Source organism: Krasilnikovia sp. M28-CT-15 (assembly GCF_047159595.1).
Taxonomy (GTDB): domain Bacteria; phylum Actinomycetota; class Actinomycetes; order Mycobacteriales; family Micromonosporaceae; genus Actinoplanes.
Window position 1 is genome coordinate 6278529 of the sequence record NZ_BAAGAK010000001.1, and the last position, 56843, is coordinate 6335371.

50 protein-coding genes and 2 tRNA genes (2 of these 52 cut by a window edge) are annotated in these 56843 nt (G+C 71.9%); 21 read left to right on the plus strand and 31 right to left on the minus strand.

Going from position 1 to position 56843, the window contains the following annotated elements:
- Both ACMCNO_RS28745 and ACMCNO_RS28750 read right to left on the minus strand, forming a co-directional pair.
- On the minus strand, positions 1-376 hold the 5' portion of the coding sequence (locus ACMCNO_RS28745; RefSeq protein WP_412752566.1) for a GNAT family N-acetyltransferase. 83 nt of this gene lie to the left of the window's left edge; 376 of the gene's 459 nt are visible here — the first part of the coding sequence; it begins with the start codon at positions 374-376; the stop codon falls past the left edge of the window.
- A gap of 19 nt (positions 377-395) precedes the next feature.
- The gene (locus ACMCNO_RS28750; protein ID WP_412752567.1) at positions 396-1334 is read right to left on the minus strand and encodes a thiamine-phosphate kinase; all 939 of its coding nucleotides are present in this window, start codon (positions 1332-1334) and stop codon (positions 396-398) included.
- A 97-nt stretch (positions 1335-1431) separates the two neighbouring features.
- On the opposite strand from ACMCNO_RS28750, the gene ACMCNO_RS28755 reads away from it, so the two are divergent.
- Together ACMCNO_RS28755 and ACMCNO_RS28760 are read left to right on the plus strand one after the other, a co-directional pair.
- Complete coding sequence (locus ACMCNO_RS28755; RefSeq protein WP_412752568.1) at positions 1432-1665, plus strand: Lrp/AsnC ligand binding domain-containing protein; 234 nt, start codon at positions 1432-1434, stop codon at positions 1663-1665.
- A gap of 2 nt (positions 1666-1667) precedes the next feature.
- Positions 1668-2315, plus strand: a complete 648-nt coding sequence (locus ACMCNO_RS28760; RefSeq protein ID WP_412752569.1) for a DUF3515 family protein — start codon at positions 1668-1670, stop codon at positions 2313-2315.
- 5 nt (positions 2316-2320) lie between these two features.
- Here ACMCNO_RS28760 and ACMCNO_RS28765 read toward each other — a convergent pair whose 3' ends face one another.
- The 5 genes from ACMCNO_RS28765 to ACMCNO_RS28785 form a co-directional block, all read right to left on the minus strand.
- Positions 2321-3418, minus strand: a complete 1098-nt coding sequence (locus ACMCNO_RS28765; RefSeq protein WP_412752570.1) for a D-alanine--D-alanine ligase family protein — start codon at positions 3416-3418, stop codon at positions 2321-2323.
- Positions 3419-3600: 182 nt separating this feature from the next.
- Positions 3601-3993 (minus strand): hypothetical protein, encoded by a 393-nt coding sequence (locus tag ACMCNO_RS28770; protein WP_412752571.1) that lies wholly within the window; start codon positions 3991-3993, stop codon positions 3601-3603.
- A gap of 143 nt (positions 3994-4136) precedes the next feature.
- Positions 4137-5237: a cystathionine gamma-lyase gene (locus ACMCNO_RS28775; protein WP_412752572.1), complete on the minus strand. Its 1101-nt coding sequence runs from the start codon at positions 5235-5237 to the stop codon at positions 4137-4139.
- On the minus strand, positions 5234-6226 hold the full coding sequence (locus tag ACMCNO_RS28780) for an NAD(P)H-dependent glycerol-3-phosphate dehydrogenase (RefSeq protein ID WP_412752573.1): 993 nt from the start codon (positions 6224-6226) through the stop codon (positions 5234-5236). Before ACMCNO_RS28780 ends, ACMCNO_RS28775 begins: the two co-directional genes overlap by 4 nt.
- Positions 6223-6963 carry a lysophospholipid acyltransferase family protein gene (locus ACMCNO_RS28785; protein WP_412752574.1) on the minus strand — a complete coding sequence of 247 codons (741 nt, stop codon included), beginning with the start codon at positions 6961-6963 and terminating at the stop codon, positions 6223-6225. Before ACMCNO_RS28785 ends, ACMCNO_RS28780 begins: the two co-directional genes overlap by 4 nt.
- 126 nt (positions 6964-7089) lie before the next feature.
- Here ACMCNO_RS28785 and ACMCNO_RS28790 point away from each other — a divergent pair, with 126 nt between their 5' ends.
- The 4 genes from ACMCNO_RS28790 to ACMCNO_RS28805 all read left to right on the plus strand — a co-directional run bounded on the left by ACMCNO_RS28790 (position 7090) and on the right by ACMCNO_RS28805 (position 11381).
- Positions 7090-7860: an NTP transferase domain-containing protein gene (locus tag ACMCNO_RS28790; protein ID WP_412752575.1), complete on the plus strand. Its 771-nt coding sequence runs from the start codon at positions 7090-7092 to the stop codon at positions 7858-7860.
- 10 nt (positions 7861-7870) lie between these two features.
- Entirely contained in the window at positions 7871-8068 is a 198-nt protein-coding gene (locus ACMCNO_RS28795; RefSeq protein ID WP_412752576.1) for a cold-shock protein, read from the plus strand.
- Positions 8069-8386: 318 nt separating this feature from the next.
- Complete coding sequence (locus tag ACMCNO_RS28800) at positions 8387-10498, plus strand: RNA degradosome polyphosphate kinase (RefSeq protein ID WP_412753840.1); 2112 nt, start codon at positions 8387-8389, stop codon at positions 10496-10498.
- Between the two features lies 1 nt (position 10499).
- Positions 10500-11381, plus strand: coding sequence for an NUDIX hydrolase (locus ACMCNO_RS28805; protein WP_412752577.1), 882 nt, complete (start codon positions 10500-10502; stop codon positions 11379-11381).
- On the opposite strand, the gene ACMCNO_RS28810 is transcribed toward ACMCNO_RS28805, so the two are convergent.
- The 4 genes from ACMCNO_RS28810 to leuC all read right to left on the minus strand — a co-directional run bounded on the left by ACMCNO_RS28810 (position 11338) and on the right by leuC (position 14827).
- Positions 11338-11796: a hypothetical protein gene (locus tag ACMCNO_RS28810; protein ID WP_412752578.1), complete on the minus strand. Its 459-nt coding sequence runs from the start codon at positions 11794-11796 to the stop codon at positions 11338-11340. The genes ACMCNO_RS28805 and ACMCNO_RS28810 overlap by 44 nt on opposite strands.
- Before the next feature lie 105 nt (positions 11797-11901).
- Positions 11902-12603, minus strand: a complete 702-nt coding sequence (locus ACMCNO_RS28815) for an HU family DNA-binding protein (RefSeq protein ID WP_412752579.1) — start codon at positions 12601-12603, stop codon at positions 11902-11904.
- Positions 12604-12780: 177 nt separating this feature from the next.
- The gene (gene leuD / locus ACMCNO_RS28820; RefSeq protein ID WP_412752580.1) at positions 12781-13368 is read right to left on the minus strand and encodes a 3-isopropylmalate dehydratase small subunit; all 588 of its coding nucleotides are present in this window, start codon (positions 13366-13368) and stop codon (positions 12781-12783) included.
- Positions 13369-13384: 16 nt separating this feature from the next.
- The gene (gene leuC / locus ACMCNO_RS28825; protein ID WP_412752581.1) at positions 13385-14827 is read right to left on the minus strand and encodes a 3-isopropylmalate dehydratase large subunit; all 1443 of its coding nucleotides are present in this window, start codon (positions 14825-14827) and stop codon (positions 13385-13387) included.
- 49 nt (positions 14828-14876) lie between these two features.
- Between leuC and ACMCNO_RS28830 the strand changes: the two genes are divergently transcribed.
- Positions 14877-15563 carry an IclR family transcriptional regulator gene (locus tag ACMCNO_RS28830; RefSeq protein WP_130508838.1) on the plus strand — a complete coding sequence of 229 codons (687 nt, stop codon included), beginning with the start codon at positions 14877-14879 and terminating at the stop codon, positions 15561-15563.
- Between the two features lie 149 nt (positions 15564-15712).
- On the opposite strand, the gene ACMCNO_RS28835 is transcribed toward ACMCNO_RS28830, so the two are convergent.
- The 3 genes from ACMCNO_RS28835 to ACMCNO_RS28845 all read right to left on the minus strand — a co-directional run bounded on the left by ACMCNO_RS28835 (position 15713) and on the right by ACMCNO_RS28845 (position 16845).
- Positions 15713-15785, minus strand: a tRNA-Glu gene (locus ACMCNO_RS28835).
- Positions 15786-15870: 85 nt separating this feature from the next.
- A tRNA-Gln gene (locus ACMCNO_RS28840) sits at positions 15871-15942 on the minus strand.
- A 99-nt stretch (positions 15943-16041) separates the two neighbouring features.
- Positions 16042-16845, minus strand: a complete 804-nt coding sequence (locus ACMCNO_RS28845; protein ID WP_412752582.1) for a fumarylacetoacetate hydrolase family protein — start codon at positions 16843-16845, stop codon at positions 16042-16044.
- 123 nt (positions 16846-16968) lie between these two features.
- Between ACMCNO_RS28845 and ACMCNO_RS28850 the strand changes: the two genes are divergently transcribed.
- Complete coding sequence (locus ACMCNO_RS28850; RefSeq protein WP_412752583.1) at positions 16969-17967, plus strand: 3-methyladenine DNA glycosylase; 999 nt, start codon at positions 16969-16971, stop codon at positions 17965-17967.
- Between the two features lie 19 nt (positions 17968-17986).
- On the opposite strand, the gene ACMCNO_RS28855 is transcribed toward ACMCNO_RS28850, so the two are convergent.
- Together ACMCNO_RS28855 and arfB are read right to left on the minus strand one after the other, a co-directional pair.
- Complete coding sequence (locus ACMCNO_RS28855; protein WP_412752584.1) at positions 17987-18586, minus strand: hypothetical protein; 600 nt, start codon at positions 18584-18586, stop codon at positions 17987-17989.
- Positions 18587-18805: 219 nt separating this feature from the next.
- Positions 18806-19231, minus strand: a complete 426-nt coding sequence (arfB, locus tag ACMCNO_RS28860; RefSeq protein WP_412752585.1) for an alternative ribosome rescue aminoacyl-tRNA hydrolase ArfB — start codon at positions 19229-19231, stop codon at positions 18806-18808.
- 162 nt (positions 19232-19393) lie between these two features.
- Here arfB and ACMCNO_RS28865 point away from each other — a divergent pair, with 162 nt between their 5' ends.
- Together ACMCNO_RS28865 and ACMCNO_RS28870 are read left to right on the plus strand one after the other, a co-directional pair.
- Positions 19394-20707, plus strand: a complete 1314-nt coding sequence (locus ACMCNO_RS28865; protein WP_412752586.1) for a M16 family metallopeptidase — start codon at positions 19394-19396, stop codon at positions 20705-20707.
- Complete coding sequence (locus ACMCNO_RS28870) at positions 20704-22050, plus strand: M16 family metallopeptidase (RefSeq protein WP_412752587.1); 1347 nt, start codon at positions 20704-20706, stop codon at positions 22048-22050. Before ACMCNO_RS28865 ends, ACMCNO_RS28870 begins: the two co-directional genes overlap by 4 nt.
- Before the next feature lie 132 nt (positions 22051-22182).
- On the opposite strand, the gene ACMCNO_RS28875 is transcribed toward ACMCNO_RS28870, so the two are convergent.
- A complete protein-coding gene (locus tag ACMCNO_RS28875) occupies positions 22183-23175 on the minus strand; it encodes a phosphotransferase family protein (protein ID WP_412753841.1) in 993 nt (330 codons plus the stop codon).
- 200 nt (positions 23176-23375) lie between these two features.
- Between ACMCNO_RS28875 and ACMCNO_RS28880 the strand changes: the two genes are divergently transcribed.
- Both ACMCNO_RS28880 and ACMCNO_RS28885 read left to right on the plus strand, forming a co-directional pair.
- Entirely contained in the window at positions 23376-24860 is a 1485-nt protein-coding gene (locus ACMCNO_RS28880) for a hypothetical protein (RefSeq protein ID WP_412752588.1), read from the plus strand.
- A gap of 224 nt (positions 24861-25084) precedes the next feature.
- Complete coding sequence (locus ACMCNO_RS28885; protein ID WP_412752589.1) at positions 25085-26092, plus strand: endonuclease/exonuclease/phosphatase family protein; 1008 nt, start codon at positions 25085-25087, stop codon at positions 26090-26092.
- Positions 26093-26198: 106 nt separating this feature from the next.
- On the opposite strand, the gene cimA is transcribed toward ACMCNO_RS28885, so the two are convergent.
- Complete coding sequence (cimA, locus tag ACMCNO_RS28890) at positions 26199-27785, minus strand: citramalate synthase (protein WP_412752590.1); 1587 nt, start codon at positions 27783-27785, stop codon at positions 26199-26201.
- A gap of 255 nt (positions 27786-28040) precedes the next feature.
- Between cimA and ACMCNO_RS28895 the strand changes: the two genes are divergently transcribed.
- Entirely contained in the window at positions 28041-28784 is a 744-nt protein-coding gene (locus ACMCNO_RS28895) for a tyrosine-protein phosphatase (protein WP_412752591.1), read from the plus strand.
- 38 nt (positions 28785-28822) lie between these two features.
- On the opposite strand, the gene ACMCNO_RS28900 is transcribed toward ACMCNO_RS28895, so the two are convergent.
- On the minus strand, positions 28823-29920 hold the full coding sequence (locus tag ACMCNO_RS28900; RefSeq protein WP_412752592.1) for a branched-chain amino acid aminotransferase: 1098 nt from the start codon (positions 29918-29920) through the stop codon (positions 28823-28825).
- A 166-nt stretch (positions 29921-30086) separates the two neighbouring features.
- Positions 30087-31118, minus strand: a complete 1032-nt coding sequence (locus ACMCNO_RS28905; RefSeq protein WP_412753842.1) for a 3-isopropylmalate dehydrogenase — start codon at positions 31116-31118, stop codon at positions 30087-30089.
- Between the two features lie 348 nt (positions 31119-31466).
- Between ACMCNO_RS28905 and ACMCNO_RS28910 the strand changes: the two genes are divergently transcribed.
- On the plus strand, positions 31467-31829 hold the full coding sequence (locus tag ACMCNO_RS28910) for a hypothetical protein (RefSeq protein ID WP_412752593.1): 363 nt from the start codon (positions 31467-31469) through the stop codon (positions 31827-31829).
- A 23-nt stretch (positions 31830-31852) separates the two neighbouring features.
- Here the strand turns inward: ACMCNO_RS28910 and serA are convergent, their stop codons facing one another.
- The 5 genes from serA to ACMCNO_RS28935 form a co-directional block, all read right to left on the minus strand.
- Positions 31853-33451 carry a phosphoglycerate dehydrogenase gene (serA, locus tag ACMCNO_RS28915; protein ID WP_412752594.1) on the minus strand — a complete coding sequence of 533 codons (1599 nt, stop codon included), beginning with the start codon at positions 33449-33451 and terminating at the stop codon, positions 31853-31855.
- Positions 33452-33700: 249 nt separating this feature from the next.
- Entirely contained in the window at positions 33701-34714 is a 1014-nt protein-coding gene (gene ilvC, locus ACMCNO_RS28920; RefSeq protein ID WP_412752595.1) for a ketol-acid reductoisomerase, read from the minus strand.
- 78 nt (positions 34715-34792) lie between these two features.
- Positions 34793-35308, minus strand: coding sequence for an acetolactate synthase small subunit (ilvN, locus tag ACMCNO_RS28925; protein WP_412752596.1), 516 nt, complete (start codon positions 35306-35308; stop codon positions 34793-34795).
- A gap of 15 nt (positions 35309-35323) precedes the next feature.
- Entirely contained in the window at positions 35324-37171 is a 1848-nt protein-coding gene (locus ACMCNO_RS28930) for an acetolactate synthase large subunit (protein ID WP_412752597.1), read from the minus strand.
- 198 nt (positions 37172-37369) lie between these two features.
- On the minus strand, positions 37370-39751 hold the full coding sequence (locus ACMCNO_RS28935; protein WP_412752598.1) for a putative bifunctional diguanylate cyclase/phosphodiesterase: 2382 nt from the start codon (positions 39749-39751) through the stop codon (positions 37370-37372).
- Positions 39752-39896: 145 nt separating this feature from the next.
- Here ACMCNO_RS28935 and ilvD point away from each other — a divergent pair, with 145 nt between their 5' ends.
- Together ilvD and ACMCNO_RS28945 are read left to right on the plus strand one after the other, a co-directional pair.
- Positions 39897-41744, plus strand: coding sequence for a dihydroxy-acid dehydratase (gene ilvD / locus ACMCNO_RS28940; protein ID WP_412752599.1), 1848 nt, complete (start codon positions 39897-39899; stop codon positions 41742-41744).
- 298 nt (positions 41745-42042) lie between these two features.
- Positions 42043-42366 (plus strand): hypothetical protein, encoded by a 324-nt coding sequence (locus ACMCNO_RS28945; RefSeq protein WP_412752600.1) that lies wholly within the window; start codon positions 42043-42045, stop codon positions 42364-42366.
- A 68-nt stretch (positions 42367-42434) separates the two neighbouring features.
- On the opposite strand, the gene ACMCNO_RS28950 is transcribed toward ACMCNO_RS28945, so the two are convergent.
- Genes ACMCNO_RS28950 through ACMCNO_RS28960 form a run of 3 tightly spaced genes read right to left on the minus strand, consistent with a single transcriptional unit; the run spans position 42435 to position 45619 of the window.
- Complete coding sequence (locus tag ACMCNO_RS28950; RefSeq protein WP_412752601.1) at positions 42435-43289, minus strand: carbohydrate ABC transporter permease; 855 nt, start codon at positions 43287-43289, stop codon at positions 42435-42437.
- Positions 43286-44281: a carbohydrate ABC transporter permease gene (locus ACMCNO_RS28955; protein WP_412752602.1), complete on the minus strand. Its 996-nt coding sequence runs from the start codon at positions 44279-44281 to the stop codon at positions 43286-43288. The genes ACMCNO_RS28950 and ACMCNO_RS28955 overlap by 4 nt, the downstream gene beginning before the upstream one ends.
- Before the next feature lie 60 nt (positions 44282-44341).
- Positions 44342-45619, minus strand: a complete 1278-nt coding sequence (locus ACMCNO_RS28960) for an extracellular solute-binding protein (protein WP_412752603.1) — start codon at positions 45617-45619, stop codon at positions 44342-44344.
- Between the two features lie 308 nt (positions 45620-45927).
- On the opposite strand from ACMCNO_RS28960, the gene ACMCNO_RS28965 reads away from it, so the two are divergent.
- The gene (locus tag ACMCNO_RS28965) at positions 45928-46947 is read left to right on the plus strand and encodes a LacI family DNA-binding transcriptional regulator (protein ID WP_412752604.1); all 1020 of its coding nucleotides are present in this window, start codon (positions 45928-45930) and stop codon (positions 46945-46947) included.
- Between the two features lie 9 nt (positions 46948-46956).
- Here the strand turns inward: ACMCNO_RS28965 and ACMCNO_RS28970 are convergent, their stop codons facing one another.
- Positions 46957-49551 (minus strand): putative bifunctional diguanylate cyclase/phosphodiesterase, encoded by a 2595-nt coding sequence (locus ACMCNO_RS28970; protein WP_412752605.1) that lies wholly within the window; start codon positions 49549-49551, stop codon positions 46957-46959.
- Between the two features lie 399 nt (positions 49552-49950).
- On the opposite strand from ACMCNO_RS28970, the gene ACMCNO_RS28975 reads away from it, so the two are divergent.
- From ACMCNO_RS28975 to ACMCNO_RS28985, 3 genes are all read left to right on the plus strand, one after another.
- Complete coding sequence (locus tag ACMCNO_RS28975; protein WP_412752606.1) at positions 49951-50334, plus strand: PH domain-containing protein; 384 nt, start codon at positions 49951-49953, stop codon at positions 50332-50334.
- 139 nt (positions 50335-50473) lie between these two features.
- Positions 50474-51685, plus strand: coding sequence for a PQQ-dependent sugar dehydrogenase (locus ACMCNO_RS28980; protein ID WP_412753843.1), 1212 nt, complete (start codon positions 50474-50476; stop codon positions 51683-51685).
- A 49-nt stretch (positions 51686-51734) separates the two neighbouring features.
- Positions 51735-53369, plus strand: a complete 1635-nt coding sequence (locus ACMCNO_RS28985) for a metallophosphoesterase family protein (protein WP_412752607.1) — start codon at positions 51735-51737, stop codon at positions 53367-53369.
- Between the two features lie 33 nt (positions 53370-53402).
- On the opposite strand, the gene gatB is transcribed toward ACMCNO_RS28985, so the two are convergent.
- Positions 53403-54905: an Asp-tRNA(Asn)/Glu-tRNA(Gln) amidotransferase subunit GatB gene (gatB, locus tag ACMCNO_RS28990; RefSeq protein ID WP_412752608.1), complete on the minus strand. Its 1503-nt coding sequence runs from the start codon at positions 54903-54905 to the stop codon at positions 53403-53405.
- A 128-nt stretch (positions 54906-55033) separates the two neighbouring features.
- Here gatB and ACMCNO_RS28995 point away from each other — a divergent pair, with 128 nt between their 5' ends.
- Positions 55034-56491, plus strand: a complete 1458-nt coding sequence (locus ACMCNO_RS28995; protein WP_412752609.1) for a M1 family metallopeptidase — start codon at positions 55034-55036, stop codon at positions 56489-56491.
- Between the two features lie 147 nt (positions 56492-56638).
- On the opposite strand, the gene gatA is transcribed toward ACMCNO_RS28995, so the two are convergent.
- Positions 56639-56843, minus strand: the 3' end of a protein-coding gene (gene gatA, locus ACMCNO_RS29000; protein ID WP_412753844.1) for an Asp-tRNA(Asn)/Glu-tRNA(Gln) amidotransferase subunit GatA. Its footprint extends 1253 nt past the window's final position; only the last 205 of its 1458 coding nucleotides appear in the window; its start codon lies off the right edge, out of view; its stop codon occupies positions 56639-56641.

Sequence of the window (56843 nt, forward strand, 5' to 3'; positions counted from 1 at the left end):
TGTACAGCGCGATCGCCTCCGGCTGGCGGTCCCCGGTCTCCAGGATCATCCGCTTGCGCCCGTCGGCCCGCGCCGACTCCTCCACCTCCGCCAGCAGCCGCCGGGCCACCCCGCGTCCCCGCACCGACGGCGCCGTGTACATGCGTTTGAGTTCCGCGTCGTCGTCGTGCCCGCGCCAGCCCGCACACCCCACCAGCGCATCACCCAGGTACGCGCCGAAGAACGCCCCCGACGGCGGCTCGAAGTCGTCCTCGGCGATCGGGGTGTCGTCGCCGGTCCCGCCGTACCGTTGTGCCAGGTCCCCCAGCGCGTCCTTGACCAGCCGCTGCACCTCGGGTGCCGTGAACCGGGCCCGCCGGATCTCGATCTCACTCACGGGGGACAACCCTAAGCCGTCAGCGGAAGTGGTCCCACCCGGTGCCGCCCTGCCACGGCTTGCGGTCCACGGTCACCCCGGTGCCCTCGTGCACGCCGCCGATCACCCGCCACTGCGGCGGCAACGTCACCCCCGGCGGGAACGTCGCGGCCAGCGCGTGGTCGTCGCCGCCACCCAGCACCCACTGGAACGGGTCGACGCCCAGCGCGATCGCCGCGTCGCGCATCGCGTCCGGGATCTCGAACGCGTCCGTGTGCAGGTCGATGCCGACGACGCTGGCGGCGGACACGTGCCCCAGGTCCTGGAGCAGGCCGTCCGAGACGTCGATCATCGAGGTGGCGCCCAGCGTCGCCGCGGCCGCACCGGCCTCGTACGGCACCTCGGGCCGCCGGTACGCCTCGACCAGCAGTTTCGGGGTACGGAAGCCGCGCGACAGCACGGTGTACCCGCCCGCGGCGTACCCCGTCCGGCCCGCGAGGGCCACCACGTCGCCCGGCTGGGCCCCGCTGCGCAGCACCGGGGCGTGCCCGCCCAGGTCGCCGAGCGCGGTGACCGCGACCGTCAGCGTGGGGCTGGCGGACATGTCCCCGCCGACCACCCCGGCGCCGACCTTGGCGGCCTCGGCGGACAGCCCGGTGGCCAGGTCCTCGGCCCACGAGACGTCCAGGTCGACCGGTGCGCACAGCGCCACCAGCAGCGCCGTCGGGGTGGCTCCCATGGCGGCGATGTCGGCCAGGTTGGCGGCGGCGGCCCGATGACCGACGTCGGTGGCGCTCGACCAGTCCCGCCGGAAATGCCGGCCCTCCACGAGGACGTCCGTGCTCGCCACGACGCGGCCGTCCGGCGCGGCCACCACCGCGGCGTCGTCGCCCGGGCCGAGCAGGCTCGCCGTACCGAAATCGAGCCGCGCGACGATCCGGGCGATCAGCCCGAACTCCCCCGCCTCCGCGATGCTCACGTCGTCATTCCCCTTCCTTGCGGTGGCATTCCGCTTTCCGGTCGCTCCGTGCTGTAGTTTCACGTTCGGGTCGCCAGCGGCGGAGAGGAGTCGGATCGTGGTCCAGGCATACATCCTCATCCAGACGGAGGTCGGAAAGGCCCGTGACGTGGCCGCAGCGATCGACAAAATCGCCGGAGTGGTCCGGGTCGACGCGGTCACCGGCCCGTACGACGTGGTGGTGCTGTCCGAGGCACACAACGTCGACGAGCTGGGGCAGCTCATTGTGAGCAAGGTCCAGTACGTCCCGGGCATCACGCGGACCCTGACCTGCTCCGTGGTAAATCTCTGACCATGCTCGACCTGGAAACCCGCGAGGAACCGGCAGCGCCGGACCGGACCACGCGCACCGCCGCCCTGTGGGCCACGGTGGTCGCGATACCGGTCGCCGTACTCGTGGGGTTTCTGGTCTTCACGCAGGTCCTGCGCCCCGACGAGCCCGCGGCCGCACCCACCGCGGCCGGGCCGAGCGCGGCCAGGACACCGGCCACCGTGCCCGACACCCCGGTGCCGATGGCCGCGCCGCGGCTGTCCGGGCGGACGGCACAGGTGTGCCAGGCGGTCACCTCACGGCTGCCCGAGACTGTGCGCGACCTGCCGGCCCGGGCGGTGAGCGCGGGACCGCGGCAGAACGCCGCCTGGGGCGAACCGCCGATCACCCTGGCCTGCGGGGTCCCGCAGCCCGCGATGTGCGCGACGGTGGACGGCGGGGCCGGTTGCGTGCCGCTCGACACCGAACTGCTGAACATGAACGGGGTCTGCTGGTACGCGCGTCAGGATCCCGCCGGGCCCGTCTTCACGACCATGGACCGGGACGTGCCGGTCCAGGTCACCGTGCCCGCGGGGTATGCGCAGGCCGCCCAATGGGCCAACGAGTTCTCCGACCCGGTCGCCGCCCAGGACCGGTCGCGGACGGCGGGCGTGCCCTCCGGCTGCGTCTGAACGGATCAGTGCAGGCCGGTGCCGCGCCGCAGGGCGGTGCGGATCAGCCGGTCCACCAGCTTCGGGTACTCCAGCCCGGTGGCCGCCCACATCAGCGGGAACATCGAGGTCGGGGTGAATCCCGGCATCGTGTTGATCTCGTTGAGGTAGATCTGGTGGTCGGCCGTGACGAAGAAGTCGACCCGGCCCAGCCCGGCGCAGTCCAGCGCGGTGAAGGTGCGGCAGGCGTACTCCTGCACCTTGCGGCTCACCTCCAGCGGCAGGTCCGCCGGGATGTCGTACGAGGAGGACCCGTCGAGGTACTTCGCCTCGAAGTCGTAGAACTCGTGGTCGCTGACGTGGATCTCGGCCAGCAGGGACGCCTCCGGGGCGCCGCCGGCCTCTCCTTCCAGCACCCCGCACTCGATCTCGCGGCCCACGACGGCGGCCTCGACCAGCACCTTGGGGTCGATCTGCCGGGCCGCCGCGACCGCCGCGTCCAACTCCGCCCAGTCGCTGACCTTGGTGATGCCGTGCGACGAACCCGCCCGGGACGGCTTGACGAAGACGGGCAGGCCGAGGCGCTCCTTGTCCGCCTCGGACAGGGAGGCACCGGCGCGCAGCACCGCGTACGGGCCGACCGGGATGCCCTCGGCGGCCGCGAGCTTCTTGGTGAACTCCTTGTCCATGGCCGCGGCGGAGGCGAAGACGTTGGCACCCACGTACGGGATGCCGGCCATCTCCAGCAGGCCCTGGATCGTGCCGTCCTCGCCGTACGCGCCGTGCAGCACCGGGAAGACGACGTCGACGTCCGCGAGCGCGGTGGCTCCGGCGGCCGGGTCGAGCACCAGCATGCCGTTCGCGGTGGGGTCGGTGGGCAGCACGACCGCGGTACCGGCCGCCGCGGTGATCTCCGGCAGCCGCCGGTCCGCGATGGCCAGCGGGGCCGGGTCGGCGCTGGCCAGCACCCAGCGGCCGGCGCGGGTGATGCCGACCGGCACGACCTCGTACTCGTCCGGGGAGAGGGCGGACAGGATGCTGCCGGCGCTGACGCAGGAGATGCCGTGCTCGGTGCTGCGCCCGCCGAACACGAGCGCCACACGGGTCTTGCGAGGGGTCGACACTGAAGGGCTCCTCATCCCGAGGTCGGCATGCCGGAGGAGACCCTACTCTGCGTAGGCCATTTATCCGATCCCGCCAGCAGGAACACGACGAATAGGACGCACCGTCGATCAGACCAATACGTCGTGTAGTCGGGCGAGGCCGGGAGAGCGAGCTTGCAGACCCTCAACAGGTTCGCCGCAGGTCAGGACGGGGCGGCGGTGAAGGACTGAGGGAGCACGCCCTCGTCCCAGAGCCGGTCGAGGTGCGTCAGGAAGCCGACCACGCTGCCCTCCAGCTCCCGCCGCTGGGCGGCCGACAGCACGGCCAGCGGGTCGGAGACCACGATCCCTGCGGGATGCGCCGCACGGGTGCCGACGAAGCGGTGGCAGGCCGAGCACCACACGTAGCTCACCAGGGTGGGCCGCCGCGCCTGCGGCGGGGCATTCAGGTACGCCCGCACAGCGCGCCGACCGCAGGCGGGACAGTCCCGCTCCCTGGGCTCCGCGAGGAAGCTCGTGCCCCGGGTCAGTGCCGCGACCTGGTCTCCGGTGAAGCTTCCCCACTGCGGCGCCGCTTGATCCACCTGCGCTGTCATGCGGTCACCGTAGCGGTGCGCGCCGCACCATGTCCGGCCGACGCCACCCCCGCACCAGGCCGGGCTCGCGGCCCGCCGAACTCGGTCGGACCGGACTCTCCAGCGGCCGTCCTCGGGCGCCGGGCCGAACCTGCGGGTCGGACTCAGCCGGCGTCGAGGGCGGCGGTCAGGTCGGCGATCAGGTCGGCGGTGTCCTCGATGCCGCAGGACAGGCGCACGAAGCCGGGCGTGGTGTCGTCACCCCACTGGGCGCGCCGGTCCGCGGAGGTGTGCACCCCGCCGAACGACGTCGCGGCGAACACCAGCCGGGACGCCGTGAGCAACCGCGCCACCCGCGCCGCGCTGCCCAGGTCGAACGAGACCACCCCCGGGATCCGGCGCATCTGCGCGCGGGCCAGCGCGTACGAAGGATCGCCCGGCAGCCCCGGCCAGCGCAGACCGGTGACGTCCGTACGGTCCGCCAGCAGCCGGGCCACGGCGTCCGCGTTCGCGCTCTGCCGGGCCAGCCGCAGGTCCAGGGTCGCGAGGGACCGGTGGGCCAGCCAGGCGTCGAAGGCGCCCGGGATGCCACCGGTCTGCGAGCGCCACGTGGTCATCCGGGCCAGCAGATCCTCGTCCGCGGTGGCGACATAGCCGAGCAGCACATCGGAGTGACCGGTCAGCGCCTTCGTGCCGGACGCGACGACCACGTCGGCGGCGAGGTCCAGCGGCCGCTGGCCGAGCGGCGTGGCGGTGGTGTTGTCCACGGCCACCAGCGCGCCCGCGGCATGCGCGGCGGCGGCCACGGCCCGGATGTCACAGACGTCCAGGCCGGGATTGGCGGGCGTCTCCAGCAGCACGAGCCGGACCCCGTCGAACGCCGGGTACGGCCCGGCCGTGGGCACCAGAAGGGTACGGACCCCCAGGTCGCGCAGGGTGCCCTCGGCGAACGCGCGCACCGTGAAGTACCCGTCCGACGGCAGCGCGACCGTGTCGCCCGCCCGCACCGTGGCCAGCAGCAGCCCGGTGATCGCGGCCTGCCCGCTGGCGAAGGCCAGTGCCGCGCCGCCCTCCAGCTCCCCGATCGCCGCCTCGAGGGCGCGCCGGGTCGGGTTGTCCGGGCGGCCGTACCCGTCCCGGGCCGGCCCCGTCTCCGGGTCCAGGTGGTACGGCGCGGCGAACACCGGCCCCGGCAGGAACGGCTGGCCGGGCTCCGGCGCCGGCAACCCGGCGTGCACGGCGCGGGTGCCGTCGCCGTACGTCATTCGGGCTTCATCTCCCGGCCCATCAGCAGCTTCACCGCGACCCGGGGATCCACCCCCTCATGGCAGACGCGCTCCACCTGTTCGGTGATCGGCATCTCGACGCCGTGGGCGCGCGCCAGATCCCGCACGGCCAGGCAGCTCTTGACGCCCTCGGCGGTCTGCCTGGTCGAGGCCTGCGCCGCCTCCAGCGACTCACCGCGACCCAGGTGCTCGCCGAAGGTCCGGTTGCGCGACAGCGGCGACGAGCACGTGGCCACCAGGTCACCCAGCCCGGCCAGCCCGGCGAAGGTCAGCGGGTCGGCGCCCAGCGCGACCCCCAGCCGGGCCGTCTCGGCCAGCCCCCGCGTGATCAGCGACGCCCGGGTGTTGTCGCCCAGGCCCATCGCGGTGGCCATGCCGTACGCCAGGGCGATGACGTTCTTCACCGCGCCGCCCAGCTCACACCCGATCACGTCGTCGCTGGTGTACGGCCGCAGGTACGGCAGCGCGATGGCCTGCTGGACCTGCTTGGCCCGGCCCTCGTCGGTGCAGGCGACGACCGTGGCGGCGGGCTGTTCCCCGGCGATCTCGGGGGCGAGGTTGGGTCCGGAGACGACCGCGACGCGGCCCGGGTCGACCTGGGCGGTCTCCACGATCACCTCGCTCATCCGCTTGGTCGTGCCCAGCTCGATGCCCTTCATCAGGGAGATGAGCGTGGCCTCGCCCGGGATGTGCGGTGCCCAGTCGGCCAGGTTGGCGCGCAGGGTCTGCGAGGGCACCGCGATGAACACCATGCCCGCCCCGGCCACCGCCTCGGGCAGGTCGTGGGTGGCGGTGACCCGCTCGGGCAGCTTGACCCCGGGCAGCGAACCCTCGTTGACGCCCCGCTCGCGGATGGCCTGGGCCACCGCTTCGCGCCGCGCCCAGATCGTCACGTCCGCGCCCGCCTCGGCGAGCACCTTCGCGAACGCCGTACCCCAGGCGCCCGATCCCAGGACCGTGGCCTTCATTCCGTACCTCCGTCAGGGGTGTCGGTGAGCGCGGTGCGCCGGGCGCCCGGCTGGTACAGCGGCGGCGGCGTGGCACCGCGCAGTTCGCCCAGCAGGTCGCGGATGTTCAGCATGATGGCCTCGGTCATCTGCTCCAGCACCGTACGGCTCGGCGCCTCGCCCTGCCAGCGACTCAGGTCGACCGGCTTGCCCGCGGTGACCCGTACCGGGATGCGCGGGCGTACGGAGAACTTCTTGGTGCGCGGGTCGAACACCCGCTGCGCGCCGTCGAGCGCCACGGGGATGACGGGCACGCCGGTGAGCAGCGCCAGCCGCGCGGCGCCGGTCTTGCCGCGCATCGGCCACAGGTCGGGCTCGCGGGTGGTGGTGCCCTCGGGGTAGATGACCACGATGCCGCCGGCGCGCAGCGCGGCGACGAGCGTGTCGAGCGACCGGACCGCCTCCACACTGCCGCGCTCGACCGGGATCTGCTCGACCTTGTTGAGCAGGAAGCCGACCCCGGGGACCTTCCAGATGCTGGCCTTGCCGAGGAACTGCGGCCAGCGGCCGGATCCGAAGATGAAGTGGGCGAGCACCAGCGGGTCGAAGTGGGAGAGGTGGTTCGACACGATGATCGCGCCGCCGGTCGGGGGCAGGTTGTCCATCCCGGTCCAGGTGCGCTTCGTCCAGACCTTCATCGGCGGCAGGGCCAGCCCCACGGCGACCCATTGCCAGAATCCGAGCTTGCGCTGCGCCACGGCGCGCCTCCCTGCCTCCGCGGCGCACGCCCGCCGCCGCCCACACCCCTGGGACGAAATCATGCCTGTTCCCGGGGCTGGGAGCCAGGCAGGGGTAGGCCACCGCGTCGCTGGCAGGATGGGACCGTGGCGACGACGGGCTGGGTGGCGGTGATCCCCGTGAAGCGGCTGGGTACGGCGAAGAGCCGGCTGCGCGGCGCCGTGGCCCCGGCGCGCCACGCGGAACTCGCGCTGGCGATGCTGCGCGACACCGTGGCCGCGGTGCTCGCCACCCCGGCGGTGCTGGAGCTGCTGGTGGTGACGGATGACCCGGATGCGGCCGCCGCGGTGGCCGAACTGGGTGCCCGGGCGGTGCCGGACCGTCCCGCAGCGGGCCTGAACGCCGCTCTGCGCCACGGCGCGGACACCGTCGCGGGCCTGTCCCACCCGCGCGCGGTACTGGCCGGCGACCTCCCCGCGCTGCGCCCGGAGGAACTGGCGTCCGCGTTGTCCGCCGCCGCCGGGACCCGGCCGCCACCGGTCGGGCAGGCGGTGCCGCGCGGCTGCGGCGACGGACCGGCACCGCCCCACCCGCCGGGCAGCGGCCGGGCGGTGCCGCACGCCCGGGGCCACGAGCGGGCGTTCGTCGCGGACGCGGCGGGCACCGGAACGGTCCTGCTGGCCGCGCCGCCCGGGGTGCCGCTCGGGCCGCGCTTCGGCCCGGGCTCGGCGGGTGAGCATGCGGCGTCGGGGGCGCGGCTGCTGGCGGGCGACTGGCCCGGGCTGCGCCGCGACGTCGACACCCCGGCGGATCTGCGGGCGGTGCTGGCGCTGGGCGCGGGCGCGTACACCTGCGGGCTGTTGCGGTCGCTCGGGCAGACCGAGGACTGCGCGGGATCCGGCGCGCCGGCCCGGTAGCGTAACGGGTATGCAGGGCACGGTGGCGACGTTCGATCCGCAGACGCACACGGGCACGTTGCTGCTCGACGACGGTACGGAACTGCCGTTCCCGGCGGAGGCGTTCGCGCGCTCCGGGTTGCGGCTGCTGCGCCTCGGCCAGCGGCTGTCGGTGCAACGTGACGGCGCGGGTGTCGTGACGGGTGTCCAGTTGCCGGGAATCGACTGAGCCGACATGCCGGTGTTCATTCCCCGTTAACCACGATCGGGCAATGATGGAGCAATGAACACCCCGCCCGTCGGCCCTAACACGATCGTGCCCGAATCGGCCCGGGCGACCGCTTCCGGTACCGGGCAGGCCGGGGCCGAGGGTGCCCCGCAACGCGGCCCTGACGGGCGGTTCCTGCCCCGCCCGACGGCCGTGGAGTCGCACGGCGGCGCGGGCCCTGCCGCCACGCCTCGCCGCTCGCCGCCCAGCCCGCGCACCCCGGAGCCCGCCGCACCGGCTCCACCGACCACCGCCGCCACCGGACAGACGGAGCCCCTCATGACCACCGCGCCGCCGACCGAACCGGACGAGGTCACCGAGGACCCGCTGCCGGAGGACCGGTTCCTCAACCGCGAGCTGTCCTGGCTCGACTTCAACGCGCGCGTCCTGGCGCTGGCCGAGGATCCCGGCACGCCCCTGCTGGAACGCGCCAAGTTCCTGGCCATCTTCGCCAGCAACCTGGACGAGTTCTTCATGGTCCGGGTGGCCGGCCTGAAACGCCGTCTCAAGGCGGGGCTGCCCAAGCGCGGCGGTGACCGGGTCTCGCTCCGCTTCCAGCTGGAGATGATCAATGAGCGGGCCGCCGACCTGGTGACCCGCCACGCGGCCTGTTTCGGCGAGGAGGTCCGGCCCAAGCTGTCCGGCGAGGGCATCGAGCTGGTCGGCTGGGAGGAGCTGGATGCGCCGGAGCGCGAGCGGCTGCACACGTTCTTCCGGGAGCAGGTGTTCCCGGTCCTCACGCCGCTGGCGGTGGATCCGGCGCACCCGTTCCCGTACATCTCCAGCCGGTCGCTGAATCTGGCCGTGGCGCTGCGCGACCCGGCCGACGCCAGCTCCGAGCTGTTCGCCCGGGTCAAGGTGCCCAACAACGTGGCGCGCTTCGTCACGGTCCAGAACGACAGCCGGGGCGTGCGGTTCCTGCCGGTCGAGGAGCTGATCGCGGTCCACCTCGACCAGCTCTTCCCCGGCATGCAGATCCTGGAATGGCACCTGTTCCGGGTCACCCGCAACGCCGAGCTGGAGGTCGACGAGGACCGCGACGAGGACCTGCTGCAGGCGCTGGAACGCGAGCTGGCGCAGCGCCGGTTCGGCCCGCCGGTACGGCTGGAGGTGGCCGCGTCCATCAGCGACCACGTGCTCGACCTGCTGACCCGCGAGCTGGAGATGGAGAGCGAGGACGTGCTGCGGGTGCCCGGCCTGCTGGATCTGTCCGCGCTGTGGCAGGTGTTCAACGAGTGCGACCGCGACGACCTGAAGGACCGCTCGTTCGTCCCGGCCACCCATCCGCAGCTGGCCGACGGCGAGGTGCCGCGCAGCGTCTTCAACCGGCTGCGTGAGTGCGACATCCTGGTGCACCACCCGTACCACTCGTTCTCGACCAGCGTGCAGCGCTTCATCGAGCAGGCCGCGGCCGACCCGCACGTGCTGGCCATCAAGCAGACGCTGTACCGCACCAGTGGCGATTCGCCGATCGTCGACGCGCTGGTCGACGCGGCCGAGGCGGGCAAGCAGGTGGTGGTGCTGGTCGAGGTCAAGGCGCGCTTCGACGAGGTCGCCAACATCGGCTGGGCGCGCACCCTGGAGAAGGCGGGCTGCCACGTCGTGTACGGCCTGGTCGGGCTCAAGACGCACTGCAAGACCTCGCTGGTGGTGCGCCAGGAGGGCAACCAGTTGCGCCGGTACTGCCACATCGGCACGGGCAACTACCACCCCAAGACCGCGCGACTGTACGAGGATTTCGGCATGCTCACCGCCGATCCCGAGGTCGGCGCGGACGTCACAGATCTGTTCAACGTGCTCACCGGCTACAGCCGCCAGACCACGTACCGGCGGCTGCTGGTGGCCCCGCACAGCGTACGCGCGGGCCTGATCGAGCGGATCGACGAGCAGGCCCGGATCGCCCGCGCGGGCGGCGACGCCCTGGTGCAGTTCAAGGTGAACTCGCTCGTGGACGAGGAGACCATCGACGCGCTGTACCGGGCGTCGCAGGCGGGCGTACGGATCGATCTGGTGATCCGGGGCATGTGCGCGCTGCGGCCGGGGATCCCGGGGCTGTCCGACAACATCCGGGTGCGCTCGATCGTCGGGCGCTTCCTGGAGCACTCGCGGGTGTTCCGGTTCGGCGCGGGCGACGACACGGAGTACTGGATCGGCTCGGCCGACCTGATGCACCGCAACCTGGACCGCCGGGTCGAGGCGCTGGTCCGGGTGACCCTGCCGTCGGCCCAGCAGGACCTGCGCAACGTCCTGGAGATGGCGATGGGCGACGACAGCGAGTGCTGGGAGCTCACCGGCGACGGCACCTGGCACCGGCGGGCCTCGACCCCCAGCGAGCCGCACATCCACCTGCAGGAGGCGCTGCTGCGGCGGGCCACCGGGAAGGCCGGCTGACGTGCCCCCGCCGGTCCGGGCCGCCGGCGGGATCCTGTGGCGGCGCATCCGCGACGAGACGCAGATCTGTGTGGTGCACCGCCCGGCCCACGACGACTGGAGCCTGCCGAAGGGCAAACTGCACGGCGGGGAGCACACCCTGGCCTGCGCCGTACGGGAGGTGTTCGAGGAGACCGGGGTGCGCGGCCGCCCACAGCTGCGGCTGCCCGAGGTGTCCTACGTTTTGCCGGACGGCGTACCGAAGACCGTGGACTTCTGGCTGATGCGCGCGGGCGACGGACCGGCCGGGCGTCCGGCGGATCCGGCCGAGGTGGACCGGGTCGACTGGCTGACCCCGCAGGCCGCGATGGCGCGGCTGTCCTACGGCGTCGACGTGCGGCTCGTCGAGCACGCCGTGGGCCTGCCGCCGGTGACCGCGGTGGTGGCGCTGATCCGCCACGGGCGGGCCGGGCAGCGGGCGGCGTGGCCCGGTCCCGACGGGCTGCGCCCGCTGGATCCGGCCGGGCTACGGCAGGCCGCGGTGTTGGCCGAGGTGCTGGCCCTGGTCGAGCCGCGCCGCCTGGTCACCGCGCCGCCGGTGCGCTGCGTGCAGACGGTGCAGCCGCTGGCGGACCGGCTGGGCCTGCCCCTGGAGCGGGACGAGACGATGGCCGAACCACCGGATCCGGCGGAGGCGCCGCAACGGGCGAAGGACGCCGCGGCCCGCCTGGCGCTGCTGCGGATGGACGCGACGGCCGTGGTGTGCACGCAGGGCAAGCTGATCGCGCCGCTGGTGGCCCTGCTGGACGACGCGGCCGATCCGGTGCCCTACAAGACGCCCAAGGGCAGCGGGTGGGTGCTCACGTGGTCGGGCGAGCGCCTGATCGGTCTGACGAGGCTCTGATTCCGGTACGGCCGCCCGCGCCGCGCCGCATCGCGGGCAGCGAGTCGGCGCGCCAGTACCCGACGAGGTCGCCGGTGAGCCAGCGGGCCCGCCACAGCTCGTCGGCGCGCGGTTCCCAGTCGCGGTACGGCAGCAGCGCCGCCCGCCACGACAGCACGCTGGCCAGATACCACCCGAGCAGCGGCACGATGCCGACCACCGCGTCGCGCCGACGGTACGACGTGTACGGCGCGAGGGCGTACACCGCGATGCCGGACCAGGCGCAGGTGATCAGCCAGTCGAGTACGCCCCAGCCGGTCCAGCCCTCGGTCAGGCTGCCGAGCGTCCACCCGGGCACGACAGCGGCGGCGAAGATGCCCGCGGCGAGCGCCGAACGGCTCACCAGCCCGCGGGGCCGCGACGGTCTGCGCTTCATGCCCGGACGGTAGGTGCCGGGGCGTGGGCGGCGCGCGAACACACGAAAGGCGTCCACCGTACGGGTGGACGCCTTTCGGTTGGCGGCGGGCGGACCCGCCGCCGCTCAGCTCTTGCGGGCGCGGGCCGTGGTGGCCTTGGCCGCGCTGGTGGTGCGTGCCGTCGCGGAGGCGGTCTTCTTCGCGGTGGTCTTCTTGGCCGCCGCCGTCTTGGTGGTGCGGGCCGCCGTCTTGGTGGCGGCGGTCTTGCGGGCGGTGGTGGCCTTGGCCGTGGTCTTCTTGGCCGCCGCGGTCCGCGCCGTCTTGGCCGGTGCCGTCTTGCGGGCGGTGGTGGCCTTGGCCGTGGTCTTCTTGGCCGCCGCGGTCCGCGCCGTCTTGGCCGGTGCCGTCTTGCTGGCGGCGGTCTTGCGGGCCGTGGTGGCCTTGGCGGTGGTCTTCTTGGCCGCCGCGGTCTTGGCGGTCCTGGTGGCGGTTGCCTTGGCCGGGGCGGCCTTCGCGGTGGTCTTCTTCGCGGCGGCGGCGGCCTTGGCCACCTTGCCGCTGGCGACCATGTCGCGGAAACCGGTGCCCGGCTTGAAGGCCGGCACGGACGTCTTCTTCACCTTCACCGGTTCACCGGTGCGCGGATTGCGCGCGGTACGGGCATTGCGGACCCGTTTCTCGAAGACGCCGAACCCGGTAATGGCTACTCGGTCGCCCTTGGTGACGGCATTCTGTACCTCACTGATGACCGCATCCAGCGCCGCCGTCGCCGACTTCCGGTCCCCCAGTCGGGCGGCGAGCGCCTCGATGAGCTCGGCCTTGTTCACGGTTTCCCCTCCCGAACATGAGAACTGGCCCGATGCGAGCCATTCTGCGCGCACGCTATGCCCTTTGACCAGCAGACACAAACATCTGCATGAAAAAACGCCTTGTGTCGCAACGATTTCGCCCCCACCGGGGAGCCGGTGGGGGCGAAAAGGACGGCTGGGCCTAGGGAATGGGGCTCAGGCGACGACGGGCTTGAAAGCCGGGCGGGCCTTCTCGAACGCCGTAATCGTGTCCGAGTGGCGCAGGGTCAGTCCGATGTCGTCGAGGCCCTCCATCAGCCGCCAGCGGCTGAAATCGTCGATCGGGAAGGACCAGGCGGCGTCGTCCACGCGCACCTGCCGGGCGCCGAGGTCGACCGTGATCTGCTTGGCCGGCTCGCTTTCGGCCAGATCCCAGAGGGCCTCGACCGCCTTGAGCTCCAGTTGCACCGGCAGCAGGCCCTCCTTGAGGGCGTTGCCGCGGAAGATGTCGCCGAAGCGGGGGGCGATGACCACCTTGAAACCCCAGTCGCGCAGCGCCCAGACGGCGTGCTGCCGGGACGAGCCGGTGCCGAAGTTGGGGCCGGCGACGAGGATGGTGGCCCCGGTGTGGGCGGGGTTGTTGAGCACGAAGGCCGGGTCGTCGCGCCACGCCCCGAACAGCCCGTCCTCGAAGCCGGTACGGGTCACCCGCTTCAGGTAGACGGCTGGGATGATCTGATCCGTGTCCACATCGGAACGGCGCAACGGCAGGACCGTACCGGTGTGGGTGGTGAACTTGTCCATGATCGAGTCCCTCGGGTCACAGGTCGGACGGGGCGGCCAGCCGGCCCACCACGGCGGTGGCGGCGGCGACCTGCGGCGAGACCAGGTGGGTGCGGCCACCCTTGCCCTGCCGGCCCTCGAAGTTGCGGTTGGAGGTGGAGGCGGCGCGCTGGCCGGGGTCGAGGGTGTCCGGGTTCATGCCCAGGCACATGGAGCAGCCGGCGAAGCGCCATTCGGCTCCGGCGTCGAGGAAGACCTTGTCCAGCCCCTCCTGCTCGGCGGCCTCGCGGACGGCGTACGAACCGGGCACGATCATCATCCGGACCCCCTCGTGCACCTGGTGCCCGCGCAGCACGTCGGCGGCGGCCCGCAGGTCCTCGATCCGGCCGTTGGTGCAGGAGCCGACGAAGACGACGTCGACCGGGACGTCCTTGAGCGGGGTGCCGGGCCGCAGGTCCATGTATTCCAGGGCGCGGCGGGCGGCGTTGCGCTCCACCTCGTCCACGAAGTCCTCCGGGTCCGGGACGAGACCGTCGAGCGCGGTGCCCTGGCCGGGGTTGGTGCCCCAGGTGACGAACGGGTGGATCGCCGCCGCGTCGAGGATCACCTCGGTGTCGTACTGTGCGCCCTCGTCGGACGGCAGCGTCCGCCAGTACTCCACCGCGGCGTCCCAGTCGGCGTCCTGCGGCGCGTGCGCACGCCCCTTCAGGTACGCGAACGTGGTCTCGTCGGGGGCGATCATGCCGGCCTTGGCACCCCACTCGATCGACATGTTGCAGATGGTCATCCGGCCCTCCATGGAGAGCTTGCGGATGGCCTCGCCGCGGTACTCGACGATGTGGCCGTTGCCGCCGCCGGTGCCCACCTGGGCGATCAGCGCCAGGATCAGGTCCTTGGCGGTGACGCCGGGGTGCAGGTCGCCGACGACCGTGACGGCCATGGTCTTCGGCTTGGCCTGCGGCAGGGTCTGGGTGGCCAGCACGTGCTCGACCTCGCTGGTGCCGATGCCGAACGCCAGCGCGCCGAACGCGCCGTGGGTGGCGGTGTGCGAGTCGCCGCAGACGATCGTCATGCCAGGCTGGGTGAGGCCGAGCTGCGGGCCGATGACGTGCACAATGCCCTGTTCCGCGTTGCCGAGCGGGCGGATCTCGACGCCGAACTCCGCACAGTTGCGGCGCAGCGTCTCGATCTGGGTCCGCGAGGTCGTGTCGGCGATGGTGAACAGTTCGCCGCGCCGGGTGTTGAACGACGGGTCGGCGTACCCCGTCGGGGTGTTGTGGTCTTCGGTTGCGAGCGTGAGGTCGGTGCGCCGCACGGGGCGCCCGGCCAGACGCAGGCCGTCGAACGCCTGCGGACTGGTCACTTCGTGCAGCAGGTGCAGGTCGATGTAGAGCAGATCGGGCTCACCCTCGGCTGCGCGCACGACGTGGTCGTCCCAGACCTTCTCGGCCAGGGTCCTCGGCTGAGTGACTCCCACCATCTGGACATCCTAAATTCTGGGAGGTAAGTTTCGGCTTGTGGGACACAGTATGAGCGGTGTCGGCGTTCTCGACAAGGCGGTCGTCATCCTTGCCGCCTGCGTCGACGGCGCCAGCCTGGCTGAACTCGTCGACCGGACCAAGCTGCCCCGGGCCACCGCGCACCGGTTGGCACAGGCGCTGGAGATCCATCGGATGCTGGTCCGGGACACCCAGGGCCGGTGGCGGCCCGGGCCCCGGCTCGGGGAGCTGGCCAACGCCGCGCCCGACGTGCTGCTGACCGCGGCCGAGCCGCTGCTGGCCGCGCTACGGGACGCCACCGGCGAAAGCGCCCAGCTGTACCTGCGCCGCGCCGACGAACGCATCTGCGTGGCCGCCGCCGAACGCGCCAGCGGTCTGCGCGACACCGTGCCGGTCGGCTCGGTGCTGCCCATGACCGCCGGGTCGGCGGCCCAGATCCTGCTGGCCTGGGAGCCACCGGAGGCGGTCATGCCGTTGCTGCCGCGGTGCAAGTTCACCGGCCGCACCCTCGCCGAGGTACGCCGCCGCGGGTGGGCCCAGAGCGTTGCCGAACGCGAGCCCGGAGTGGCGAGTGTGTCCGCCCCGATCCGGGACCGCACCGGCCGGGTCATCGCGGGCATCTCCATCAGCGGCCCGATCGAGCGCCTGGGCCGCCGCCCCGGCGAGCGGCACGCGATGGCGGTCGTCCGCGCCGGACAGCGCCTGTCCGGCCTCTGAGCTGGATTCCCTGAGCGGAGCCGACGGGGTGTCACGCAGGGACGGGTCGAGACCAGGTAGCCACCCCGCCAGTCTGCGCCGCCAACCCGTGGCTACCGGGGAAAGAACGCGGCCCGCGCCACCGATGGTGGCGCGGGCCGTTGCGCTTGTAGCCCCGAAGGGATTCGAACCCTCGCTACCGCCTTGAGAGGGCGGCGTCCTAGGCCGCTAGACGACGGGGCCAGGACTTGCTTCCGCTCCTGCTCGGAACGGCGGGCCGAACTCTATCAGAAGTCCAGCACCACCGGCCTCGCGAGAGACGGTCGCGCTGGGGTACCAGGACTCGAACCTAGACTAACTGAACCAGAATCAGTCGGGCTGCCAATTACCCCATACCCCATTGGTGCGGCTTGCCGCACCGGGTCAGAACTCTACCTGAGGCCATGATGCCCGCCAAATCCGGATCCCGTCCCGCGAATCATCGCAGGCCGGAGACCGTTCAGGTCAGCGCGACCACCGGGTTGGACAGCTCGCCGACACCCTGCACCCGCACGGCGACGGTGTCACCGGCCAGGATCTCGCTCACCCCGGCCGGGGTCCCGGTCAGGATCACGTCGCCCGGCAGCAGCGTCATGACGTGCGACACGTACGACACCAGGGTGGGCACGTCGAAGACCATGTCCCTGGTCCGGCCGATCTGGCGTACCTCCATCTCCTCGGGGTTACGCCCGACCTCGCAGCGGATCTCCAGATCGCTCACGTCCAGGTCGGTGACGATCCACGGGCCCAGCGGGCAGAACGAGTCGAAGCCCTTCGCCCGTGTCCACTGCGGGTCGGTGCGTTGCAGGTCGCGCGCGGTGACGTCGTTGCCGCAGGTGTAGCCGAAGATCGCCTTCTCGGCTCCGGCCCGGTCCACCCGCCGGGCGCCGGTCGCTCCGATCACCACCGCCAGCTCGGCCTCGTGCTCCACCCGCTGTGACTGCGGCGGCAGCCGGATCGCGTCGTTCGGGCCGATCACCGAGGTGGACGGCTTGATGAAGATCAGCGGTTCCTTGGGCACCTCCGCACCGTGCTCGGCGGCGTGCTCGGCGTAGTTGCGCCCCACCCCGATGACCTTGCTGGAGAAGATCGGCGCCAGCAGCCGGACGTCTCCCAGCGCCCACCGCTGCCCCGTGAAGCGCACCGCCTCGAATGGCAGGCTGTCGATCTCGGCGACGGTCAGGCCCGCGTAACCGGCACCGGCCTCACCCTCCACGACGCCGAACGACACCCCACCGGCATGAACAAAACGAGCGAAGCGCACAGAGAGAACCCCAATCTGATCAGCGGGTACGCCTTGCAGTGAATCTACGCCGGGACCGGTGCGTGGCCGGGTTCGCACCCGACGGTGATCGTGTGGTCTCGACAGCCTCGATACGCTGGTGCGATGGGGACGCAGGAGGGCGGGACCCTCCACGAGGGGACCCTGCACGACACTGCGCCGCGCGACGCGGCGCTGACGGAGCGCGCATTGACCACCACCTTGCCCTCGGTCACCTGGATTCCGCTGGCCCGCGCCCACGCCGAGCGGGCCGACTCGATGACCGCGGGTCACCGCGCCCGTAAGTCCCGTGGCGAGAAGCACGCCATCGAGGACTTCCTGTACGACTACTACGGCACCCGCCCCGCGACGCTGCGCCGCTGGCATCCCGGAGTCGGTGCCGGGCTGTCCCCCGCCCCGGACGGGCTCGCCGAGCACGCCGGCCTGAAGTGGTACCGGACGTATCCCGACGGTGTGGTCACCTTGGACGTCCCGGCGTACCTGTCCGCCCGCGGTGAGAGCGTGCGCTACATCCACGGGCTGCTCACCGCGACGGCCAGCCGCCCGGTCTTCTCCGGCTGCTTCGGCCTGCACGAGTGGGCGATGGTCTACCGCCAGCCCGAGCACCGGCACCCGCTGCCGCTGCGGCTGGGCCAGGCCGGTACGGACGCGGTCGTCGAGCAGCACCCCATCCGCTGCACCCACTTCGACGCGTTCCGGTTCTTCACCCCCGAGGCGGTGGGACTCAACCGGTTGCAGCCCACCCGGGCCACCCAGGTCGACCTCGACCAGCCCGGGTGCCTGCATGCCGCGATGGACGTCCACAAGTGGGCGGGCAAGCTGGGGCCCGCGGTGCCCGGCGCCCTGGCGCTGGACTGCTTCGCCCTGGCCGCCGACATCCGCCTGCTCGACATGCAGGCGTCGCCGTACGACCTCAGCTCGTACGGTCAGCCGCCCGTCAAGATCGAGACCCCGGAGGGCAAGGCCGAGTACGTGGCCCGCCAGCGTGAGTTCGCGCGCCGGGCCGCCGCCCTGCGGGCCCGGCTGATCCGCGTCTGTGAGGAACTGCTCGGCCCCGGCCTCGCCGAGGAGAACCGCGCGGCGGTCGCCCCGCACAACCTCTGACGGGTCACCCCGGACGCGATCAGGGGGTGTAGACCTCGTCGGCCTTAGTGATCTCGCCGGCGGTCACGTCGAAGACGAACAGGTGACGGGTGCTCTCGAGCGACTTGCGGAACGTGGCGAGGTCGGCGTCGGCGAGGTGCATCTCGGGGGTCATGTCCACCACGCGCAGCTTCGCGCCCGCCTTGACCGGGAGGGTCCGCAGCCTGCTGCTGTTGTTGCGGTAGTAGTAGCCGACGCACCAGTCGTTGGCCGTCTCCGTCACGCCGTCCTGTTTGCAGGCGGCGGCCGCCTTCTTGCCCTCGAACCAGTCGACAAGGTCGAACGTGATCGTGTGCTGCGCGGGATCGGCGGCCTTGATGAAGGCGTGCTGGGTGCCGCTGAGCGTCGCCGTCGGGGCACCGGCCGACGGCGATGCGCCGGTGGAGCCGCTGGTGGAGGCGGGTCCCGGCGCACCGGCCGGGGAACCGTTCGCGGCGGAGGCGGTCACCGGCGGGGCGGTGGTCGGGTCGGCCGCGCCGACCCCTGCCGTGGCCGCCGGCCCGGCCGCACCACCGCCGGCGTGTCCACACGCGGCCAGCGGAGCAAGCAGCACGGTAATGAGAACGATGCGCCGGAGCACGGTGGCCTCCATGACTCGTCGGATGTCGCGGCTTACCCCGTGGCGGCACGTGGCCCCCACTGCGACAGCACCATGATGCTGCGCGCCCGCAACGGCGACGGCCAGGCCGCACCGGGGTGGCACGAAGCCAGGAGGGACTATTGTCGGGCGCCGGGCCGCAGCCCGGCCGCCGGGCGTTCGACCCGAACCCGCATCCGCCGAACGGGCCGGCGCCGTGCGTCAGTCGTGATCGCCGCGTCTGCCCCGCTTGACCTGGCTACGGCGCTTCTTGTCGGCGATCCGCCGCTCCACCGCACCCCGCGACGGCTTGGTGGCCCGGCGCGCCCGCGCCGGGGGCGCGATCGCTCCGGCCACCAGCCCGGCGAGCCGCGCCGCGGCGGCCTCCCGGTTGCGCAGCTGGGAACGGTGTTCGGAGGCGGTGACCGTGAGCACGCCGTTGACGAGCCGGCCGCCCAGCCGCTCGGCGGCGCGCTCACGCAGGGCGGCCGGAAGCATCTCGGAACCGGCCAGGTCCCACGACAACTCCACCCGGGAGTCGGTCGTGTTCACGCCCTGGCCGCCCGGGCCGCTCGATCGCGAGAAACGCCAGGACAGCTCGACGGCCGGGATCGTCAGTCGGTCGTTCACCCGTACGTCGTCCGGCACGCGATCAGCATTCCATCCGGCGGCCTCACCCCGCCACGCAGTTGTGGATCATCCGTTGACGCACCGGTCCGTGAAGCGGTCGAATCGGCCGAGGGGCGACGTGGCCGCCCAGTGATGGAGATACTGGACGCCGGCGGGGTTCCCCGCGCACAAGGAGGTTGCGTGTCTGCACAGCCAACACCGGTCACCACGACCGGCTACCCGTGGCCCATCGAATCCACGCGCCTGGCCAACGGGCTACGCGTCGTCGTCAGCGAGGATCGCAGCGCCCCGGTGGTCTGCGTCAATCTCTGGTACGACGTCGGCTCACGGCACGAGCCACCCGGACAGACCGGCTTCGCGCACCTCTTCGAACACCTGATGTTCGAGGGTTCGCTGCACGTGGCGAAGACCGAGCACATGCGCCTGGTGCAGGGCTCGGGCGGGTCGCTGAACGCCACCACGAACCCGGACCGCACCAACTACTTCGAGACCCTGCCGGCGGAACACCTGGAACTGGCGCTGTGGCTGGAAGCCGACCGGATGGGCGGCCTGGTGCCCGCGCTGACCCAGGAGACGCTGGACAACCAGCGCGAGGTGGTCAAGAACGAGCGGCGCCAGCGTTACGAGAACGTCCCGTACGGGGACGCGTGGCTGCGCCTGCTGCCGCTGCTGTACCCGGCGGGGCACCCGTACCATCACGCGACGATCGGGTCGATGGAGGATCTGAACGCGGCCGCGCTGGAGGTGTTCCAGGCGTTCCACCAGCGCCACTACGCCCCGAACAACGCGGTGCTGACGGTCGTCGGCGACGCCGCACCGGACGAGGTGTTCGCGCTGGCGGACCAGTACTTCGGGGCGCTGTCCCCCGTCTCGGACATCCCGGCCGCGCCCAGCGGGCACCTGAGCGGTCCCGCCACGGATCCGGCCCGGGACACGGTCTCCACGGACGTCCCGGCGCCGCGGATCTACCTCGCCCACCGCACCCATCCCTTCGGCTCGGCCGGGTACGACACCGTGACCGTGCTCGCGGCCGTCCTGGGCAGTGGGCGCGGCAGCCGGCTGTACCAGCGCCTGGCGGACGGTGCCCGGATCGCTCAGCCCGACTACGTCGGCGCGTACGGGGTGGACCTGGCGCACGCCCCCGCGCCGCTGATCATCACGGCCACGGCCAAGGACGGGGTGAGCCCGCAGACGCTGGAGGAGGGCCTGACGGAGGTGGTGGACAGCCTCGCCACCGAGCCGGTCACGGACGCGGAACTGGACCGGGCGAAGGCGCTGCTGACGACAGCGTGGTGGCGTCAGCTGTCCACGGTGGGTGGACGCGCCGACACCCTCGGCCGGTACACCACCCAGTTCGGTGATCCGGCGGCGGCCGGGTACCGGCTGCCCGCCTGGCAGGCCGTCACCGCCGGGGACATCGCCGACGTGGCCGCGCAGGTGCTGCGCCCCGAGTCCCGCGTCACCCTGACCTACCTGCCGAAGGAGACATCATGACCCTCGTCGCCGATCGGCCCGGGGCCGGGCGCGTCCGCCCGTACACGTTCCCGGCGATCACCCGCCGCCAGATCGCCGGCGGCCTGGTCGTCGCCGCGCACCTGCCCGGCCAGTCACTGGCCACGGCGGCGCTGCTGATCGACGCGGGCGCGGCCCGGGAGGCCGCCGGGCGGGAAGGCACGGCCACCGTGCTGGCCAAGTGCCTGGAGGAAGGCACCACGACGCGGGATTCCGCGGCGTACGCGCTGGCGCTGGAGGGACTCGGCGCCGAGCTGTCCACATCGGTCGACTGGGACACGTTCCAGGCGAGCGTCTCGGTGCCGGCGGGTGTGCTGCTGCCGGCGGTGGAGCTGCTGGCCGAGGCCACCCGTACCCCGAGGTTGGATCCGGCCGATGTGACCCGGGTGCGTGACGACGAGGTCAGCGCGCTGCGGATGGAATGGGCGCAGCCTGGCCCGCGCGCGGACGCGGCCCTGCGCGCCGACCTGTTCGGCGCCGCCGAGCGGTACGGCCGCCCGCCGCACGGCGATCCGGCCTCGGTCGCGGCCGTGACGGTCGAGGACGTGACCGGTTTCCACGCCCAGTCGCTGCGCCGCCCCGGGGTGTTGCTGGTGGCCGGTGACCTCGAGGTGCTCGACCTGGACGCGCTGGCGGCGGCCGCCTTCGCGGGCACCGCGGGCGGACCGGCCGACGAGGGCGGCGTGCTGGGGGTTTCGCTGCGGGCCAGCCGCCGGGTGGTGCTGGTGGACCGGCCCGGCAGCGTGCAGTCGACGCTGCGGCTGGGGCATCGCGCGCCACACCGGGCGCATCCGGATTACGTCCCGATGACGCTGGCGGCGACCGTGCTGGGCGGCGCGTTCACCTCGCGCCTGAACCACCTGATCCGGGAGGTCAAGGGCTACACGTACGGGATCCGCGGCGACTTCGCACTGACCAAGCGGTTCGGCCGGTTCGGGGTGAGCGCGGCGGTGCAGACCGCGGTGACCGTGCCGGCGCTGGCGGACACGGTCGGCGAGATCTCCCTGATGCGCCAGGGCGGGGTGACCGAAGACGAGCTGGCGGTGGCGCGGACCTGGCGGGCCGGGCAGCTCACGGTGGAGATGCAGACGCCGGGGGCGATCGCGTCGGCACTGGCCACCCTCGTGATCCACGGGCTGCCGGACGACTATCACGCGACGCTGCGCACCCAGTTGCTGGAGGCGACGGTCGAGCAGGTGTCGGCGGCGGCGTCGGCGCACCTGAATCCGGAGGGGATGACCCTGGTCGTGGAGGGGGACGCGGCGGTGATCCGCGACGAGCTGGCGGCGGCCCAGCTCGGCGAGATCGTCGACGCGGAGGTCTGACCCGACCGGGCACTGACCGCAGCAGGACCGGACCGCAGCAGGACAGGACCGCAGCAGGACCGGACCGCAGCAGGGCCGGACCGAAATGGAGGCCGGGCCCCGGGAGCATGCCCCGGGGCCCGGGACGTCGGCCTACGTCGCGGCGACATCGACGGCGGCGAGCGCCTTGGTGATGTTCACCTCGGCCAGGTCCAGCATCCATCGGCGGTCCGGGAAGTCGGTGTCCGCGATGCGCAGCGGCCCTTCGATCAGGGACAGCACCTGCGCGTACCGGTAGAGCTCCAGCCGGTGCGGATCGAGCTCGACCGGGCGCAGCTTCGGGTACGCCGAGCCGAAGCGCAGCTGCAGGAAGGCGTGGTCCCATTCGATGTCGAAGTAGGTCAGGCCCTCGAAGTCGATCATGACGGGCTCGCCGGCGGGCGTGACCAGCACATGGTCCGGGCCGAGTTCGCCGTGCACCAGACCGTATGCCGCGCGGGCCGGGACGGCACTGCGGAGCTGACGGATGTGCGTGGTGATCCGCTGGTGCGCGTCGGCCAGCCTGGGGTCGCGGGTCGCCACCGCGTCGAGATGCAGGAGTGCCCGGTCGACGACGATGTCTTCGGCGCGGCGGGCCTGCGGCGCCTCGTTCCGGGTGAGGGCGGCGAGCCTTCCGTGGCCGGGGCCGAGCGTGGTGTGCATCCGGCGCAGCGCGTCACCGAGCGTGGACAGCGGCGCGGCAGCCTCGGCGGGGTCGCGGGCCATCAGCGCCTCCAGCGTCAGCCCGCCCGCGTCCTCGACCATCGCGAGGTCGGCGCCGAGGAACCGGCCGTCACGGTCCAGCAGCATCAGCCGCGGGACCCGCACGCCGGCGGCGGTGAGCGCCGCGTGGTTCACGGCGAACAGTTCCGCGCCCGAGGCGCCGGTGAACGGGTCGTCCGGCACCGTCACCGACGCCGGCCAGTAGTTCTCCGCGGGCGCCCAGACGTACAGCACGACGGATGTCGCGTCATCCAGCGTCAGCCGGTAGACGCCCTTCCTGGTGCCGCCGGTCAGCCGGTCGAGGGCGACGGGGTGCCGGTCCGCGCCGAACACCTCCGCCGCCAGGTGCCGCACGTCGTCCGGCCGCAGGAACACCCGCATCATGACCACCTCTCGGATCTTGGGAACGGCCATGGTGCCCAAACAGACAAAGGTCCACAACCTATTACGCGAGGTGGGGGTGGGCCGGTCGGTCCGGGATTCGATGCGGCATGACAACGTTGTCGCCGGTTGCCAGAACGTGACAGGCGCGTTTCAATACGTCCTGCGCTCGTGAGAGCGCTCTCACACCGTCAGGAGCGCCCATGCCCGCCGTCCGGCCCACCCCCGCCGCGCCCCTCTCCCGCCGCCGGCTGCTCGCCCTGCCCGCCGCCGCGGCCGCCGCCACGATGGCCGCGCCGCTGTTCTCCCCGGACCCCGCGGTCGCCGGCACGTACGCCTCCCGCAACCTGGTCGACCGCTCCCTGGCCGGGCCGGTCAGCCGCGCGTACCGGTATCTCGACGTCGTGCAGGACGCCTACGTCAAGGGCGGCGAACCGCGGCTGCTGCAGTCGTACAACAGCGAGAGCGGTCTCATGACCAGCGCCTTCGTGTACGACAACGCGCTGGCGGCGCTGGCCTACCTGGCCAACCCGACGGTCGCCAACGTGCGCCGCGCCCGGCTCATCGGCGACGCGCTGCTGTGGGTCCAGGCCAACGACGAGACGTTCAGCGACGGCCGGGTACGCCAGGCGTACGCCGCGGGCCCGATGCTCTTCTACGGCGGCGGCCCGTACTTCCCCGGCCTCAAGCGGGCCGACGGCAAGGCCGCGGTGCTGTACCCGTTCGGCTTCGGCGGGTCCTCCACCGGCGACCAGGCATGGACCGCCCTCGCCCTGGCCCAGCTGTACGTCGACACCAGGATCGCCAAGTACCTCGACGGCGCGGTCGCGCTGGCCCGGTGGATCGCCGAGCAGACCTCCCCGTACCGGTACGGCGGCTACCACGGCGGCCGGCAGTCCGACGGCGTCAGCGTCCAGCGCTGGACCGCGACCGAACACAACATCGACGTGTACGCCCTGTTCGTGCTGCTCGCCAAGCTCACCCGGGACCGGCGGTGGGCCGGGCGCGCAGAGGTCGCGGCGGACTTCGTCCGGGCCATGTGGAACCCGGCCGGCGGGCACTTCTGGACCGGCACGCTCGGCGGCAACCCGGGCGAGGACCCGAACCAGATCAACACCGGCAACGTCGCCGAGGACACCCAGACCTGGGCGCTGCTCGGGCTCGGCGACCGCTGCCACGACGGGGCGGTCGACTGGGCACTGGAGCACCTGTGGAACACCGACGGCGGCGTCGGCTCCCAGCTGCCGCCGGGCGTCAAGGTGTCCGGGGTCACCTTCAGCACGGCGGCCAAGACCGCGACCGGGACGGTGCCCAACAGCGACCTGCCCAACGACCCCCGCGCGGTGTGGCTGGAAGGCAACGGGCACGCCGCGCTGGCGCTGCTCAAGCGGGGCAGGCCCGGCGACGGCGCGCAGGCCCGGCGGCTGCTGCGCGAGACCGTCGTCGCCCAGGAGCAGCTCGGCGGCGGGCAGACGGTCGGGCTCACCGCCGACCCGGCGGACGGACGGCTGTCCAACCCGGGCGAGGGCGGCACCTGGACCGGCACCGCGCTGCCGGAGCAGTCCGGCATCGTCGCCGCCAGCAGCGCGTTCGACACCGGATTCCTGTTCGGCTACTTCCAGCGCCAGCACGTGGGCGCCACCTCATGGTTCGTGATGGCAGCGCAGGGCTTCAACCCGTACCGGTGACGGTGTGCCCGGCCGGGCACGCGCCGGGGATCGGCGGCACGGTTCACGGGGGCCGTGCCGCTCCCCCGTCGGGAGCGGCTCCCGCGCGGGGCGACCCGGGTGGTTGCCGCGGTGTCCGGGCGCGGCGGATGGCGTGGGCGCGGGTGTGACGGATGGCGTGGGCGCGGGTGTGACGGATCTCCCGCGATTCGGGCGACATGGCGGACACCGGATAACGTCGCGCCATGACCCTCACCAGCTCACCCCCCACGACCCGCCCGGCCCGCAGAGTGCTGCGCACCGTGCTGCTGTGGGTGCTGCTGCTGCCCGGCGCCGCGTGGGCGGTCGTCCGGTTCGGCGGGTGGGAGCGCGGAGCGCTGGTGCAGTTGTTCGCATTCACCCCGTACGTGGCGGCATGGGCCGTGGTGCCCGCCCTGCTGGCGTTCGCCGCCCGCCGCTGGCTGACGGCCGCGGTCGCCACGGTCAGCGCCGCGCTGCTGATCGCCTGCGTGCTGCCGCGCTCCATGGCCGACCACGACCCTGGCCCGCAGACCGGCGTCCCCGTGCACGTGCTGACCGCCAACATGCTCATGGGCAAGGCCGACCCGGCCACGATCGTCCGGCTGGTCCGCGAGAACGACGTGGCCGTGCTGGCGTTGCAGGAGTACACGGGCGCGGCCCGATCGGCACTCACCGCGGCGGGGCTGGACCAGCTGCTGCCGTACTCGTCGCTGGCGATGCCGGTCGGCACCGACCCGTTCGACACCACCGGCTCGGCGCTGTACTCCCGGTACCCGATCACCGCGCCGGGCGTGCGCCACAACAAGGGCGGCTTCCAGCAGGCGTACGGGACTGTCCAGCCGCCCGGCGCCCGGCCGGTGGTGGTGGAGTCCGCGCACCCGCTGGCGCCGTTCGCCGTCGACGTGCTCGACAGGTGGCGTTCCGACCTGGAGGCCCAGCCGTACGCCGACGGGAGCGGCCCGGTCCGCATCCTGATGGGCGACTTCAACTCGACGCTGGACCACAAGGCGCTGCGGGCCGTGATCGCGCACGGCTACCGCGACGCGGCCGACGCCTCCGGCAAGGGTCTGATCGGCACGTGGGGGCCGTACGCGGACCACCCGCTGCCGCCGGTGACGATCGACCACGTCCTCGCGGACGAGCGCATCGGGGTGGCCGGAGTCTCGGTCCACGCCCTGCCCCGCAGCGACCACCGCGCGGTCCTCGCCGACCTGCGCCTCCCGACCCCGTAGTCCCAAGACCGGCCCCGCCCCGGCCCGGCCAGCCCAAGCCCGGCCGCCCGGACCGGGACAGCGCCGCCGGGCCCGGATAAGCAGACCGGGCCCGGGGTGTGCCGGATCAGGCGGGCGTGGTGGAGCGGGACAGGCCGTACGTGAGGGCGTCGGTGAGGGCATGCCAGCTCGCCTCGACGACGTTCTCGTGGACGCCGACCGTGGTCCACTCCCGGGGGCCGTCGGTCGTCTCCAGCAGCACCCGGGTGACCGCCCCGGTGCCGTGCGAGCCCTCCAGGATGCGCACCTTGTAGTCAGCCAGCTCGAACGTACGCAGCTGCGGGTAATGCTTGGACAGCGCCACCCGTAGCGCCTCGTCGAGCGCGTTGACCGGGCCGTTGCCCTCGGCGGTGGCGATGACCCGCTCGCCGCGTACCCGGACCTTGACCGTGGCCTCCGAGACCACCGCGCCGTCCTCGCGGTGTTCGACCTGCACCCGGTACGACTCCAGGGTGAACGGCCGGACCAGGGCCTCGCCGGGCAGCTCGCCGCGCACCAGCAGCTCGAAGGAGGCGTCCGCGGCCTCGAACGACCAGCCGCCCGCCTCCAGGTCCTTGACCTTCTGCGTGACCGTGGTCAGCGCCTCCGGGTGGCCGGCCAGGTCCAGCCCGAGCTCGCGGCTCTTGAGCTCGATGCTGGCCCGGCCGGCCATCTCCGTCACCAGGATCCGCATGTCGTTACCTACAACCTTCGGGTCGACGTGGTTGTAGAGCACCGGATCCACCTTGATCGCGCTCGCGTGCAGCCCCGCCTTGTGAGCGAAAGCGGCGGCCCCGACATAGGCCTGGTGGGTGTCGGGGGCGATGTTGGCGATCTCGGCGAGCGCGTTGGAGACCCGCGTCGCCTGTTCCAGGCATCCGTCCGGTAGGACCTTCAGCCCGAGCTTGAGTTGGAGGTTCGCGACGACCGCGAACAGGTCGGCGTTGCCGGGCCGTTCGCCGTACCCGTTGGCGGTGCACTGGAAGTGTTTGACGCCCGCCTCGACCGCGGCGATGGTGTTCGCGACCGCGCACGACGTGTCGTTCTGGCAGTGGATGCCGAGTGCGTCCGGGCTCACCCCGGCCCGCTGCACGACGTCGTTGATGGCGGCGGTAACCAGGGAGGGCAGCATGCCGCCGTTGGTGTCGCACATGACGACCCGTTCGGCGCCCGCGTCGAACGCCGCGCGCACCACCGAGGCGGTGTAGTCGGGGTCGTGGCGGAAGCCGTCGAAGAAGTGCTCGCAGTCGACGAACGCGCGGCGCCCGTTGGCCACCAGGTGTGCCACGGTGTCGCGGACCATGGCCAGGTTCTCCTCGCCGGTGGTGCGCAGGGCCCGTTCGACGTGCCGGATGTCGGATTTGGCCACCACGCACACCACCGGGGTCTCGGCGTCCAGCAGCGCCTGCACCTGCGGATCCTCGGCGACCTCCACCCCGGCCTTGCGGGTCGCACCGAACGCCACCAGCACCGCGTGCTTCAGGTCCAGCTCGGTACGGGCCCGCCGGAAGAACTCCGTGTCCTTGGGCATCGCGCCCGGCCAACCGCCCTCGATGAAGCCCACCCCGAATTCGTCCAGCAGCCGGGCCACCGCCAGCTTGTCGGCGACCGAGTAGCTGATCCCCTCGCGCTGCCCGCCGTCGCGCAGCGTCGTGTCGAACACCTGGTAGGTCATGGCGGATGTCCTTTCTGCAGGCGGGTGAGCCACAACAAAAAGACCCCCCGCGGATGCGGGAGGTCTGCGCGTCGGCGAAACGGTCGGCCGGCGCGCTAGGTGCGAATAATCAGCACGGAGTGGGTCACGCAAGGAAGCATGCCACCAACGGCGCGGAGATGGGGCCTAAGTCCAGAATCCGGGACTCCAGCCCTCGCCCCGCTCGCTGAAGTCGGTCCTTGCAAGGGGCGGGAGCGCGCCGGTTAGGTTGTCAGGGTGGCAGCGGAACCGTATCCCCGGAACCTGGACTTCTCGACGAACTACAACTTCCGCGACGTGGGCGGCTACGCCGGGCTCGGCGGCCGGACGGTGCGCTGGCGGCGGCTGTTCCGCGCGGACTCGCTGCACCGGATCGGCGACGCGGACGCGGCGGCGTTCACGGCACTCGGGGTGCGCACGGTCATCGACCTGCGGCGGCCGTTCGAGGTGGCGCGGCACGGCCGGGTGCCGCACAGCGACGGCCTGGACTACCGCAACGTCGTGCTGGAGCACGTCGACTGGGAGCAGGTCGCGTACCCCGAGGGCACGGTGCACGAACGCTGGCTGGCCGACCGGTACCTGAACTTCACCGAGGACGGCCAGAAGGCGCTCGCCGAGTCGCTGCGGATCCTGGCCGACCCGGAGGCGGCGCCGGTGGTGGTGCACTGCATGGCCGGCAAGGACCGTACGGGCACGGTGTGCGCGCTGGCCCTGGCGCTGCTCGGGGTGTCCGACGCGGACATCGCCGCCGACTACGCGCTGACGGAGCCGGCGATGGCGTCGCTGACGGCACACCTGCTGCGCACCAACCCCGAGGTGGTACAGGGCAACGAGCACATGTTCGACTCGCCCGCGGCGGCCATGCTGCTGTTCCTGGCGGATCTGCGGGAGCGGCACGGCTCGGTCGAGCAGTACGCGCGCGACATCGGTATCACCGACTCCGACATCACGTCGTTGCGCGGTCACCTGCTGGAGAACTGACCGCCGCGCGCCCGGTGACGGGCGCGCGGCGCACCAGTTCAGATCACGCGGTGTACCCAGCCGAACGGGTCCGCCGCGCGGCCGCGCTGGATGTCGACCAGCTCCTGCCGTAGCGCGGCGGTCACCGGGCCGGTGTCGCCGTCGGCGACGGTGAACTCGCCGTCCGGGAAGCGGACCGTGCCGATCGGGGTGATGACCGCGGCGGTGCCACAGGCGAACGCCTCCCGGATCTGGCCGGATGCGGCGCCGGTACGCCACTCCTCGAAGCTCACCTTGCGTTCCTCGACCCGGCGTCCGGCCTTCTCGGCCAGCTTGATGACCGATTCGCGGGTGATGCCGGGCAGGATCGTGCCGGTCAGCGGCGGGGTGACCAGGGTGCCGTCGTCCAGGACGAAGAAGATGTTCATCCCGCCCAGCTCGTCGATGTACGTCCGCTCCACCGCGTCCAGGTACACCACCTGGTCGCAGCCGTGCTCGATGGCCTCCGCCTGGGCGGCCAGCCCGGCCGCGTAGTTGCCGCCGCACTTGGCCGCGCCGGTGCCCCCGGGCGCGGCCCGGGTGTAGTCCGGGGAGACCCATAAGGTGACCGGCTTGAGCCCGCCGCTGAAGTACGCGCCCGCGGGCGACGCGATGACCAGGTAGAGGTACTCCCGGGCGGGGCGCACGCCGAGGAACACCTCGGAGGCGAACGCGAACGGGCGCAGGTAGAGACTGCCGTCCTCGATCTGCGGCAGCCACTGCCGGTCGATGCGGATGATCTGGCGCAGCGACTCGAGGAACATGCTGGTCGGCAGCGCCGGCATGGCCATCCGCTGCGCCGAGGCGGCGAACCGGGCCGCGTTCGCGTCGGGCCGGAACATCGCGACCCCGCCGTCCGGGGTCGTGTACGCCTTCAGCCCTTCGAAGATCTCCTGGGCGTAGTGCAGTACCGCGCTGGCCGGGTCCATCGCGATCGGGGCGCGCGCCTCGACCCGGGGGTCGTACCACCCTTTGCCGTCGGCGTAGCGGATGGTGACCATGTGGTCCGTGAAGACCTGCCCGAAGCCGGGGTTGGCCAGCATCGCGGTGCGCTGCGCGTCGGCTACCGGCGCGGCATGCGGACGGATCTCGAAATCGAGGTTGTCACCACCACTCATGGCACGTGACCTGCTTTCTTCATGAATGAGCGAGCGTGGGGGGCACCCGTGGTGCCCATGAACTTACCCCGAACGGTCGTTCATGCCGACCACGGCGGGGCATGCGTCGACTACCGGCCGGGTTAACGGCCGGGAGGTGCGCAGAGTTGGGCTCGGGTGGGACCGCTCAGGCGGCCGCGGTGGCGGCGACCCGGTCCCCGACCTCGGCGGTACGCAGCGGCGCGCCCGGCGTGCGGGACGCGACCTCGGCCGCGACCGCCTCGGATACTCGGCGGGCCTCATCCGGGCGGCCGAGATGTTCCAGCAGCAGGGCGGCGGAGAGGATGGCCGCCGCCGGGTCGGCGATGCCCTGGCCCGCGATGTCCGGCGCGGAGCCGTGCACCGGCTCGAACGTCGACGGGTACTGCCGCTCGGGGTTGACCGAGCCGCTGGCCGCCATGCCGATGCCGCCGGTGACGGCCGCGGCGATGTCGGTGAGGATGTCCCCGAACAGGTTGTCCGTCACGATGACGTCGTAGCGCTGCGGGTTGCTGACCATGAACATGCTGGCCGCGTCGATGTGCTGGTACTCCGTGGTGACCTGCGGGAACTCCGCGGCGACCGCGGCGAAGGTGCGCGCCCACAGGCCGCCCGCGTGGGTCAGCACGTTGGTCTTGTGCACCAGGGTCAGGTGGCGGCGCTCGCGGCGCGCGGCCCGGGCGAACGCGTCGCGGATGACCCGTTCGACGCCGTGCCGGGTGTTCAGGCTCTCCTCGGTGGCGATCTCCGCGGGGGTGTCGCGGTGCAGGACACCGCCGGCGCCGACGTACAGGCCCTCGGTGCCCTCGCGGACCACGACCATGTCGATCTCGCCGGGCTTCACCCCGGCCAGCGGGCTGGTGGTGCCGGGCCAGAGCCGGGACGGGCGCAGGTTGACGTACTGGTCGAAGTCGAAGCGGAGCTTCAGCAGCAGGCCGCGCTCCAGCACGCCGGGCGGGACGCTGGGGTCGCCGATGGCGCCGAGCAGGATCGCGTCGTGGCCCGCCAGCTCCTGCTGGACGCTGTCCGGCAGGATCTCTCCGGTGCGGTTGTACAGGCGGGCGCCGAGGTCGTACTCCGAGTACGCGAGGCCGGGGAGCACGGCGTCGATGACCTTGCGGGCCTGTGCGGTCACCTCGGTCCCGATGCCGTCACCGGCCACCACCGCGATCCGCGCCACCGTCACGTCCACTCCCTCGGTCTGCTCCCGACTCGAGGAGCCTAACCGCGTGTCCCGATCTCCGGTACGGCGGTCCCACGATACGGCCGAGTAGTCGTTCAGGGGGCGGACGCGAACAGCCCCCGCGGATCATGGCAAGGATCGCGGGGGCCGTCACGACGAGTACACACCCGCCGGGGTTGTTCGCCGCGCGGACAGCACTCGAACGCGTCACCCGAAGACGAGCCCGGCCCGGCCGTGCGGCAGGACTAACGCTAGCGATGCGGACTTATGTCACGCAAGACGCATCCCCCGCGTGTCGCCGCAAGGATCCGCAATCATGCCGGATGGCGGTGGCATCATCCGCCGGTGAGTTTCGACCTCGTGGTGTGGGCCATGGACAACACGGACATGCCGGACGCGGTGCGGGCGGCCAACGCGCGGTGCGCCCGTGGCGAGCACCCGCAGCGCCCCGCCGACCCCCGCGTCGTCGCCTTCTACGACGCACTGACCCGCGAATACCCCGACCGGGGGCAGCGCGCCAAGGCACCCGGCTCGCCGTGGGCCGCCGCTCCGCTGCACGCCGCCGCCGACCACATCCAGATGCGGCTCGACGAGAACTGCCCCGACGTCGTGCTGGAGACCATCGAACGGCTTGCCAGGGAGCTGAACCTGGACCTGCTGGACCTGCAGGACGGCACGGTGTACCCGCCGCCCGCCCGGGTGCACTAGGGGCCGGGGTATTAGGGGCCGGGTCAGTCCTCGCGCAGGTCGACGATGCTGCCGCGGGACGAGCCGATCGCGGCCTCCACCGCGGAGAGCAGCTCGGCGTCCACGGAGGAGTCGACCGTCAACGCCATCAGCGCCTCGCCGCCCGCCTCCCGGCGGGCCACCTGCATGGCGGCGATGTTCAGCCCGGCGGCGCCCAGGATGGTCCCGATCGCGCCGACCACGCCGGGGCGGTCCGCGTACCGGAAGAACAGCAGCACCCCCTCCGGGCTCAGCTCCAGGTCGAAGCCGTCCACCGCGGTGAGCCGGCGGGTCTCGCGGGTGCCGGTCACCGTGACCGTGCCCGCGACACTCACGGTGCGCCCGTCCGGCAGGGCCCCGCGTACGGTCACCAGGTTGTGGTGATCGCACTCCTCGTCGCTGGTGACCAGCTGGACGTCGACCCCGCGGTCGGCGGCCAGCTTGGGTGCGTTGACGTACGTGACCTGCTCCTCGACGACCGCGGAGAACAGCCCCTTGGTGGCGGCGAGCTTGAGCACCGCGACGTCGTGGGACACGATCTCGCCGCACACCTCGACCGTCACGTTCGCCGCCACGCCACCCGCCACGGCCGTGAAGACCTTGCCCAGCTTCTCGGCCAGCGGCAGCAGCAGCCGGACGTCCTCGTCCACCACGCCGCCCGCCTGCACGTTGACCGCGTCCGGCACGAACTCGCCCTCCAGGGCCAGCTTCACGCTACGGGCGACGGCGAGGCCGGCCTTGTCCTGCGCCTCCACGGTGGACGCGCCCAGGTGCGGGGTGACCACCACGTTCTCGAACGCGAACAGCGGCGAGGAGGTGATCGGCTCGGCCGTGAACACGTCCAGCCCCGCTCCCGCGACCCGGCCCTCGGCCAGCGCGGCCGCCAGGGCGTGCTCGTCGATCAGGCCGCCGCGCGCCGCGTTGACGATCCGCACCCCGGGCTTGACCGTGGCCAGCTCCTTCTCCCCGATCAGGCCGACCGTCTCCGGGGTACGCGGCAGGTGGATGGAGATGAAGTCGCTGTCGCGCAGCAGCTCGTCCAGCCCCACCAGGCGCACCCCGAGCTGCGCGGCCCGCGCGGGCTGGACGTACGGGTCGTACGCGATGAGCCGGGTGCCGAACGCCGCCATCCGCTGCGCGAACAACACCCCGATGCGGCCCAGCCCGACCACCCCGACGGTCTTGCCCGCGACCTCGACCCCGGTGAACCGGGCGCGCTTCCACTCGCCCTGCTTCAGCGACGCGCTGGCGCTGGCGGTGTGCCGGGCGACCGCCAGCAGCAGGGCGATGGCCTGCTCCGCGGCGGAGATGATGTTCGAGGTGGGCGCGTTGACGACCATCACGCCCCGGGCCGTGGCGGCGGCCACGTCCACGTTGTCCAGTCCCACGCCCGCGCGGGCCACCACCGTCAGCCGGGGTGCCGCGGCGATCGCCTCGGCGTCGATCCGGGTGGCGCTGCGCACGAGGACCGCGTCCGCGTCGGCCAGCCCGGCCAGCAGGGCGGCCCGGTCTGTGCCGTCGACGTGGCGTACCTCGAAGTCGGTGGCCAGCACGTCGATGGCGGCGGGGGCGAGTTCCTCGGCGATCAGTACGACGGGAGTCATGCGTCTCCAACCGGCTCGCAGGCCGTCGGCGACCGGCCCTCTTGCGCGATCGTATGCGGGTGTCCGGCGTGGACATGGTGTCATCCCAACGTGACCGCGGTCACATACTCGTAACCTTACGGCCGCCGCACGCGGGATCGTGCGGCGGTCGATCGGCGGCGGGGCAGACGCGCCGCGGCCCGGCCGTCGAACCCACGGAAGACGAAACGCCCGGCCGCACGTGCGGCCGGGCGTTTCGCGGAGCAGTTGTCAGGCGGTTTCGGTGATCGGCCGGTCCACCCAGCTCATCATGGCGCGCAGCTTCTTGCCGGTCACCTCGATCGGGTGCTCGGCGCCCTGCTCGCGGTACTTCTTCAGCTCCGGAGCACCGGCCTCGTCGTCGGCGATGAGGCGGCGGGTGAACTCGCCGGACTGGATGTCGGCGAGGATCCGCTTCATCTCCTGCTTGGTCTCCGCGTTGATCACCCGCGGGCCGGAGACGTAGTCGCCGAACTCGGCGGTGTCCGAGACGCTGTAGCGCATCCGGGAGATGCCGCCCTCGTACATGAGGTCGACGATCAGCTTCAGCTCGTGCAGGCACTCGAAGTACGCGATCTCCGGGGCGTACCCCGCCTCGGTGAGCACCTCGAAGCCGGTCTGCACCAGCGCGGCGGTGCCGCCGCAGAGCACCGCCTGCTCGCCGAACAGGTCGGTCTCCGTCTCCTCCTTGAACGTGGTCTTGATGACGCCCGCCCGGGTGCCGCCGATGGCCTTCGCGTACGACAGGGCCAGCGCGAGCGCGCCGCCCGTGGCGTCCTGCTCCACCGCGACCAGGGCGGGCACGCCCTTGCCGTCGGAGTACTGGCGGCGCACCAGGTGGCCGGGGCCCTTGGGGGCGACCATCGCCACGTCCACATCGGCCGGGGGCTGGATGAGCCCGAACCGGATGTTCAGGCCGTGGCCGAAGAACAGCGCCTTGCCCGCGGTCAGGTTCGGGGCGATCGACTCGGTGTAGATCTTGCGCTGGGCGGTGTCGGGGGCCAGCAGCATGATCACGTCAGCCCACGCAGACGCCTCGGCGGGGGTGAGCACCTTCAGCCCCTGCTCCTCGGCCTTGGCCCGGCTCTTCGAGCCCTCCTGCAGGCCGACCACCACGTCGACGCCCGAGTCGCGCAGCGACAGCGAGTGCGCGTGGCCCTGGCTGCCGTACCCGATGACGGCGACCTTGCGTCCGGCGATGATGGACAGGTCGGCGTCGCCGTCGTAGAACACCTCAGCGGTCATGACTTCCTCTCAAATGACATGTGTCGACGTGCCGCAACGGGCACGGTGGAACTGCGGCACCGGTGCCGCGCGGACTTCTCAGGCGGCGCGCAGCGCCGGGCCGGTGGTGATGGACCGGGAACCACGCCCGATGGCGACCATGCCGGACTGCACCATCTCCTTGATGCCGAACGGCTCCAGATCACGCAGGAGTGCCTCCAGCTTGTCGGCCGTGCCGGTCGCCTCGATCGTGAGGGTGTCCGGCGCGACGTCGATCACGCGCGCCCGGAACAGGTCGACAGTCTCCATGACCTGGCTACGCACGGCCCGGTCCGCACGCACCTTGACCAGCAGCAGCTCGCGCTGCACCGACTGGTTCGGATCAAGTTCCACGATCTTCAGTACGTTCACCAGCTTGTTGAGCTGCTTGGTCACCTGCTCCAGCGGAGAGGAGTCGGCGTTGACCACGATGGTGATCCGGGAGACGTCCGGGTTCTCGGTCTCCCCGACCGCCAGCGAGTGGATGTTGAAGCTGCGCCGCGAGAACAGGCCGGACACCCGGGCCAGCACGCCGGGCTTGTTCTCCACGAGCACGGAGAGGGTGTGCATGGTCATGAGAATGTCCCTAACTCACAGGTCGTCGTCGTCGAAGTTCGGGCGCACGTCCCGGGCGAACATGATTTCGTCGTTGCTGGTGCCGGCCGCGACCATGGGCCACACCATGGCGTCCTTGCCGACGGTGAAGTCGATGACCACCGGGGCGTCGTCGATCTCCATCGCCGCCTTGATGACCTTGTCCACGTCGTCCTTGGACTCGCAGCGCATGCCGACGCAGCCCAGCGCCTCGGCCAGCTTCACGAAATCCGGGATCCGGTGCTTGTGGGTGCCCAGCTCCGTGTTGGAGTACCGGCCCTCGTAGAACAGGGTCTGCCACTGGCGGACCATGCCCAGGTTGCCGTTGTTGATGACCGCCACCTTGATCGGGATGCCCTCCAGGGCGCAGGTGGCCAGCTCCTGGTTGGTCATCTGGAAGCAGCCGTCACCGTCGATCGCCCACACCGCGGTCTGCGGCCTGCCGACCTTGGCGCCCATCGCGGCGGGCACGGCGTAGCCCATGGTCCCGGCGCCGCCCGAGTTGAGCCAGGTACCCGGCTTCTCGTACTTGATGAACTGCGACGCCCACATCTGGTGCTGGCCGACCCCGGCCACGTAGACCGCCTCCGGGCCGACCAGCGCGCCGATCCGCTCGATGACGTACTGCGGGGCGAGGGTGCCGTCGGTCGGCTCGTCGTAGCCGAGCGGGTAACGCTGGCGCAGGTCGTCCAGCTGCGCCCACCAGGGCGCGTACGCCCCGGTGCCACCCGCCGAACCGGAGACCGCCGCGATCAGCTCGTCGATGACGTGCCGCGCGTCGCCGACGATCGGGACGTCCGCGTGCCGGTTCTTGCCGATCTCGGCCGGGTCGATGTCGGCGTGCACCACCTTGGCGTCCGGGGCGAACGAGTCCAGCTTGCCGGTGACCCGGTCGTCGAAGCGGGCGCCGAGCGTGACCAGCAGGTCGGCCTTCTGCAGCGCGTACACCGCGGGGACCGTGCCGTGCATGCCGGGCATGCCGAGGTGCTGGGGGTGCGAGTCCGGGAACGCGCCGATCCCCATCAGCGTGGTGACCACCGGGATGCCGGTCAGCTCGGCCAGCTTGCGCAGCCCGTCGGTGGCACCGGCCTTGAGCACGCCGCCGCCGACGTACAGGACCGGGCGTTTGGCGGCGGCGATCAGCCGGGCCGCCTCGCGGATCTGCTTGCCGTGCGGGTGCAGCGTGGGCCGGTAGCCCGGCAGGTCCAGGGTGGGCGGCCAGGTGAACGTGGTCTGCGCCTGCAGCACGTCCTTGGGGATGTCCACCAGCACCGGGCCGGGACGGCCCGTGGCGGCCAGGTGGAACGCCTCGGCCAGCACCCGCGGGATCTCCTCGGCGCTCTGCACCAGGAAGTTGTGCTTGGTGATCGGCAGGGTGATGCCCTGGATGTCCGCCTCCTGGAAGGCGTCCGTGCCGATCGCGGGGCGCGGCACCTGGCCGGTGATCGCGACGATCGGCACCGAGTCCATGTACGCGTCCGCGATCGGGGTCACCAGGTTCGTGGCGCCCGGCCCGCTGGTCGCGACGCACACGCCGACCTTGCCGGTGGCCTGCGCGTACCCGGTGGCGGCGTGGCCCGCGCCCTGCTCGTGCCGGACGAGGATGTGCCGCACCTTCGAGTCGAACAGCGGGTCGTACGCCGGCAGGATCGCCCCGCCCGGGATCCCGAACGCCACCTCGACCCCGAGCGCCTCCAGCGAACGCACGAGCGATCCGGCCCCGGTGGTCGGGGTCGGCGACACCGTGGCTACCGCCGCGGCGCCGACGGCCGCCGCGACCGTGGCGGGGCTGGGCGCGGCGGCGTGAGCACGGTTGGCGAGCGTCTCTGGCGTGGGTCTCGTCATGGCGATCAGACCTTCGTTCGGTGGTGCTTCGGTGGCGGCGCAGACTGCTGCGCGGGTCCGGGTGGTGCGGGTTCTGCCCAACAAAAAAGGCCCTCGTGCACTGGGTGCACGGGACCTTGCGCGCTATCCCCGCCGGTTAGGCGTGAGAGACAGCGCGCTCATGTAAGTACTCGGGAAGACCAGTCCTTCGACATGCCGTCAAGACTGCCCGATCTCATGCGCTGAGTCAACTGATCCCACATCCTGGTCACCCGGCGGAGCGGCGAACGCGGGATCGGTGGGCAGCAGTGCCCTGACCTGCCGAATCCCCGGCCCAAGCATGATCACCTGGCTGCGCGCCGGTCCGCCCGGGGAGGCCGCCGCGCGGGGCGCGGGAGCCGGGCGCGCGGCACCGGAGCGCAGTGTGCGCAACTGCACTTCGAGGTGCTCGGCGGGCACCCCCCAGCCGAACAGCGACCCCTGCCCGAGCCGGCAGCCCGCGTCCTCCACGACCGCGCGTTGCGCGGGGGTGCCGATCCCCTCGGCCAGCACCTCCAGGCCCAGCCGGTGCCCGAGCCGGACCACCACGTCGACCAGCGGGGCCGCCATGCCCGTCCGGGACTCCGGCTCCGCCACCAGCGCGTGGTCGATCTTGAGAATGTCGACCGGGAGGTTGCGCAGCTGCCCGAGCGAGGAATACCCCGCGCCGAAGTCGTCCAGCGCGATCCGCACCCCGGTGGCGCGCAGCTCACCGAGGCGGGCGATCAACTCGTCCATGTCCGTGGCCACGGCGTGCTCGGTGACCTCCAGCACCAGGCGCTGCGCGGGCACGCCGTGCTCCTCCAGCGCGTCCGCCACCTGGCCCGCATAGTCGGCGGCGTGCAGTTCCCTGGGCGACAGGTTCACCGAGACCCACACGTCGTGGCCCGCCGCGAGCCACCGGGACAGCTGCCGGCACGACTGTTGCAGCACCCACGCGCCCAGCCGGTTGATCAGGCCGGATTCCTCGGCCACCGGGATGAACTCGTCCGGCCGCACCGCACCCAGCTCCGGGTGGTACCAGCGCAGCAGCGCCTCGGCGCCCACGATCCGCATCGAGGGCAGCGCCACCACCGGCTGGAACACCAGCCGCAACTGGTCGCGGGCGATCGCGTGCCGCAGCTCGGTCTCCAGCACGCTGTGCCGGCGCAGCAGCTCGTCGTAGCGCTTCTGGTAGCGCTCGACCCGGTTCTTGCCGCGCTGCTTCGCGTACCGCAACGCCAGGTCGGTGTCGCGCATCAGCGCCCCGGTGTCGCCGGGGCCTGGGCGACCGGCCACCCCGACGCTGGCCGACAGGAACACCGAGGCGTCACCCACCTCGTACGGCTCGCCCAGCACCGCCAGCAGCCGCTTCGCGGCCAGCATCGCCTCGTCCGGGTTGGCGGTCATCAGCACCGCGAACTCGTCGCCGCCCAGCCGGGCGGCCACGTCACCGGGCAGCAGGTTGGCCCGCAGCCGGACACCCACCTGAGCCAGCACGTCGTCGCCGACGTCGTGGCCGCGCATGTCGTTGACGTTCTTGAAGCCGTCCAGGTCGATGCCGATCAGCACCCGGGGGCGCCCGCTGACCTCCTGCTCGCGCAGGGCCCGCAGCAGCCCCCGCCGGTTGGCCAGACCGGTCAGCGGGTCGGTGTGCGCCAGCTCCCGGAAGTGCGCCTCCCGCTGGCGCAGCTGCAACGTGTAGCGCTTCACGTCGACCAGGGCCAGGTACTGCCGGGCGACCAGCGCGAAACCCTCGACGCTCGCGGCGGCCAGCCCGTACGCGGCGACCTTGCCGCCGTTGCCGTAGTGCCAGGCCGCGGAGCCGACCATCCCGAGCATCGGCACGAACGCGTACGCCGTTCCGCGCTGGGTGACGTCGCCGGTGACCAGCACCGGCCGGTCGGCGACCTTCACCGCGCGGGCCACCACCAGCAGGCCCACGGACAACGCCAGCGCGGCCAGCAGCGACACCACGCTGGAGGCCCGGCAGATCCCGCCGGAGAGCCCGGTCGCCGCGACCGCCACCACGCTCACCCCGGCAGCCACCCACACCGTGACCGTCCGCGGCCGGTACGCGTGCATGCCGAGCACCACGGTCAGCCCCGAGGCCACCACGGCCATGCTGGCGGGCAGGATCAGCGCCAGGCACCCGTACGGCGTGTGGTCGCCGAGGATGCGGGTCGGCGGGGAGAACAGCACCCAGCCCACGAAGCAGCCCGCGGCCGCGATGACCAGTCCGTCGAGCAGGTGCCGCAGGGCCGCTCCGGGGCTTTCCGCGGCGCCTGGGAGCACCAGTGTCCCGGTCAGCAGGATCACCGTGCCCAGCGCCATGCCCACGGCGACGGCCTGCCCGAGCATCTGCCGGTGCGCCTGGGCCGCCGCGTGCGGCAGCAACAGCGCGCTGAGCGTCCCGGCCAGCGCGGCGGCCGTGACCACGGCGCCCCCGAGGGCCAGCAGCAGGTGGGCGCGGCGTGGCGCCCCGGTGTGCCGGCGGCCGGACTCGCCCAGCAGCGCCACGGCCAGGACCGCGACCAGTAGGCTCGCCAGCCCGGCCAGCTCCACGCCGGACGGTGAGTGCACGGGACTACTTTGCCGGAAAATCGGCCGCCGCGGGGGCCTGGCGGCCGGTTGGTTTCGCACCGGAACGGAGTTTTGTCGTCCCGCGCTGTGGACCCGCAGCTCCCGGCGACTGTCCGCCCCTTACCCACGGTGGCAGACTGAGGTCATGCCTGAGCTGCGCTCCCGGACCTCGACCCACGGTCGGACGATGGCCGGCGCGCGCGCCCTGTGGCGCGCCACCGGCATGACCGACGACGACTTCGGCAAGCCGATCGTCGCGATCGCCAACAGCTTCACCCAGTTCGTACCCGGCCACGTGCACCTCAAGGACCTCGGCGGGCTGGTCGCCGAGGCGGTGGCGCAGGCGGGCGGGGTCGGGCGCGAGTTCAACACGATCGCGGTCGACGACGGCATCGCCATGGGCCACGGCGGGATGCTCTACTCCCTGCCCAGCCGGGAGCTGATCGCCGACGCGGTCGAGTACATGGTCAACGCGCACTGCGCGGACGCCCTGGTCTGCATCTCGAACTGCGACAAGATCACTCCGGGCATGCTGCTGGCCGCGCTGCGGCTCAACATCCCCACGGTGTTCGTCTCGGGCGGCCCGATGGAGGCCGGCAAGACGATCGCCATCGAGGGCGTCGTGCACGAGAAGCTCGACCTGATCGACGCGATGGCGGCCAGCGCCAACGACAAGGTCACCGACGAGCAGCTGGACACGATCGAACGCTCGGCGTGCCCCACCTGCGGCTCCTGCTCGGGCATGTTCACCGCGAACTCGATGAACTGCCTCACCGAGGCGATCGGCCTGGCCCTGCCGGGCAACGGCTCGACCCTGGCCACCCACGCGGCCCGCAAGGCGCTGTTCGAGCGGGCCGGTGCGCTGATCGTCGAGCTGGCCAAGCAGTACTACGACGGCGACGACGCGTCCGTGCTGCCCCGGGCGATCGCCAGCCGGGCCGCGTTCGAGAACGCGGTCGCCCTGGACGTGGCGATGGGCGGCTCCACGAACACCGTGCTGCACCTGCTGGCCGCGGCCCGCGAGGCGCAGCTCGACTTCAGCGTGGCCGACATCGACGCGATCTCGCGCCGGGTGCCCTGCCTGTCCAAGGTCGCCCCGAACAGCCCGAAGTACCACATGGAGGACGTGCACCGGGCCGGCGGCATCCCCGCACTGCTGGGCGAGCTGAACCGGGCCGGCGCCCTGCACACCGACGTCCGCGCGGTGCACTCCCCCGACCTGCCGACCTGGCTGGACGCGTGGGACATCCGCGGTGGCAGCCCGTCGGCCGAGGCGATCGAGCTGTTCCACGCCGCACCCGGCGGGGTGCGCACCACGCAGCCGTTCTCCACCACCAACCGGTGGGCCAGCCTCGACACCGACGCGGCCGAGGGCTGCATCCGGTCGGTGCAGCACGCGTACACCGCCGACGGCGGGCTGGCGATCCTGTTCGGCAACCTCGCCCCGGACGGGTGCGTGGTGAAGACCGCCGGGGTGGACGAGGAGCTGTGGAAGTTCACCGGTCCGGCGCGCGTCTTCGAGTCCCAGGACGCGGCCGTCGAAGGCATCCTCGGCAAGCAGGTGGTCGAGGGCGACGTCGTGGTGATCCGCTACGAGGGCCCGCGCGGCGGCCCCGGCATGCAGGAGATGCTGTATCCCACGTCGTTCCTCAAGGGCCGCGGGCTGGGCAAGGCGTGCGCGCTCATCACGGACGGGCGGTTCTCCGGCGGCACGTCGGGGCTGTCCATCGGCCACGTCTCGCCCGAGGCGGCGGCCGGGGGGCTGATCGCGCTGGTGGAGACCGGCGACGAGATCACCATCGACATCCCGGGCCGCTCCATCAGCCTCAACGTCGCCGACGAGGAGCTGGACCGCCGCCGCGCCGGGCAGGAGCGCCGGGAGAAGCCGTACAGCCCGGTCGACCGGGAGCGGCCGGTCTCGGCGGCGCTGCGCGCCTACGCCTCGATGGCCACCTCAGCCAGCGACGGCGCCTACCGCCTCGTACCCGAATAATTCATCTTTCATAGGTACGGCGCACCCCGCGACAACCGCAACGCCGCCGCCCGCCCCGACCGGATCCCGCCGGGGCGAGCGGTTCGCGTGACACGGCGTGGGTGGCGCCTCGGCGCGAAGCCACCGACACCACAGCACCACCGGCCCCGGCGGGCTGCTTCGGAACGGCCGATTCGCCAGCTCAACGACGACATCTCGGCACTTCGCTCGATGACCACTAGCGCATGACTCGGAAGGGACTCCGTTGTCGAACTCGTTGGATGCCGGCCGAATTTTTCGACAGGCATGGATCGACGGTGTGCACAAGCACTACCCGGGAGAACCGAAGGCTTCATACATCACGCCGTGGGATGACACGCCCGAGTGGGAACGAAGCAGCGCCTCCGCCGTCTTCGGGCAAGTTCGTGACTTCATCATGATCAGCGACGGGACCACTCGCAGGCTGAGCCGGGTGCAGCGTGGCCGGTTCGTGGCCCTGTGCTGGATCGCTCAAATCTACAAGCACTTTCCCGACCCGAAGCCCGCGTACGTCGCGGACTGGGACGACTTGCCGGACTGGCAGCGTGAGACCGATGCCGACATCTTCGATCGAATCGAGGAGTCGGTGCTTGAGGCCGGTTAAGTCGATCAGAGCTGGCTTGGTGTTGCAAACGACGCGGGTCCACCCGTCGCGCAACGTCGTCCGGCTCGTCAGGATTTGACGGCGCCTTCCATGATTCCCCGCACGATCTGGCGTCCTCCGATCAGCAGCAGGATCAGCAGCGGGACCGTGGCCACGAACGCGCCCGCCAGCACCCGCCGGTAGATGACGTAGTTGCCGCTGGCCAGGTCGGACAGCGCGACCATCGAGGTGGGAAATTCGGTGCCGTTGAGCGTGATCAGCGGCCACTGGAAGTCGTTCCAGGTGGCCACGAACGTCAGCAGCCCGAGGACGGCCAGGGCGGGGCGGATCGCGGGCAGCACGATGCTCCAATAGATCCGCACAGTGAGGGCGCCGTCGATGCGGGCCGACTCGATCAGTTCGTCCGGCACGGCGTGCACGATGAACTGCCGCATGTAGAACACGCCGAACGCGGTGACCAGGCCGGGTGCGATGACCGCCAGCAGGGTGCCGTTCCAGCCGAACTTGCCCATGAGGATGTAGAGGGCGACGACGCCGAGCTGGTTGGGGACGGTCAGAGTCAGGATCACCACGACCATCATGGCGTTGCGGCCCCGGAAGCGCAGCTTCCCGAACGCGAATCCGGCCAGCGAGCAGAAGAACAGCACCGAGGTGGTGACCACGGCCGAGACGATCAGGCTGTTGATGAGCGAGGCGGTGAAGTAGACGTCCTGCAGCGTGAAGACCTCGCGCAGGTTGGTCATCAGCTGACCGCCGGGCAGCACGGCCGGCGGGACCCGGGCGACCGCGTCGTCCGTGCTGGTGGCGATGACGAACATCCAGTACAGCGGGAACGCCGAGATCGCGAGGACCGCGGCCAGGGCCAGATACGTACGCGGGTTGCCGGGGGTCTCCTGGGGTGCCCGGGCGAGCTGCGCCTTCATCGGCGGCCACCTCCGATCCGGTTGGTGAGCAGGGCGTTGAGCCCGGCCACGAGCAGGATGATGAGGAACAGGGCCCACGACATCGCCGCCGCGTACCCGAGGTTCAGGTCCTTCCAGCCGACCTGGTAGATCAGTTGGGCGATGGTCTGGAACTGGCCGTCGGAGCCGCCGGAGGCCGCCGCCGGGTTCTCGTCGAACAGCATGGGCTCGTTGAACAGCTGCAGCCCCCCGATCGTGGAGAGCACCACGGTGAAGATCACGACCGGTTGGATCATCGGTACGGTGATCCGCCACAGCTGTCGCCACGGGCCCGCGCCGTCGACCGCGGCGGCCTCGTAGACGTCCTTGGGGATCGACTGCATCGCGGACAGGTACAGCAGCGCGTTGTAGCCGATCCACTTCCAGTTGACCATCACGGCGATGGCGATCCAGGAGCTCCACTTGGCGGCCCGCCAGTCGAGCGGCTGCTCCTGACCGAAGCCGACGACCCCGAGCAGCCAGTTCGCCAGGCCGTTGTCGCGGGCGAAGAAGACCGCGAAGACCAGCGTGGAGGCGGCGACCGGGGTCACGTACGGCAGCAGCACCCCGACCCGCCACCAGGTGTTGCCGCGCAGCCTGCGGTTGAGCAGGTTCGCGATGATCAGCGCCAGCAGCAGCTGCGGCACGGTGGACAGGATGAAGATTCCGAACGTGTTGCCCAGCGCGTTCCAGAAGTCCTCGTCGCCGATCAGCCGTGTGAAGTTCGCCCCACCGGCCCAGCCGGTCAGTGCGGGGTCGTCGAGCCGCCAGTGGCGCAGCGCGACGATCCCGTTGAACACGATCGGGAAGAGCCCGAAGACCGCGAACAGCACGAAGAACGGCGCGACGAGCAGGTACGGCGTGCGGGTGGTGTCGAACCGGTAGAGCCGGTTGCGCCACCCGGCGCGGTGCTCGGGTGCTCGCGGCCGGGGTTCGGTCGCCGCCTGCTGCGGCACGGTGTGGGTGACGGACACGGGCCACTCCCCTGTCTCAGAAGGAGCGGGGCAGCCGGTGGGCCGCCCCGCCCCCGCGGTTCACGAGTTGGCGACCTTCTCGGCCTCTTTGACGGCCTCCGGCCATGCCTTGTCCGGGGCGAGCGAACCCTGCTGGACCCGGGTGATGACGTTCTCCACCGCGACCCGGGTGGGGCCGTTCTTCTTGCCCAGGTACTGCGGTTTCAGGTTCGCCGCGGTGGCGGCGAAGATCTGGCCCGTGGGGGCGTTGCTCATGAACTCCTTCTTGTAGTCGAGCACCGCGGGGTCGGAGTAGAGCGCGGGCTGCGACGGCAGGTTGCCGACGGTCTTGAAGACCTCGATCTGCTGCTGCGGCTGGATCATCCACTCGACGAACTTGTACGCCTCGTCGGTGTTCTTGCCCTGCTTCGGAATCGTCCACCAGGAGCCGCCCCAGTTTCCGCCGCCGCCGGGGATCGCGGCGATGTCCCACTTGCCCTTCTGGCCGGGCGCGGTCTCCTGGATGTGGCCGATCATCCACGCGGGGCAGGCCAGCACCGCGAACTGGTCCTTCTTGAAGCCGGTGTCCCAGTTCGGCTGGAAGCTGGCGAGGTTGGCGGAGAGTCCGGCTTGGATCGCCTGCATGCTGAGGTCGAACGCGACCTTGGGACCACCGTCCATCTGCAGCTTCTCGCTGGTGTCGTAGAAGCCCTGCGGCTGCTGGGCGAGCACCGGGTTGAGCATGTTGGTGCCGGAGTCGACGAATTTCTTGCCGGTGGCGGCGACGTACTTCTTGCCGACGGTGATGAAGTCGGCCCAGGTCGGCCAGAGTTTGCCGACCGCCTCGCGGTCGGTGGGCAGGCCCGCCTTGGCGAACAGGTCGGAGCGGTAGCACATGGCCAGGCCACCGACGTCGGTGCCGAGGCCGATCTGCTGGCCTTTCGGGGACAGCGACTGCTGCCACTTCCACGGCAGGTACTTGGACTCGTAGCTGCCCGCGCCCTTGTCGAGCAGGTTGACGAACTGGTCGGCCTGGCTGCGGAACTGGACGATGAAGCCCTCGTCGACCGCGGAGATGTCCGGGGCGCCGGAGCCTGCGACGAGCTTCTTCTGCAGGTCCTCGTGCTGGGCGTTGTACTCGCCCGAGTTGAGGACGATCTTGACGTTGGGGTGGGCGGCCTCGTACTGCGCCTTCAGTTTGTCGAGGCCCATGTCGCCCCAGAAGTTGACCTTCAACGTGACCGTGCCGCCCTGGTCGGCGCCGCGCTCCAGGCTCTGCCCACTGCAGCCGGCGATCGCCAGGGTGCCGGCGAGGCCGGCGGCCAGCAGCCCCCGCCCTCGGCTTCCGAACCGTTTCATGTGCTCCTCCACCCAGGGGAAAGTGTCGCAAGAATCTACTGAACCGGATAAGTTCAGTGACCGTATGCCCGAGCATCACCAGTGTCAATACCTCGTTACGGCTTCGTGTCTGCCCCTGCTTGACCTATGTTGGAGCGCTCCCGAAACGCCCGAAGTGACCACATGCCAGTGGTCTGCAACACTTAACCGATCAAGTCCAGCGTTCCGGGGGCAGCGAAACCGGCGAGCGGTAGCGTGAGCCGTCGACCCCACGCGGTTCAGCTCGGATCGACGCCCGCACCCAGCGGTTCAGAGAAAGGCGACGCCCAGTGAAGCGGCCGACCATCGCGGACATCGCGAAGCGGGCGGGAGTGTCCAAAGGCGCGGTGTCGTACGCGCTCAACGGCCAGCCCGGGGTGTCCGACGCGACCCGGCAGCGCATTGTCGCGATCGCCCGGGAAATGGGGTTCAGCCCGCACAGCGCCGCCCGCGCCCTCTCCGGCGCCAGCGCCAAGGCGGTCGGCCTCACCCTGTGCCGGCCCGCCCGCATCCTCAGCATCGAACCGTGGTTCATGGGCCTGATCAGCGGCTTCGAGGCCGAACTAGGGGCCCGCTCGTACGCGCTGACACTGCAGGTCGTCGCCACCGCCGAGCAGGAGACCGAGGTGTACCGCCGCTGGTGGGGTGAGCGCCGCGTCGACGGCGTGTTCGTCACCGACCTGCGCGAAAACGACATCCGCGTTCCCGTCCTGCAGCAACTGCAACTCCCGGCCGTGGTGATCGGCGGCCCCAGCGACACCGGCTCGCTCACCCAGCTCTGGTCGGACGACGCCGGAGCGATCGCCGAGGCGGTGCGCTACCTGATGGCACTGGGGCACCGGCGCATCGCCCGCGTCGGCGGCCTGCCCGACCTGCTGCACACCCAGACCAGGACCCGGGCGTTCACCGAGGTCTGCGCGTCCCTCGGGCTCGACGAGGCCGTCACGGTGTCGTCGGACTACACCGGCGAGGAGGGTGGCCGGGCCACCCGGCGGCTGCTCATCGCCGGGGAACGCCCCACCGCGATCATCTACGACAACGACGTGATGGCCGTGGCCGGGCTGTCCGTGGCACAGGAGATGGGGCTGTCCGTACCCGGCGATCTGTCCATCGTGGCCTGGGACGACTCACCACTGTGCTCCCTGGTGCACCCCCCGCTGACCGCGCTGAGCCGCGACATCGCCGCGTACGGGGCGCACGCCGCCCGGCTGCTGCTGTCCGCGATCGACGGGGAGCGGGTCGGCGACGTCGAAGAGGGCACCGCCCACCTCACCCCGCGCGGCAGCACCGCCCCGCCCCGGGAGCCCTGAGCGCACCGCTCAGCCGCGGTGGGTTTCCAGGTACGCCTCCATGCGTTCCGCCGGGGCCGGGCGGGCCAGCGCGAACCCCTGGCCGTACTGGCATCCGGCACGGCGGGCCCGCTCCACCTGCTCCCGGGTCTCCAGGCCCTTGGCCACGATTTCCAGGCCGAGCCGGCGGCCCAGGCTCACCACCACGTTGAGGACGGCGGGGCCGTTGGCCTGCTCGTCCGCCGCGTTCAGCAACGCCCGGTCCAGCTTCAACATGTCGACCGGCAGGCGGCGCAGATGGGCCAGGGACGCCTGACCCGCGCCGAAGTCGTCCAGGGCGGCGCGGACGCCGAGCCGTCGCAGCCCGGCCAGGGACGCCACGATGGCCGGGACGTCCTCCGCGATCCACGCCTCCGCCACCTCGACGACGAGGCGTTCCGGGGCCAGCGCGTACCGGTCGAGGATGGTCTCGACCTGCTCGGGGAAACGCGCCGTGAGCAGCTCGCGGGGCGCCACGTTGACCGACAGCCAGCAGTCGGCACCGCCCGCGGTCCAGGTCGACAGGTGACGGCACGCCGCGTCCAGGACCCACTCGTCCAGCTCGGCGGCGATGCCCACCGCCCGGGCGATCGGCAGCAGCTCGGCCGGCAGGATCGTGCCCAGCCGCGGATGCCGCCAGCGCAACAGCGCCTCCACCCCGGCGGGATGCGCGTCCTGCAGGCTCACCGCGGGTTGGAACACCAGGTCCAGCTCGCCCCGCTCGGCCGCGCCGAGCAGCTCGCGCTCCAGCTCCATCCGCCGGTGCAGCTGGATCTCGACGTCGGTGTCGTACCACTCGACCCGGTCGTGGCCGAGCTGGCGGGAGCGCTTGCGGGCCAGGTCGGCGTGGCGCAGCACCTCGTCGGAGTCCGTGCCCCCGGCCAGCTCGGCCAACCCCACACTGGCGTGCAGCTCCACAATGGACCCCGGCAGCTGGTACGGCTCTCCGAGCAAGGTGACGAGCCGGGTGGCCAGCGCGTACGCCAGGACCGCCCCGTCCGGGGTGAGCACCGCGAACTCGTCGCCGCCCAGCCGGGCCGCGAGATCCACGTCGCCGAGCAGGCCGCGGATGCGGCGCCCGACCTCGATGAGCACCGCGTCGCCGATCTCCCGGCCGCGGGTGTCGTTGATCTCGGCCAGCCCGTGCAGGTCGATGACGAGCAGCGTGCCGTGCTGGCCGGGGCGGCGCCGGGATTCCAGCAGTTCCCGCATCAGCGCCCGCCGATTGGCCAGCCCGGTGAGCTGGTCGGTGTACGACAGCCGGTGCAACGTGCGTTCCAGGTGCCGCCGCTCGCCCACGTCACGGACGTGCACCACCAGCGCCGCCACCTCCGGCACGCCGCGCTGATCGGACACGGTCGACTCGGTGTCGCGCCACATGCCGTGGCCGTCGCGCAGCCGCGCGTTCACCAGGGCCGGCGGCCCTTCCGCGTGTGCGCCGGACAGCACGGATCCGATGACCGAGTGCGCGTCCGTGACGTCGTCGGGGTGGATGAGTTCACTGAACCGACGGCCGACGACTTCAGCGTCGGAGAGACCGAACAACCGCGCCGCCGCGGGCGACTGCCACTGGATCAGCAGGCGCCCGTCCAGCACCAGGGTGAGATCGGTGGCGCCCGCGACCAGGGAGCGGAAATGCGCCTCCTTGGTTCTCAGCTGGCCCGCGTACCGGCGGATGTCGCTGACCACCAACAACTCCCGGGCGGTGAGCACCGCGACCATCGTGATGCCCAGCATGATGGCCACCGTGTCGAAGTGCCCCACCGTGAGCAGGTGGTACAGCGCGGCGATCACCCCCACCGCGGCCGGGACGGCCAGCAGCGGGTAGCCGGAGAGGTACTGCTCGGGCTCACGCACCTCGGCATGCGCGACGGCCCCGCCGCGCCGGGAACCACCGTCGGCCGCGAGACCCAGACCGGCGACCAGCGCCAGACCGAGCACCGGCAGTGCCCTGCTCGGCGCACCGAGCGAAGCGAACGTCACCACCCCGCACAGCCCGGTCAGCACCAGGACCGCACCGGCCCCACAGCGCAGCGCAGCGCGTCGGTGCGTGCCCGCCCGGAGCACCACGACCACGATCATGGCAACCCCGGCCGTGGTGATCAGTGTGGCGGGCAGCGTCTCCGCGGGCGCGCTGCTGGTGGGCGGGATCAGCCAGGCGGCGAAGCCGAGGCTGATCCCCAGGCCCAGCCCGTCGAAGGCCCGGCGCAACCGGACCGGCCAGGTGGTCGCGCCGCCCGGCAGCAGCATCGTGCCCAGCACGAAGAACAAGGCCACCAGGGCCAGCCCCACGACGGCCAGGCTGGACGGGCCCGCCGTGCCCCGATCCGCCGGGTCACCGACCGCCGGCAGCAGCACCGTGGCGGCGGTCGCCAGCGCGCCCATTCCGATGAAGCCCGCGCCCTTGCAGGCGGCGTACGTTCCGGTGTCGTGGTGGATGGCCAGCGCGGCGCGCACCAGCAGCGCCGCGGCCCAGACGGCGACGCCGCCCGCCCCCAGCGCCAGGGCCGGCACGGGCGACAGCGGACCGGCCACACCGGACAGCAGGACGAGCGCACCCGCTGCGGGCACAGCGGCGGGCCTCACCCAGGACAGTCTCCCGAGGCGGGCGCGTGCGGGGGGCGGCGGCACTGCCACGTCGGTGGATCCTCTGCGGTCGGATCGAGGGGTCGGATCGGAGGGGACCGGGGTGGGTTGCTCCGGCAGAGCTGATGCACCTCACACCTGGCAACGAGCGGTCCTCCGTTCGGGTTACGGGACGGTAGAAATCCTTCGCATGTTCGGATCGTCGACTATGGACCTACCGCGGTCAATGCGGCGACCGGTGCATTACCTCGTCCGTGCGGCCGACGGGTCACGGGACAACCACCGATCCGGGCCCACCGTCGGAAGCCCGGCTGGTTCGGCTATGACCTGGTTCACACCGCGACAGGGTGCGGGACCCTCCGGCAATTCCGCGCACCCGGCCAATGCGAGGATGACCCCGTGAGTTCCAAGCCCGTCCTGCGTGTGCGTAAGCCCGGCGCGCTGCTGGTCGCCGCGGTGATCGCGTTCGTCGGCACGATCCCGCTGGCCGGCGCCCGCTGGTCGCTGGCGCCCCTGCTGCTGATCCCGCTGGCCGTGGCGGCGTGGGCGTGGCGGGCGGGGACGGACGTCTACCCGGATCGGCTGCGGGTCCGCGCACTGATCGGCACGACGACCGTGCCGTGGGACCGGGTGGCCGAGCTCGCCCCGGACCGGCGCGGGCGGGTGTCCGCGCTGCTCACCGACGGCACGGTGATCCGGTTGACCGGCGTCAACCGGGCCGACCTGCCCGCCGTGCTGGCGGCCGCCGGGCAGGAGATCAGCGCCCCGCCCCAGACGGACTGACCGCAGGCACGCACCCTGACTCGGGACGCGACGGTCCACGGACCGCAACGCAGCCGTGCTGCCGCGGCGACGCGATCGGCGGCGCCGGAGGTGTCAGGGGCCGCCGCTACCCTGGTCTGGTGGATGAGGAGATCGCGTGATCCCGCGCCGCCGACAGGCCGCCGCGCCGCCGGTGACCCGGCGGGCGAGCGCCCCCTCACGCACCCGGCGCGCCGGTTCCACGCTGCTGACGCTGGCGGCGGTGCTGGTCCTCGGCGCGGCGTGCAGCTTCGGGCCGCCCGATCCCGACCAGGCCGGTCAGCCGCCCAACCTGCCGCCGCCGTCTGCCGCCACCAGCGGCGACCCGGCGGGCAGCCAGGAGGTCGCGGTCACCGTGCTGGCCAAGGACCTGGAGGTGCCGTGGGGCATGTCCTTCCTGCCCGACGGCGCGGCCCTGGTCACGGAGCGCGACACCGCCCGCATCCTGCGGGTCGGCCCGGACACCGACGCCAGCGGGCTCAAGGTCACCGAGGTGCAGCGGTTGCCCGAGGTGGTGGCGGGCGGCGACGGCGGGCTGCTCGGCATCGCCGCCTCCCCGCGGTATGCCACGGACAAAACGGTGTTCATCTACTTCACGACCGCCAAGGACAACCGGGTCGCCAAGCTGACCCTGGGCGGCAGGCCGCAGCCGATCCTCACCGGCATCCCCAAGTCGCCCGACGGCAACGGCGGCCAGGTCGCGTTCGGCCCCGACGGCTACCTGTACGTGGGCACGGGCGACGGGACCCCGGGCACCCAGGCACAGGACCCGAAGAGCCTCGGCGGCAAGATCCTGCGGGTCACCACCGAGGGCAGGCCCGCCCCGGGCAACCCGGTGAAGGACTCCCGCGTCTGGTCCTCGGGTCACCGCAACGTCCGGGGCCTGGCCTGGGACTCCGGCAAGCGCCTGTACGCCAGCGAGTCCGGTCAGAAGACGTACGGCGAGCTGAACCTCATCCAGAAGGGCAGGAACTACGGCTGGGGCAGGGTCGAGGGCGACGCCAACAACCCCGCGTACGCCGACCCGCTGGTGAGCTGGCCGGTCGCGGAGTCGGACTGCGCGGGCGTGGCCGTCCTGGAGCACATGGTCGCCTCGGCGTGCCTGCTCGGCAAGCGGCTCTGGCTGGCCGACACCACCGGCAACGGCACCCTGATCGGCCAGCCGCAGGCCCTGCTCGCGGGCGAGTACGGCCGCCTGCGGGCCCTGACGACCGCCCCGGACGGGTCGCTGTGGGTCGCCACCTCGAACCAGGAGGACGGCGGCGACCCCGGCCCGGACGACGATCGCATCATCCGCCTTGTCTTTGCCGAGGGCGGCGCTGGTCGAAGTTAACGGAGACGACTGTTTCGCACGCCTACCCTCAGGGCACGGTGAGCCGTAGATGACCTCCCTCCGAAACCTCCCACGAGCCGTCCGGGCCGCGATCACGCGTGTCCTGGGCACCACGTGGGGCCGGCGCGGCCTGGGCACCGCCGCGGTGGTGCTGGTCGCGCTGACCGGGACGTTCGTGGGCACGATGCTGCTGGCGCAGACGCACATCGAGGTGGGCCCGTTCCACGCGGAAATGTCGATCACCCCGTCGCTCAAGGGTGGCACCGAGGTCGACATCCCGCCGCTCGGCTCGCTGCACCTCGACAGCCACGATGGCCCCATCCATCTCAAGGTCAACCTCGGCTCGCTGGATCAGAACCGGACCGAGGCCCTCATCGACGACCCCACCGCCCTCACCGCCACGGGCCAGCGCGCGGTCGACGAGGTGACCGCGGGCGTGTTGCGCCTCGGGCTGCGGGCGCTCGGCGCGGCCCTGGCCGGCTCGATGCTGCTGGCCGCGTTGATCTTCCGGGACTTCCGCCGGGTCGCGTGGGCGGGCGTGACCGCGCTCGCGGTGGTCGGCGGCAGCCTCGGCCTGGCGGTCGGCACGGTCCGCCGGGACTCGATCGCCGAACCGCGGTACGAGGGCCTGCTGGTCAACGCCCCCGCGGTGGTGGGTGACGCCCGCCGGATCGCGGACAACTACGGCCGGTACGCCGACCAGCTCCAGCAGCTGGTCAGCAACGTCAGCCGGATCTACACCACGGTGTCCACCCTGCCGGTGTACGCCCCGCAGGCGAACACCACCCGCATCCTGCACGTCTCCGACCTGCACCTGAACCCGTCGTCGTGGGGTCTGATCCGCACCGTGGTGAAGCAGTGGAACATCGACGCGGTGGTCGACACCGGCGACATCGTCGACTGGGGCAGCAGCGGGGAAGCCTCGTATGTGTCCGCGATCGGGCAGGTCGGCGTGCCGTACATCTACGTGCGGGGCAACCACGACTCGACCGCCATCCAGGCGGCGGTGGCCCGGCAGAGCAACGCGAAGGTGCTCGACAACTCGGTCGTCACGATCAAGGGGCTGACCATCGCGGGCATCGGCGACCCCGAGTTCACCCCGGACAAGTCGGAGACCCCGCCCGCCGCCGACGGTTCGGCGACCTCCCCGCTGCAGGTGAGCGGTGAACGGCTGGCGACCACGATCCGGGGCGCCGACCCCGCGGTCAACGTCGCGCTCGTGCACGACCCGGCGATGGCGACGCCGCTGTCCGGTGTCGTCCCGGTCGTGCTGGCCGGGCACAAGCACCACCGCGAGGTGAGCACGCTGCCCGCGCCGTCACCTTCTCCCACGGTCACGCCGACCGCCGCGGCGTCGCAGTCGACCGCCCCGGCACCGGCCGCGACGCAGGGGCCGCCGGTGGCGACCCGGCTGATGGTGCAGGGTTCGACGGGCGGTGCGGGGCTGCGCGGGCTGGAGCACGAGGAGCCGACGCCGCTGACGCTGTCCGTGCTCTACTTCGACGAGCAGCACCAGCTGAAGGCGTACGACGACATCCAGCTCGGTGGCACCGGCCAGTCCAACGTCACCGTCCAGCGCAACGTCATCGGCGGCCCGGAGCCCACCACGACCCCGCCGGCCCGCCCCACGACCCCGCCCTCACGCAGCGCGGCCACGCCGAAAACCAGCTCATCCGGCCGCTGACCCCGGCGCCCGTGCGCCGCGTCGCCGCCTGAGTCAGCCCTCGACGCCCAGGCGGGAGAGGATGAGTTCCCGGACGGTCTTGGCGTCGGCCTGACCCCGGGTCGTCTTCATGACCGCGCCGACCAGCGCCCCGGCCGCCGCCACCTTGCCGTCGCGGATCTTGGCCGCGATGTCCGGGTGGGCGGCGATGGCCTCGTCCACCGCGGCGGTCAGGGCGCCGGTGTCGGAGACCACCTCGAGACCCCGCGCGGCCATGACCGCGGCGGGGTCACCCTCGCCCGCCACGACACCCTCCAGCACCGTACGGGCCAGCTTGTCGTTGATCTTTCCCGCGTCCACGAGCGCCTGCAGCTGCGCGACCTGCGCCGGGGTGGCCCCGACCGCGGACAGCTCGACGCCGGTCTCGTTCGCGCGCCGGGCCAGCTCGCCCATCCACCACTTGCGCGCCCCCGCCGGGCTGGCCCCGGCCGCGATGGTCTCCGCGATCAGGTCCACGGCACCGGCGTTGACCATCGACTGCATGTCCAGCTCGCTGAGGCCCCACTCCTCGCGCAGGCGGGCCCGCCGTACGCTCGGCTTCTCCGGCAGCGCGGCCTTGAGTTCCGCCACCCAGGCCGGGTCCGGCGCGATCGGCACCAGATCGGGCTCGGGGAAGTAGCGGTAATCCGTGGCGGTCTCCTTGGATCGGCCCGAGGTGGTGTCGCCGGTGTCCTCGTGGAAGTGCCGGGTCTCCTGGGTGATCGTGCCGCCGCCGTCGAGCACCCCGGCCTGCCGGATGATCTCGGACCGGACGGCCCGCTCGACCGAGCGCAGCGAGTTCACGTTCTTCGTCTCGGTGCGGGTGCCCCACTCCTCGCCGGGCAGGTTGAGCGAGGTGTTGACGTCGCAGCGCAGCGAACCCTGCTCCATGCGCACGTCCGAGACCCCCAACGAGCGGATGATGTCGCGCAGCTCCGTCACGTACGCCCGGGCCACCTCGGGGGCCTTGGCCCCGAGGCCGGGCACCGGCTTGGTGACGATCTCGACCAGCGGGATGCCGGCCCGGTTGTAGTCGACCAGCGACTCGGTGGCCCCGTGGATGCGCCCGGTGGCACCGCCGACGTGCAGCGTCTTGCCGGTGTCCTCCTCCAGGTGGACCCGCTCGATGCCGATGCGCACCGTCTCGCCGTCGATCTCCACGTCGACGTAGCCGTCGACGCAGAGGGGCTCGTCGTACTGGCTGGTCTGGAAGTTCTTCGGCATGTCGGGATAGAAGTAGTTCTTCCGGGCCATCCGGCACCAGGTGGCGATCGAGCAGTTCAGCGCGAGCCCGATGCGAATCGTGGCCTCGATGCCGGCCCGGTTGGCGACCGGCAGGGCCCCCGGCAGGGCCAGGCAGACCGGGCACACCTGGGTGTTGGGCTCCGCGCCGAAGACCGTGGGGCAGCCGCAGAACATCTTCGTCCGGGTGCCCAGCTCGACGTGGGTCTCCAAGCCGATGACCGGCTCGTACCGGCCGACGGCCTCGGAATACGAGGGCAACGCGATGGTGGACATGCGGTGAGCTCCCAGGGACCTGGACCCGGCGACTGACGGCCTCCAGCCTAGTGGGCCCCACTGACCGATTTTCCGCTGACCCGGCGGTATCCCCACGGGTCACGATCGATTGGGTACGGTTCCGGGTCATGCACCGTAGGAGTCTGGTCGCCGTCCTCGTCGTCGCCGCGCTCACCGCAGGCTGCACGGACAAGGCGGACAGCGCCACCGCGCAGCCGGCGGCAGCGGCGGCCCCGGCGGCTCCGGCCAACGCGCCGGTGATCGACTACGCACAGTGGCGGGCGGGCACGTCCGCGCCCGTGGCCGACCCGCTCTACCCCCGGCTCGGCAACCCCGCGCTCGACGTGCTGCACTACGGCCTCCAACTGGCCTGGCAGCCGACCACCGGCACGCTCACCGGGACCGCCACCCTGCACATCCGCCCGGCCGCGGACGCCGCGCAGATCAGGCTGGACTTCAAGCCGTACCGGCTGGACCGGGTGAGCGTGGACGGCGTCGCCGTCCCGGGCGCGGCGGTGACCGCGGAGAAGCTGGTGGTCCCGATCGCGGTGCGCAAGGACAGGCCGGTCACGCTCGTGGTGGCGTACCACGGTGCGCCCAGCACCACCGCGATGCCGTCGCACCGCAGCGACACGGAGCCGCTGGGCCTGACCGTCACCAAGGACCGCGCGCTCTGGACCATGCAGGAGCCGTACGGCGCGTACACCTGGTATCCGGCCAACGACCAGCCGTCCGACGAGGCGCTCTACGACATCTCGGTGACCGTGCCGAAGGGCTGGTCGGCGGTGGCCGCCGGCACCCCGGCCGGGCGCAGCGGCACCACGTTCCGGTACCGCAGCACCGATCCGGTCGCGACGTACCTGCAGACGCTGGCCGTGGGCCGGTACCGGAAGATCACCGCGAAGGGTCCGCACGGCATCCCGTTGACCTACTGGTACCGGCCGGGCACGGACGAGAAGCTGGTGCCGTCGCTGCGCAGGTCGCCGGCCTTCCTCTCGTTCCTGGAGAAGCGCTTCGGGCCGTACCCGTTCCCCACCGGCGGCATCGTGCTGGTCGACTCGGCCTCCGGCATGGAGACCCAGCAGATGATCACCATGGGCGGCAAGGTCACGAAGTCGGATTCGTCCAGCTTCGAGCAGGACCTGCTGCATGAGTACGCACATCAGTGGTTCGGCGACTCCGTGACCCCCACCAACTGGAACGACCTGTGGCTCAACGAAGGCTGGGCGATGTACGCCCAGTACCTGTACGAACAGTCGATCGAGAAGTTCTCCGACGAGGATCTGGAGCGCTCCCTCCGTGCGAAGGACGCCGACCTGCGCAAGACGCTGGGACCACCGGCGCGCCCGCAGGCCGCGAACTTCGCCGAGGCCAACGTGTACATCTGCCCGGCCGCGATGCTCAAGGAGCTGAACGACGCCCTCGGCGACAAGAAGTTCTTCGCCCTGGCGACGGCATGGGTGCAGACGCAGCGGAACACGCAGCAGACCCGGGCGTCCTTCACCGCGTTCGTGAACAAGCAGACCGGCCGCGACTTCACCCAGCTGATCGACGCCTGGCTGGACTCGCCGTCCACCCCGAACTGAGCGCTTCCGCTCGCCGACGTCGCCGCTCGTACGCCCGGCCGCACGGGCACGACCACATCCTGCAGGAGGCGCGTCCAGCGCGCAGTCCTGCAGGATCCATGGTCGCTGCCGCAGAGGATGCCCACTGCGGTGCGGGCGAACCTCCGGCTACAGCGCCGGCGGGGTGAACGTGCCGACCGCGGACTCCAGCGCCGCGGCCACCCGGTACATCCGGTCGTCGGCCATCGTCGGGGCCATCACCTGGAAGCCGACCGGCAGGCCGTCGGACAGCCCGCACGGCACGGAGATGGCCGGGCCGCCGTACAGGTTGGTGGGGATGGTGAACAGGTCGGCCAGGTACATCTGGTACGGA

What these genes read in the sequence shown, in the direction of transcription:
- ACMCNO_RS28870 (WP_412752587.1), top strand. Translation starts at nt 20,704, where the DNA reads ATGACCCTCGTCGCCGATCGGCCCGGGGCCGGGCGCGTCCGCCCGTAC.
- ACMCNO_RS28885 (WP_412752589.1), top strand. Translation starts at nt 25,085, where the DNA reads ATGACCCTCACCAGCTCACCCCCCACGACCCGCCCGGCCCGCAGAGTG.
- ACMCNO_RS28780 (WP_412752573.1), bottom strand. Translation starts at nt 6,226, where the DNA reads ATGAAGGCCACGGTCCTGGGATCGGGCGCCTGGGGTACGGCGTTCGCG.
- ACMCNO_RS28950 (WP_412752601.1), bottom strand. Translation starts at nt 43,289, where the DNA reads ATGAAGGCGCAGCTCGCCCGGGCACCCCAGGAGACCCCCGGCAACCCG.
- ACMCNO_RS28830 (WP_130508838.1), top strand. Translation starts at nt 14,877, where the DNA reads ATGAGCGGTGTCGGCGTTCTCGACAAGGCGGTCGTCATCCTTGCCGCC.
- gatB (WP_412752608.1), bottom strand. Translation starts at nt 54,905, where the DNA reads ATGTCCACCATCGCGTTGCCCTCGTATTCCGAGGCCGTCGGCCGGTAC.
- ACMCNO_RS28775 (WP_412752572.1), bottom strand. Translation starts at nt 5,237, where the DNA reads ATGACGTACGGCGACGGCACCCGCGCCGTGCACGCCGGGTTGCCGGCG.
- ACMCNO_RS28960 (WP_412752603.1), bottom strand. Translation starts at nt 45,619, where the DNA reads ATGAAACGGTTCGGAAGCCGAGGGCGGGGGCTGCTGGCCGCCGGCCTC.
- leuC (WP_412752581.1), bottom strand. Translation starts at nt 14,827, where the DNA reads ATGGTGGGAGTCACTCAGCCGAGGACCCTGGCCGAGAAGGTCTGGGAC.
- ACMCNO_RS28985 (WP_412752607.1), top strand. Translation starts at nt 51,735, where the DNA reads ATGACCTCCCTCCGAAACCTCCCACGAGCCGTCCGGGCCGCGATCACG.
- ACMCNO_RS28795 (WP_412752576.1), top strand. Translation starts at nt 7,871, where the DNA reads ATGCAGGGCACGGTGGCGACGTTCGATCCGCAGACGCACACGGGCACG.
- ACMCNO_RS28875 (WP_412753841.1), bottom strand. Translation starts at nt 23,175, where the DNA reads ATGATGCGGGTGTTCCTGCGGCCGGACGACGTGCGGCACCTGGCGGCG.
- serA (WP_412752594.1), bottom strand. Translation starts at nt 33,451, where the DNA reads ATGACTCCCGTCGTACTGATCGCCGAGGAACTCGCCCCCGCCGCCATC.
- cimA (WP_412752590.1), bottom strand. Translation starts at nt 27,785, where the DNA reads ATGACCTACCAGGTGTTCGACACGACGCTGCGCGACGGCGGGCAGCGC.
- ilvC (WP_412752595.1), bottom strand. Translation starts at nt 34,714, where the DNA reads ATGACCGCTGAGGTGTTCTACGACGGCGACGCCGACCTGTCCATCATC.
- ilvD (WP_412752599.1), top strand. Translation starts at nt 39,897, where the DNA reads ATGCCTGAGCTGCGCTCCCGGACCTCGACCCACGGTCGGACGATGGCC.
- ACMCNO_RS28810 (WP_412752578.1), bottom strand. Translation starts at nt 11,796, where the DNA reads ATGAAGCGCAGACCGTCGCGGCCCCGCGGGCTGGTGAGCCGTTCGGCG.
- ACMCNO_RS28930 (WP_412752597.1), bottom strand. Translation starts at nt 37,171, where the DNA reads ATGACGAGACCCACGCCAGAGACGCTCGCCAACCGTGCTCACGCCGCC.
- leuD (WP_412752580.1), bottom strand. Translation starts at nt 13,368, where the DNA reads ATGGACAAGTTCACCACCCACACCGGTACGGTCCTGCCGTTGCGCCGT.
- ACMCNO_RS28880 (WP_412752588.1), top strand. Translation starts at nt 23,376, where the DNA reads ATGCCCGCCGTCCGGCCCACCCCCGCCGCGCCCCTCTCCCGCCGCCGG.
- ilvN (WP_412752596.1), bottom strand. Translation starts at nt 35,308, where the DNA reads ATGACCATGCACACCCTCTCCGTGCTCGTGGAGAACAAGCCCGGCGTG.
- ACMCNO_RS28900 (WP_412752592.1), bottom strand. Translation starts at nt 29,920, where the DNA reads ATGAGTGGTGGTGACAACCTCGATTTCGAGATCCGTCCGCATGCCGCG.
- ACMCNO_RS28760 (WP_412752569.1), top strand. Translation starts at nt 1,668, where the DNA reads ATGCTCGACCTGGAAACCCGCGAGGAACCGGCAGCGCCGGACCGGACC.
- ACMCNO_RS28995 (WP_412752609.1), top strand. Translation starts at nt 55,034, where the DNA reads ATGCACCGTAGGAGTCTGGTCGCCGTCCTCGTCGTCGCCGCGCTCACC.
- ACMCNO_RS28850 (WP_412752583.1), top strand. Translation starts at nt 16,969, where the DNA reads ATGGGGACGCAGGAGGGCGGGACCCTCCACGAGGGGACCCTGCACGAC.
- ACMCNO_RS28770 (WP_412752571.1), bottom strand. Translation starts at nt 3,993, where the DNA reads ATGACAGCGCAGGTGGATCAAGCGGCGCCGCAGTGGGGAAGCTTCACC.
- ACMCNO_RS28800 (WP_412753840.1), top strand. Translation starts at nt 8,387, where the DNA reads ATGACCACCGCGCCGCCGACCGAACCGGACGAGGTCACCGAGGACCCG.